The sequence below is a fragment of the Frigoribacterium sp. VKM Ac-1396 genome (assembly GCF_015350895.1).
Taxonomy (GTDB): Bacteria; Actinomycetota; Actinomycetes; order Actinomycetales; family Microbacteriaceae; genus Frigoribacterium.
In genome coordinates this window covers 159,207-214,209 of the sequence record NZ_JADKSD010000001.1, presented here as the reverse complement: position 1 = coordinate 214,209, position 55,003 = coordinate 159,207, and the positions used below count along the sequence as shown (strand labels likewise).

59 protein-coding genes (1 of these 59 running past the window's edge) are annotated in these 55,003 nt (G+C 71.4%); 28 read left to right on the top strand and 31 right to left on the bottom strand.

The window, feature by feature from the left end; genetic code table 11:
- Positions 1 to 1,944: the 3' portion of a Stk1 family PASTA domain-containing Ser/Thr kinase gene (gene pknB / locus ITJ55_RS01050; RefSeq protein WP_194593742.1), read on the top strand. Its footprint begins 15 nt before the window's first position; the window shows 1,944 of its 1,959 coding nt (coding positions 16-1,959); its start codon lies beyond the left edge, outside the window; the stop codon is at positions 1,942 to 1,944.
- A 91-nt stretch (positions 1,945 to 2,035) separates the two neighbouring features.
- Here the strand turns inward: pknB and ITJ55_RS01045 are convergent, their stop codons facing one another.
- From ITJ55_RS01045 to ITJ55_RS01035, 3 genes are all read right to left on the bottom strand, one after another.
- Positions 2,036 to 3,364, bottom strand: coding sequence for a class II 3-deoxy-7-phosphoheptulonate synthase (locus tag ITJ55_RS01045; RefSeq protein ID WP_194594672.1), 1,329 nt, complete (start codon positions 3,362 to 3,364; stop codon positions 2,036 to 2,038).
- A 95-nt stretch (positions 3,365 to 3,459) separates the two neighbouring features.
- Positions 3,460 to 4,149, bottom strand: coding sequence for a 1-acyl-sn-glycerol-3-phosphate acyltransferase (locus tag ITJ55_RS01040; protein WP_194593741.1), 690 nt, complete (start codon positions 4,147 to 4,149; stop codon positions 3,460 to 3,462).
- A gap of 30 nt (positions 4,150 to 4,179) precedes the next feature.
- Positions 4,180 to 5,130, bottom strand: coding sequence for an ROK family glucokinase (locus ITJ55_RS01035; protein WP_194593740.1), 951 nt, complete (start codon positions 5,128 to 5,130; stop codon positions 4,180 to 4,182).
- A gap of 101 nt (positions 5,131 to 5,231) precedes the next feature.
- Here ITJ55_RS01035 and ITJ55_RS01030 point away from each other — a divergent pair, with 101 nt between their 5' ends.
- On the top strand, positions 5,232 to 7,070 hold the full coding sequence (locus ITJ55_RS01030) for an AMP-dependent synthetase/ligase (RefSeq protein WP_194593739.1): 1,839 nt from the start codon (positions 5,232 to 5,234) through the stop codon (positions 7,068 to 7,070).
- Here ITJ55_RS01030 and def read toward each other — a convergent pair whose 3' ends face one another.
- Entirely contained in the window at positions 7,071 to 7,568 is a 498-nt protein-coding gene (gene def / locus ITJ55_RS01025) for a peptide deformylase (RefSeq protein WP_194593738.1), read from the bottom strand. It lies immediately after the preceding gene.
- 120 nt (positions 7,569 to 7,688) lie between these two features.
- Complete coding sequence (locus tag ITJ55_RS01020; protein ID WP_194593737.1) at positions 7,689 to 11,087, bottom strand: pyruvate carboxylase; 3,399 nt, start codon at positions 11,085 to 11,087, stop codon at positions 7,689 to 7,691.
- An 88-nt stretch (positions 11,088 to 11,175) separates the two neighbouring features.
- Between ITJ55_RS01020 and ITJ55_RS01015 the strand changes: the two genes are divergently transcribed.
- Positions 11,176 to 11,988 (top strand): ParA family protein, encoded by an 813-nt coding sequence (locus tag ITJ55_RS01015; RefSeq protein ID WP_056256018.1) that lies wholly within the window; start codon positions 11,176 to 11,178, stop codon positions 11,986 to 11,988.
- 91 nt (positions 11,989 to 12,079) lie between these two features.
- On the opposite strand, the gene ITJ55_RS01010 is transcribed toward ITJ55_RS01015, so the two are convergent.
- From ITJ55_RS01010 to ITJ55_RS01000, 3 genes are all read right to left on the bottom strand, one after another.
- Positions 12,080 to 12,628 carry a MerR family transcriptional regulator gene (locus ITJ55_RS01010; protein WP_043595057.1) on the bottom strand — a complete coding sequence of 183 codons (549 nt, stop codon included), beginning with the start codon at positions 12,626 to 12,628 and terminating at the stop codon, positions 12,080 to 12,082.
- 154 nt (positions 12,629 to 12,782) lie between these two features.
- On the bottom strand, positions 12,783 to 13,481 hold the full coding sequence (locus ITJ55_RS01005) for a MerR family transcriptional regulator (protein WP_194593736.1): 699 nt from the start codon (positions 13,479 to 13,481) through the stop codon (positions 12,783 to 12,785).
- A 2-nt stretch (positions 13,482 to 13,483) separates the two neighbouring features.
- Positions 13,484 to 13,972 (bottom strand): FHA domain-containing protein, encoded by a 489-nt coding sequence (locus ITJ55_RS01000; RefSeq protein WP_056256013.1) that lies wholly within the window; start codon positions 13,970 to 13,972, stop codon positions 13,484 to 13,486.
- A 231-nt stretch (positions 13,973 to 14,203) separates the two neighbouring features.
- Here ITJ55_RS01000 and ITJ55_RS00995 point away from each other — a divergent pair, with 231 nt between their 5' ends.
- A complete protein-coding gene (locus tag ITJ55_RS00995) occupies positions 14,204 to 15,703 on the top strand; it encodes a S1C family serine protease (protein ID WP_194593735.1) in 1,500 nt (499 codons plus the stop codon).
- A gap of 61 nt (positions 15,704 to 15,764) precedes the next feature.
- Here the strand turns inward: ITJ55_RS00995 and ITJ55_RS00990 are convergent, their stop codons facing one another.
- From ITJ55_RS00990 to ITJ55_RS00975, 4 genes are all read right to left on the bottom strand, one after another.
- Positions 15,765 to 16,742 (bottom strand): NUDIX hydrolase, encoded by a 978-nt coding sequence (locus ITJ55_RS00990; protein WP_194593734.1) that lies wholly within the window; start codon positions 16,740 to 16,742, stop codon positions 15,765 to 15,767.
- 227 nt (positions 16,743 to 16,969) lie between these two features.
- Entirely contained in the window at positions 16,970 to 17,356 is a 387-nt protein-coding gene (locus tag ITJ55_RS00985) for a VOC family protein (RefSeq protein ID WP_194593733.1), read from the bottom strand.
- Between the two features lie 88 nt (positions 17,357 to 17,444).
- Complete coding sequence (locus ITJ55_RS00980; protein WP_194593732.1) at positions 17,445 to 18,392, bottom strand: DnaJ domain-containing protein; 948 nt, start codon at positions 18,390 to 18,392, stop codon at positions 17,445 to 17,447.
- A gap of 67 nt (positions 18,393 to 18,459) precedes the next feature.
- Positions 18,460 to 18,867: a TIGR02611 family protein gene (locus tag ITJ55_RS00975; RefSeq protein ID WP_194593731.1), complete on the bottom strand. Its 408-nt coding sequence runs from the start codon at positions 18,865 to 18,867 to the stop codon at positions 18,460 to 18,462.
- Between the two features lie 62 nt (positions 18,868 to 18,929).
- Here ITJ55_RS00975 and ITJ55_RS00970 point away from each other — a divergent pair, with 62 nt between their 5' ends.
- The 3 genes from ITJ55_RS00970 (at position 18,930) to ITJ55_RS00960 (ending at position 21,399) form a co-directional block, all read left to right on the top strand.
- On the top strand, positions 18,930 to 19,901 hold the full coding sequence (locus tag ITJ55_RS00970) for an aldo/keto reductase (protein WP_194593730.1): 972 nt from the start codon (positions 18,930 to 18,932) through the stop codon (positions 19,899 to 19,901).
- A gap of 13 nt (positions 19,902 to 19,914) precedes the next feature.
- The gene (locus ITJ55_RS00965) at positions 19,915 to 20,778 is read left to right on the top strand and encodes an aldo/keto reductase (RefSeq protein ID WP_194593729.1); all 864 of its coding nucleotides are present in this window, start codon (positions 19,915 to 19,917) and stop codon (positions 20,776 to 20,778) included.
- 72 nt (positions 20,779 to 20,850) lie between these two features.
- Positions 20,851 to 21,399 carry a YbhB/YbcL family Raf kinase inhibitor-like protein gene (locus tag ITJ55_RS00960; protein WP_194593728.1) on the top strand — a complete coding sequence of 183 codons (549 nt, stop codon included), beginning with the start codon at positions 20,851 to 20,853 and terminating at the stop codon, positions 21,397 to 21,399.
- A gap of 120 nt (positions 21,400 to 21,519) precedes the next feature.
- Here ITJ55_RS00960 and ITJ55_RS00955 read toward each other — a convergent pair whose 3' ends face one another.
- The 3 genes from ITJ55_RS00955 to ITJ55_RS00945 are packed head-to-tail and all read right to left on the bottom strand — an operon-like array spanning position 21,520 to position 23,474.
- Positions 21,520 to 22,524 carry an aldo/keto reductase family protein gene (locus ITJ55_RS00955; protein ID WP_194593727.1) on the bottom strand — a complete coding sequence of 335 codons (1,005 nt, stop codon included), beginning with the start codon at positions 22,522 to 22,524 and terminating at the stop codon, positions 21,520 to 21,522.
- Between the two features lie 47 nt (positions 22,525 to 22,571).
- Positions 22,572 to 23,051 (bottom strand): hypothetical protein, encoded by a 480-nt coding sequence (locus ITJ55_RS00950; protein WP_194593726.1) that lies wholly within the window; start codon positions 23,049 to 23,051, stop codon positions 22,572 to 22,574.
- A 3-nt stretch (positions 23,052 to 23,054) separates the two neighbouring features.
- Positions 23,055 to 23,474, bottom strand: a complete 420-nt coding sequence (locus tag ITJ55_RS00945; protein WP_194593725.1) for a hypothetical protein — start codon at positions 23,472 to 23,474, stop codon at positions 23,055 to 23,057.
- Between the two features lie 151 nt (positions 23,475 to 23,625).
- Here ITJ55_RS00945 and ITJ55_RS00940 point away from each other — a divergent pair, with 151 nt between their 5' ends.
- Together ITJ55_RS00940 and manD are read left to right on the top strand one after the other, a co-directional pair.
- Complete coding sequence (locus ITJ55_RS00940; RefSeq protein WP_194593724.1) at positions 23,626 to 24,486, top strand: aldo/keto reductase; 861 nt, start codon at positions 23,626 to 23,628, stop codon at positions 24,484 to 24,486.
- Positions 24,487 to 24,590: 104 nt separating this feature from the next.
- A complete protein-coding gene (gene manD, locus ITJ55_RS00935) occupies positions 24,591 to 25,829 on the top strand; it encodes a D-mannonate dehydratase ManD (RefSeq protein WP_194593723.1) in 1,239 nt (412 codons plus the stop codon).
- 27 nt (positions 25,830 to 25,856) lie between these two features.
- Here the strand turns inward: manD and ITJ55_RS00930 are convergent, their stop codons facing one another.
- From ITJ55_RS00930 to ITJ55_RS00915, 4 genes are all read right to left on the bottom strand, one after another.
- Positions 25,857 to 26,342, bottom strand: a complete 486-nt coding sequence (locus ITJ55_RS00930; protein WP_194593722.1) for a VOC family protein — start codon at positions 26,340 to 26,342, stop codon at positions 25,857 to 25,859.
- An 82-nt stretch (positions 26,343 to 26,424) separates the two neighbouring features.
- A complete protein-coding gene (locus tag ITJ55_RS00925; protein ID WP_194593721.1) occupies positions 26,425 to 27,894 on the bottom strand; it encodes an NCS2 family permease in 1,470 nt (489 codons plus the stop codon).
- Between the two features lie 126 nt (positions 27,895 to 28,020).
- Positions 28,021 to 28,425, bottom strand: coding sequence for a hypothetical protein (locus tag ITJ55_RS00920; RefSeq protein ID WP_194593720.1), 405 nt, complete (start codon positions 28,423 to 28,425; stop codon positions 28,021 to 28,023).
- A gap of 55 nt (positions 28,426 to 28,480) precedes the next feature.
- Positions 28,481 to 29,338 carry a LysR substrate-binding domain-containing protein gene (locus ITJ55_RS00915; protein WP_194594671.1) on the bottom strand — a complete coding sequence of 286 codons (858 nt, stop codon included), beginning with the start codon at positions 29,336 to 29,338 and terminating at the stop codon, positions 28,481 to 28,483.
- 142 nt (positions 29,339 to 29,480) lie between these two features.
- Between ITJ55_RS00915 and ITJ55_RS00910 the strand changes: the two genes are divergently transcribed.
- Positions 29,481 to 30,803 (top strand): MFS transporter, encoded by a 1,323-nt coding sequence (locus ITJ55_RS00910; RefSeq protein ID WP_194593719.1) that lies wholly within the window; start codon positions 29,481 to 29,483, stop codon positions 30,801 to 30,803.
- A gap of 19 nt (positions 30,804 to 30,822) precedes the next feature.
- Here the strand turns inward: ITJ55_RS00910 and ITJ55_RS00905 are convergent, their stop codons facing one another.
- Both ITJ55_RS00905 and ITJ55_RS00900 read right to left on the bottom strand, forming a co-directional pair.
- Positions 30,823 to 31,440 (bottom strand): TetR/AcrR family transcriptional regulator, encoded by a 618-nt coding sequence (locus ITJ55_RS00905; protein WP_194593718.1) that lies wholly within the window; start codon positions 31,438 to 31,440, stop codon positions 30,823 to 30,825.
- Positions 31,441 to 31,711: 271 nt separating this feature from the next.
- Positions 31,712 to 32,113, bottom strand: coding sequence for a hypothetical protein (locus tag ITJ55_RS00900; protein WP_194593717.1), 402 nt, complete (start codon positions 32,111 to 32,113; stop codon positions 31,712 to 31,714).
- A 67-nt stretch (positions 32,114 to 32,180) separates the two neighbouring features.
- Here ITJ55_RS00900 and ITJ55_RS00895 point away from each other — a divergent pair, with 67 nt between their 5' ends.
- Both ITJ55_RS00895 and ITJ55_RS00890 read left to right on the top strand, forming a co-directional pair.
- Complete coding sequence (locus tag ITJ55_RS00895; RefSeq protein ID WP_194593716.1) at positions 32,181 to 33,224, top strand: LLM class flavin-dependent oxidoreductase; 1,044 nt, start codon at positions 32,181 to 32,183, stop codon at positions 33,222 to 33,224.
- A gap of 153 nt (positions 33,225 to 33,377) precedes the next feature.
- Positions 33,378 to 34,340, top strand: coding sequence for an acetylxylan esterase (locus ITJ55_RS00890; protein ID WP_194593715.1), 963 nt, complete (start codon positions 33,378 to 33,380; stop codon positions 34,338 to 34,340).
- Positions 34,341 to 34,516: 176 nt separating this feature from the next.
- On the opposite strand, the gene ITJ55_RS00885 is transcribed toward ITJ55_RS00890, so the two are convergent.
- From ITJ55_RS00885 to ITJ55_RS00875, 3 genes are all read right to left on the bottom strand, one after another.
- A complete protein-coding gene (locus ITJ55_RS00885; protein ID WP_194593714.1) occupies positions 34,517 to 35,374 on the bottom strand; it encodes a hypothetical protein in 858 nt (285 codons plus the stop codon).
- A gap of 91 nt (positions 35,375 to 35,465) precedes the next feature.
- On the bottom strand, positions 35,466 to 36,191 hold the full coding sequence (locus ITJ55_RS16395) for a response regulator (RefSeq protein ID WP_370543943.1): 726 nt from the start codon (positions 36,189 to 36,191) through the stop codon (positions 35,466 to 35,468).
- On the bottom strand, positions 36,164 to 37,585 hold the full coding sequence (locus ITJ55_RS00875) for a sensor histidine kinase (protein WP_194593713.1): 1,422 nt from the start codon (positions 37,583 to 37,585) through the stop codon (positions 36,164 to 36,166). Before ITJ55_RS00875 ends, ITJ55_RS16395 begins: the two co-directional genes overlap by 28 nt.
- A 66-nt stretch (positions 37,586 to 37,651) precedes the next feature.
- Between ITJ55_RS00875 and ITJ55_RS00870 the strand changes: the two genes are divergently transcribed.
- The 3 genes from ITJ55_RS00870 (at position 37,652) to ITJ55_RS00860 (ending at position 40,805) form a co-directional block, all read left to right on the top strand.
- Positions 37,652 to 38,683, top strand: a complete 1,032-nt coding sequence (locus ITJ55_RS00870; RefSeq protein WP_194593712.1) for an NADPH:quinone reductase — start codon at positions 37,652 to 37,654, stop codon at positions 38,681 to 38,683.
- Positions 38,684 to 38,775: 92 nt separating this feature from the next.
- The gene (locus tag ITJ55_RS00865; RefSeq protein ID WP_194593711.1) at positions 38,776 to 39,825 is read left to right on the top strand and encodes an MBL fold metallo-hydrolase; all 1,050 of its coding nucleotides are present in this window, start codon (positions 38,776 to 38,778) and stop codon (positions 39,823 to 39,825) included.
- A 104-nt stretch (positions 39,826 to 39,929) separates the two neighbouring features.
- Positions 39,930 to 40,805, top strand: coding sequence for a patatin-like phospholipase family protein (locus ITJ55_RS00860; RefSeq protein WP_194593710.1), 876 nt, complete (start codon positions 39,930 to 39,932; stop codon positions 40,803 to 40,805).
- A 13-nt stretch (positions 40,806 to 40,818) separates the two neighbouring features.
- Here ITJ55_RS00860 and ITJ55_RS00855 read toward each other — a convergent pair whose 3' ends face one another.
- Both ITJ55_RS00855 and ITJ55_RS00850 read right to left on the bottom strand, forming a co-directional pair.
- A complete protein-coding gene (locus tag ITJ55_RS00855; protein WP_194593709.1) occupies positions 40,819 to 41,160 on the bottom strand; it encodes a type II toxin-antitoxin system PemK/MazF family toxin in 342 nt (113 codons plus the stop codon).
- Positions 41,154 to 41,411: a ribbon-helix-helix protein, CopG family gene (locus ITJ55_RS00850; protein ID WP_194593708.1), complete on the bottom strand. Its 258-nt coding sequence runs from the start codon at positions 41,409 to 41,411 to the stop codon at positions 41,154 to 41,156. The genes ITJ55_RS00855 and ITJ55_RS00850 overlap by 7 nt, the downstream gene beginning before the upstream one ends.
- Before the next feature lie 161 nt (positions 41,412 to 41,572).
- Between ITJ55_RS00850 and ITJ55_RS00845 the strand changes: the two genes are divergently transcribed.
- From ITJ55_RS00845 to ITJ55_RS00835, 3 genes are all read left to right on the top strand, one after another.
- Entirely contained in the window at positions 41,573 to 42,796 is a 1,224-nt protein-coding gene (locus ITJ55_RS00845; RefSeq protein ID WP_194593707.1) for a glycosyltransferase, read from the top strand.
- Between the two features lie 129 nt (positions 42,797 to 42,925).
- Complete coding sequence (locus tag ITJ55_RS00840) at positions 42,926 to 43,405, top strand: heme-degrading domain-containing protein (protein WP_194593706.1); 480 nt, start codon at positions 42,926 to 42,928, stop codon at positions 43,403 to 43,405.
- A gap of 19 nt (positions 43,406 to 43,424) precedes the next feature.
- Entirely contained in the window at positions 43,425 to 43,967 is a 543-nt protein-coding gene (locus ITJ55_RS00835) for a hypothetical protein (protein ID WP_194593705.1), read from the top strand.
- Here the strand turns inward: ITJ55_RS00835 and ITJ55_RS00830 are convergent.
- A complete protein-coding gene (locus tag ITJ55_RS00830) occupies positions 43,964 to 45,505 on the bottom strand; it encodes an MFS transporter (RefSeq protein WP_194593704.1) in 1,542 nt (513 codons plus the stop codon). The two genes, ITJ55_RS00835 and ITJ55_RS00830, sit on opposite strands and share 4 nt — an antisense overlap.
- 310 nt (positions 45,506 to 45,815) lie before the next feature.
- Here ITJ55_RS00830 and ITJ55_RS00825 point away from each other — a divergent pair, with 310 nt between their 5' ends.
- The gene (locus ITJ55_RS00825) at positions 45,816 to 46,406 is read left to right on the top strand and encodes a hypothetical protein (RefSeq protein WP_194593703.1); all 591 of its coding nucleotides are present in this window, start codon (positions 45,816 to 45,818) and stop codon (positions 46,404 to 46,406) included.
- 50 nt (positions 46,407 to 46,456) lie between these two features.
- Here ITJ55_RS00825 and ITJ55_RS00820 read toward each other — a convergent pair whose 3' ends face one another.
- Positions 46,457 to 46,897: a hypothetical protein gene (locus tag ITJ55_RS00820; RefSeq protein WP_056255915.1), complete on the bottom strand. Its 441-nt coding sequence runs from the start codon at positions 46,895 to 46,897 to the stop codon at positions 46,457 to 46,459.
- A gap of 92 nt (positions 46,898 to 46,989) precedes the next feature.
- Positions 46,990 to 47,514 (bottom strand): DUF427 domain-containing protein, encoded by a 525-nt coding sequence (locus ITJ55_RS00815; protein ID WP_194593702.1) that lies wholly within the window; start codon positions 47,512 to 47,514, stop codon positions 46,990 to 46,992.
- Between the two features lie 303 nt (positions 47,515 to 47,817).
- Between ITJ55_RS00815 and ITJ55_RS00810 the strand changes: the two genes are divergently transcribed.
- Entirely contained in the window at positions 47,818 to 48,537 is a 720-nt protein-coding gene (locus tag ITJ55_RS00810; RefSeq protein ID WP_194593701.1) for a hypothetical protein, read from the top strand.
- A gap of 137 nt (positions 48,538 to 48,674) precedes the next feature.
- Here the strand turns inward: ITJ55_RS00810 and ITJ55_RS00805 are convergent, their stop codons facing one another.
- Entirely contained in the window at positions 48,675 to 49,127 is a 453-nt protein-coding gene (locus ITJ55_RS00805; protein WP_194593700.1) for a VOC family protein, read from the bottom strand.
- A 100-nt stretch (positions 49,128 to 49,227) separates the two neighbouring features.
- Here ITJ55_RS00805 and ITJ55_RS00800 point away from each other — a divergent pair, with 100 nt between their 5' ends.
- From ITJ55_RS00800 to ITJ55_RS00765, 8 genes are all read left to right on the top strand, one after another.
- Entirely contained in the window at positions 49,228 to 50,214 is a 987-nt protein-coding gene (locus ITJ55_RS00800; protein WP_194593699.1) for a YafY family protein, read from the top strand.
- A 238-nt stretch (positions 50,215 to 50,452) separates the two neighbouring features.
- Positions 50,453 to 50,929 carry a hypothetical protein gene (locus ITJ55_RS00795; RefSeq protein WP_194593698.1) on the top strand — a complete coding sequence of 159 codons (477 nt, stop codon included), beginning with the start codon at positions 50,453 to 50,455 and terminating at the stop codon, positions 50,927 to 50,929.
- A gap of 56 nt (positions 50,930 to 50,985) precedes the next feature.
- On the top strand, positions 50,986 to 51,180 hold the full coding sequence (locus ITJ55_RS00790; protein ID WP_194593697.1) for a hypothetical protein: 195 nt from the start codon (positions 50,986 to 50,988) through the stop codon (positions 51,178 to 51,180).
- A gap of 63 nt (positions 51,181 to 51,243) precedes the next feature.
- Entirely contained in the window at positions 51,244 to 51,690 is a 447-nt protein-coding gene (locus ITJ55_RS00785; protein ID WP_194593696.1) for a hypothetical protein, read from the top strand.
- A gap of 128 nt (positions 51,691 to 51,818) precedes the next feature.
- A complete protein-coding gene (locus ITJ55_RS00780; protein WP_194593695.1) occupies positions 51,819 to 52,046 on the top strand; it encodes a hypothetical protein in 228 nt (75 codons plus the stop codon).
- Between the two features lie 384 nt (positions 52,047 to 52,430).
- A complete protein-coding gene (locus ITJ55_RS00775; RefSeq protein ID WP_194593694.1) occupies positions 52,431 to 52,772 on the top strand; it encodes a helix-turn-helix transcriptional regulator in 342 nt (113 codons plus the stop codon).
- A gap of 8 nt (positions 52,773 to 52,780) precedes the next feature.
- Positions 52,781 to 53,461 carry a cation transporter gene (locus ITJ55_RS00770; protein WP_194593693.1) on the top strand — a complete coding sequence of 227 codons (681 nt, stop codon included), beginning with the start codon at positions 52,781 to 52,783 and terminating at the stop codon, positions 53,459 to 53,461.
- A gap of 59 nt (positions 53,462 to 53,520) precedes the next feature.
- Positions 53,521 to 54,171: a thioredoxin domain-containing protein gene (locus ITJ55_RS00765; protein WP_194593692.1), complete on the top strand. Its 651-nt coding sequence runs from the start codon at positions 53,521 to 53,523 to the stop codon at positions 54,169 to 54,171.
- A gap of 122 nt (positions 54,172 to 54,293) precedes the next feature.
- On the opposite strand, the gene ITJ55_RS00760 is transcribed toward ITJ55_RS00765, so the two are convergent.
- Positions 54,294 to 54,800 carry a GNAT family N-acetyltransferase gene (locus ITJ55_RS00760; protein ID WP_194593691.1) on the bottom strand — a complete coding sequence of 169 codons (507 nt, stop codon included), beginning with the start codon at positions 54,798 to 54,800 and terminating at the stop codon, positions 54,294 to 54,296.
- Positions 54,801 to 55,003 lie beyond the last annotated feature (203 nt).

The following is a 55,003-nucleotide window of genomic DNA, read 5'->3' as shown; positions in this document are numbered from 1 at the left end:
ACTGACCCGATGATCGGCCGTCTCATCGAGGGTCGCTACGAGGTCCGTTCGCGCATCGCCCGCGGCGGCATGGCCACCGTGTACCTGGCGACCGACCTCCGGCTCGAACGCCGTGTCGCCATCAAGATCATGCACGGCCACCTCGCCGACGACGCCTCGTTCAAGGAACGGTTCATCCAAGAGGCACGCTCTGCCGCCCGACTCGCCCACCCCAACGTCGTCAACGTCTTCGACCAGGGGCAGGACGACGACTCGGCCTACCTGGTGATGGAGTACCTGCCCGGAATCACGCTGCGAGAGCTGTTGCAGGACCACAAGGTGCTGACTCCCGAGCAGGCCATGGACATCCTCGAGGCCGTGCTCTCCGGCCTCGCCGCGGCACACCGGGCCGGCATCGTGCACCGCGACCTGAAGCCCGAGAACGTGCTGCTCGCCGACGACGGTCGCATCAAGATCGGCGACTTCGGCCTGGCCCGTGCCGCCACGGCCAACACGGCCACGGGTGCCGCGCTGCTCGGCACCATCGCGTACCTCTCCCCCGAACTCGTGACCCGGGGCATCGCCGACACCCGCAGCGACATCTACGCCCTGGGCATCATGATGTACGAGATGCTCACGGGTGAGCAGCCCTACAAGGGCGATCAGCCCATGCAGATCGCGTACCAACACGCGAACGACACCGTCCCCACACCCAGCACGGCGAATCCCCGCGTACCCGTCGAGCTGGACGAACTGGTCCTCTGGGCGACGGCACGAGACCCCGAGCAGCGCCCCCGTGACGCCCGGGCCCTGCTCGACCAACTCGTCGACGTGCAACGCGTCCTGGCCGATCCCTCGGGCCCGCCGGCCAACCGGACGATGGTGCTGCCCGCGGCCGCGATGACGTCGGCCTTCCCGACGGGCCCGACGGGTGAGACCCAGGTGCTGCCGAAGGCACGCCACCGGACCGGGCCCGTCCAGCCCGAGACCGGCGACGCCGCCGCGACACTCGGCGACCTCTCCGATCGGCGTCGTCGGCGCGGTCGCGTCCTGATGGCGCTCGTCGTCGTGATCGCCCTCCTCGCCGGTGGAGTCGGCTGGTGGTTCGGTTCGGGTCCGGGAGCCCAGGCCTCGGTCCCCGACGTCTCGGGCCAGGACCCCGCCGCGGCCTCGGCTGCCCTGACGTCGGCCGGCTTCGTCGTGGCCCCGGACCCGCAGTCGGACTTCTCACCGGTGATCCCCTCGGGCCAGGTCTCCCGCACCGACCCCGACGCCTCGACCCGGGTGCAGAAGGGATCGACGGTCACCCTCGTCGTGTCGCAGGGACCTCGCCAGTTGTCGGTGCCGACCGTGGTCGGCGAGACCGAGTCGGCAGCCGCCGACGCCCTCTCCGACTTCACCCTCGAACAGAGCTCGAGCCAGTTCGACGAGTCCGCGGCCGGCACGGTCCTCGCCATCAGCGGCGTGGACGGTTCCGGCGCCGCGGTCGACCTCACTTCGGCCACCCAGTACGGCGAACAGCAGCCGGTGACGCTCACGGTGTCGCTCGGCCCCGTCCCCGACGTGGCGGGCCTGTCCGTCGAGGAGGCGCAGAGCGCCCTCACCGAGGTGCAGCTGACCGGTGTCGAGAGCGGCACCGAGTTCAGTGACGGCGTCGCCGCCGGAGAGGTCATCCGCTACGAGCAGCAAGCCGAGGGGCCCCTGCACCAGGGCGACACCGTAAACCTCGTCGTGTCGAAGGGGCCGCCGCCCGTCGAGATCCCCGACGTCCGAGGCAAGACGATCGACGCCGCGACGGCGCAGCTCCAGGGCCTCGGATTCAGGGTGAGCTACCCCCGGTGCACGGCGTTCACCTGCGCGTTCTACGACTGGGAGGCTCGCCTGCCCGTCACCGCGAGTGACCCCGAGGCCGGCCTGACCGCCACCAAGGGTGCGACCATCGCCCTCACGTACCGGGTCGAATGACCCCCGGCGACGTCGCACCGTCGGCGCACCCGGATCATGACGAGGGCCCCGTGACCGACGGTCACGGGGCCCTCGTGGCCGGAGGCACAGGCTAGTCCGCGGCCAGTTCTTCGGCGACGAGGAAGGCCAGTTCGAGCGACTGCATGTGGTTCAGACGCGGATCGCAGAGCGACTCGTACCGCGTGGCGAGCGTCGCCTCGTCGATGTGCTCGGAGCCGCCCAGGCACTCGGTCACGTCGTCGCCGGTCAGTTCGATGTGGATGCCGCCCGGGTGGGTCCCCGCGGCGCGGTGGGCCTCGAAGAAGCCCTTCACCTCGTCCATGATCTCTTCGAAGCGGCGGGTCTTGTAGCCGGTGGGGGTCGTCAGACCGTTGCCGTGCATGGGGTCGCTGACCCACAGGGGCGTCGCGTCCGCGCCCTTGATGGCCTCGAGGAGGGGCGGCAGGGCGTCTCGGATCTTGCCGGCTCCCATGCGCGTGATGAAGGTCAGACGCCCGGGCTCGCGCTCGGGGTCGAGCTTGTCGATCAGGCGCAGCATGTCGTCCGGCGTCGTCGTCGGGCCGAGCTTCACGCCGATCGGGTTGCGCACCCGGGACAGGAAGTCGACATGCGCACCGTCGAGCTCTCGCGTGCGCTCACCGATCCAGACGAAGTGGGACGACAGCACGTAGGGCGTGCCCGTCCGGGAGTCGATGCGGGTGAGGGGGCGCTCGTAGTCCATGAGCAGCCCCTCGTGGCTCGTGTAGAACTCGACGCGCTTGAGCTCGTCGAAGTCGGCGCCCGCCGCCTCCATGAATCGGATCGCCTTGTCGATCTCGCGGGCGAGGTGCTCGTACTGGGCGTTCGCCGGGTTGCTGGCGAAGCCCTTGTTCCAGCTGTGGACCTGGCGGAGGTCGGCGAAGCCACCCTGCGTGAAGGCGCGGATGAGGTTGATGGTCGAGGCCGAGGTGTGGTAGCCCTTCACCAGCCGGGCAGCGTCGGCCCGCCGGGACTCGGGTGTGAAGTCGTAGCCGTTCACGATGTCGCCGCGGTAGGCCGGCAGCGTGACCCCGTCGCGGGTCTCGGTGTCGCTCGACCGCGGCTTGGCGAACTGGCCCGCCATGCGACCCATCTTGATGACCGGGACGGACGCACCGTAGGTCAGGACGACCGCCATCTGCAGGATGGTCTTGACCCGGTCGCGGATCTGGTCGGCCGTCGCTCCGGCGAAGGTCTCGGCGCAGTCACCGCCCTGCAGCAGGAAGGCCTCACCTCGGGCCGCCGACGCCAGGCGCTCGCGCAGGGTGTCGACCTCGCCCGCGAAGACCAGCGGCGGCAGGGACGACAGCTCGGCCGACGCGGCCTCGACGGCTGCACCGTCGTGCCATGTGGGCTGCTGCTTGATGGGGAGCGTGCGCCAATGGTCGAGACCGTCGATCACGTCGGGATCGGTGACGACGAACGGTTCGGTGAGCTGGGCCACGGTCTTCCTTGCCAGTTGACGGTCTCGAGGCCGAACGACCTCGACAGGCGAGCCTACCGTGAAAGGGTGGGGCGCTTCTCTTTGACGCTGGTCGCGTAGACGTCGCTGTACTGCTGGCCGCTGAGCGCGTTGAGCTCGTACATGATCTCGTCGGTGATCGACCGCAGGATGAACCGGTCACCCTCCATGCCCTCGAACCGACTGAAGTCGAGGGGTTCTCCGAAGACGATGCCCACCCGGTGCAGGCGGGGGATCTTCGTACCGGTCTTCATGACCTTCTCGGTGCCGATCATGGCCACGGGGATGACGGGCACGTGCCCCTCGAGGATCATGCGGGCCACCCCCGTGCGCCCTCGGTACAGCTTGCCGTCGGGGCTGCGGGTGCCCTCGGGGTAGATGCCGAGCTGCTCGCCCCGTCGGAGCACCGACAGACCCGTCGCGAGCGACGCCTCGGACGCCTTGCCACCCGACCGGTCGATCGAGAGCTGACCCGTGGCCGTGAAGAAGAGGCGGATGGCCCAGCCCTTGATCCCCTTGCCGGTGAAGTAGTCGCTCTTGGCCAGGAACGAGATGCGCCGGTCGAGCGCGAGCGGCAGGAAGATCGAGTCGACGAACGACAGGTGGTTGCTGGCGAAGATCACGGCTCCGGACTCGGGGACGTGCTCACGACCGCTGACCCACGGGCGGAAGATCGACAGGACGAGCGGACTCGCGACCATCGTCTTCAGGAACCAGTAGAGCATCGGTGCTCCTCTCGTCGGGGCGTCGGGAGTCTAGCGGTCGGACGCGTGGAGGCGGGCGAGGTCGGCCGCCCCGACGACCCCCGCGTCGTTCACGAGCTCGGCGATCACGAACTCGGGCTCAGGGTGGTAGCCCCGCGCCGGGAGGTGCTCGAGGTACGCCGCGCGAACGGGGGCGAGGAGCAGCTCGCCCGACTGGGCGACACCCCCACCGAAGACGAACACCTGCGGGTCGAGGATCGCGCTCAGGGACGCGGCGGCCTGGCCCAGCCAGGTGCCGAGGCGCCGGAGGGCCTCGACGGCGCCGGGGTCGCCGGACTGGAGGAGGAGGCTCACGTCGTGCCCGGAGAGCTGACCCGTCTCGGCCCTGAGGTCGGCGAGGGCGCGACCGGCCCCACCCTCGTCGGCGACCTCGCCGGCGATGCGCAGCAGGGCCCGGCCCGAGCCGTACTGCTCGATGCAGCCTCGGGCGCCGCACCCGCAGGGCAGGCCGTCGGGGACGATGCGCATGTGGCCGAGCTCGCCGCCGGTGCCGAAGCCACCGCGCAGGAGTCGGTCTTGAGCGACGATCGCGCCCCCGACGCCGGTGCCGATGGTCAGCATGGTCATGTCGCTCGCCAGACGGCCGGCACCGAAGCGGAACTCCGCCCATCCCGCGGCGTTCGCGTCGTTGTCGATCGTGATGTGCAGGTCGAGCCGCTCGAGGAGTCGTGCCCGGAGCGGCTCGTTCCGCCACGCGATGTTCGGCGTGTAGTAGACGGTCGACTGGGCGGCGTCGATGAATCCGGGAGCCGCGACCCCCGCCGCGACGACGTCGGCGTGACGCGACCGGAGTGAGGTGATCATGTCGACGACCGCGTCGACGATCGCCCCGGCGTCGCCGGCCGGAGTCGCGACGCGCTCCTCGTCGACGATCTCGCCGAACTCGGTGACCACCCCGCCCGCGATCTTCGTCCCGCCGATGTCGATTCCGATTGCATGCACGAAGATCGAGTCTATCCTCGACGACCCGTCACCTCGGGCATCGTCTCCGGCGAGGTCACGTTAGGGTTGGACGACCATCGTTCGGTACCGAAGGAGCTGCCGTGAACGAACACATCGTCCCACCCGTCGTCCCTGCCGACCCGTCCGCCAACGCGACCGACCTCCTGCTGGCCCGAGCCGCGGCGACGCCGGACGAGCCGCTCTTCTCGGTGCCCGACGGCACCGGTGGCTGGCGCGACATCACGGCCGCCGAGTTCCTCACGCAGGTGCGGGCGCTGGCGAAGGGGCTCGTCGCCTCGGGCGTCGAACCCGGCGACAAGATCGGCCTCATGTGCCGCACGCGCTATGAGTGGACCCTGATCGACTTCGCCACCTGGTTCGCCGGAGCGCTGCTCGTCCCCGTCTACGAGACCTCCTCGCCCGCACAGGTCCAGTGGAACCTCAGCGACTCCGAGGCCGTGGCCGTCATCGTCGAGACCGCCGACCACTTCTCGCGGTTCGACGAGGTGCACCCCGAGCTGCCTGCCGTGACCCGCGTCTGGCAGGTCGACCTCGGCGACCTCGACAAGCTCGCCGCGTCGGGGGTCGACGTGTCGGACGACGAGCTCGAACGTCGTCGCCGCCTCGCGGTCGGCGACGACGTGGCCACCATCATCTACACCTCCGGCACCACGGGGCGGCCCAAGGGCTGCCTGTTGACGCACGCCAACTTCGTCGAGACGAGTCGCAACGCCGCGGTCGCCATGAGCGACGTCGTCGCGCCCGGGTCGTCGACCCTCCTGTTCGTCACGACGGCTCACGTCTTCGCCCGCTTCATCGCGGTGATGTCGGTCCACGCCGGGGTCAAGGTCGGCCACCAGGCCGACACGAAGCAGCTCCTGCCGTCGCTGGCGTCGTTCAAGCCCAGCTTCTTGCTCGCGGTCCCCCGCGTGTTCGAGAAGGTCTACAACTCGGCGGAGCAGAAGGCCGAGGCCGGAGGCAAGGGCGGCATCTTCCGTCAGGCCGTCGCCGTCGCGATCGCGCACAGCCGTGCCCTGGACGAGGGCACGGTGCCCCTCGGGCTCAAGCTGCGCTTCGCCCTGTTCGACCGGCTCGTGTACGGCAAGCTCAAGAAGGCCATGGGCGGCAACATTCGCTACGCCGTCTCGGGTTCGGCACCGCTCGGCACGAGACTCGGCCATTTCTTCCGCAGCCTCGACATCCGCATCCTCGAGGGCTACGGGCTCACCGAGACCACGGCCCCCGCGGCCGTCAACCTGGTCTCGAAGTTCAAGATCGGCACCGTCGGGCCGGCCCTGCCCGGAGTGGGCATCCGGATCGCCGACGACGGAGAGGTGCTCGTCAAGGGCGTCAACGTCTTCGCCGGGTACTGGAAGGCGGACGAGGCCACGGCCGAGGTCATGGACGACGGGTGGTTCCGCACCGGCGACCTCGGCGCGCTCGACGCCGACGGCTACCTGACCATCACCGGTCGCAAGAAAGAGATCATCGTCACGGCCGGCGGCAAGAACGTCGCCCCTGCCGTTCTCGAGGACCCCATCCGGGCCAACCCGCTCGTCGGGCAGGTCGTCGTGGTCGGCGACCAGCGACCGTTCATCGCCGCGCTCGTCACCCTCGACTCCGAGATGCTGCCCGTCTGGCTGAACAACGCGGGTGAGGCGGCCGACATGCCCCTGGCCGAGGCCGCGTCGCACCCGAAGGTGCGCGCCGAGATCCAGCGGGCCGTCGACGCGGCGAACACCTCGGTCTCGCGGGCCGAGTCGATCCGCAAGTTCGAGATCCTGCCCGTCGAACTCACCGAGGCCGGCGGCCACCTGACACCGAAGATGAGCGTCAAGCGCTCCGTGGTGCTCGACGACTTCGCCCAGCAGATCGCGGACATCTACACGGCGCACCCCGACACCGAGTCCGTCCGCACGGTCACGGCGCGAGAGCGCTGATCAGGCCCGCCACCAGTCGGCGGCCCGGATCTCGCGCATGGCCTCACGCTTGGTCTCGGGCTCGAGGGTGAGCACGTAGAGCGTGCCGTCGAGGTGGTCGGTCTCGTGTTGCAGGGCCTGGGCCATGAGCCCCGTCCCCTCGAGCACGACCTTCTCGCCCTCGAGGTCGACCCCCTCGACCCGGGCGTACTCGTAGCGTGGCGTGGGGAACCAGAACCCGGGCACCGACAGGCAGCCCTCGTCCACGAGCGTCTTCTCACCCGACACCTCGACGACGACGGGGTTCAGCACGTACCCCACCTGCCCGTCGACGTTGTAGCTGAAGGCCCGGAGCGACACCCCGATCTGCGCGGCGGCCACGCCCGCGCGGCCGGGCTCGCGCACCGTGTCGAGCAGGTCCTCGACGAGGGACGCGAGGCGCGGATCGCCGACGGTGACGGGGTCGGATGCCGATCGAAGGACGGGGTCGCCGAACAGGCGGATGGTTCTCACGCTCACGGCGCGCCTCCTGGGGTGTCTCTGGTGTGGTGGTGATGGCTTGCGGGTTCGTGCGGTGGTGGCGTGGTCGTGCGACCGGGCGCGCGGCGGACGCCCCCGTCGCCGGGTGACGCCCGTCGCCTACTCGACGACGACGAGCAGGTCGTTCGCCTCGACCTGCTGCGTGACGGGGACGGCGAGGCGGCTCACGACGCCCGCGACGGGAGACGTGATCGCCGCCTCCATCTTCATGGCCTCGATGGTCGCGACGGGCTCGCCGGGACGGACCCGGTCGCCCACCGCCACCTTGAGGGTGACGACCCCCGAGAAGGGTGCCGCCACCTGCCCCGGGGCGGTGCGGTCGGCCTTCTCGGCCGCCGTCACGTGCACGTCGATGCCGCGGTCGCGGACGAAGACCGGGCGCAACTGCCCGTTGAGCGTCGTCATCACGGTGCGGACGCCCTTCTCGTCGGCCTCGCCGATGGCCTCGAGGCCGACGACGAGGTCGACCCCGCGCGACACCGGCACGACGTGCTCGTGCCCGGGCCGCAGGCCGTAGAGGTAGTCGGCCGTCGACACGACCGAGAGGTCGCCGTAGGTCTCGCGGATCTGTTCGAACTGGGCCGTAGGGCCGGGGAAGAGCAGTCGGTTGAGTGTCGCCCGTCGCTCGGGCCCCGGCCGGGTGAGGGCCGTCGCGTCGACGTCGGACACGGGCGTGACCCCGATGTCGACCGTGCGCCCCTCGAGCACCTTGCTGCGGAACGGCTCGGGCCATCCGCCGGGCAGGTCGCCGAGCTCACCGGCGAGGAAGCCGACCACCGAGTCGGGGATGTCGTAGCGCGCGGGATCGGCCTCGAAGTCGGCCGGGTCGACGTCGGCGGCGGCCATCTGCAGGGCCAGGTCGCCCACGACCTTCGACGACGGGGTGACCTTCGTCGGCCGCCCGAGGATGCGGTTGGCGGCGGCGTACCAGTCCTCGACGGCCTCGAAACGGTCGCCGAGCCCGAGGGCGATCGCCTGCTGGCGCAGGTTCGACAGCTGCCCGCCCGGGATCTCGTGCCGGTAGACGCGGCCCGTCGGACCGGACAGCCCCGACTCGAAGGGCGCGTAGACCTTGCGCACGGCCTCCCAGTACGGCTCGAGGTCGCAGACCGCCTCGAGGGACAACCCGGTGTCGCGCTCCGTGTGCGCCAGGGCCGCGACGAGCGCCGACGCGCTGGGCTGGCTGGTCGTCCCGGCCATCGGGGCGCTGGCGACGTCGACGGCGTCGGCACCGGCACGAGACGCGGCGAGCAGGGTGGCGAGCTGGCCGCCGGCGGTGTCGTGGGTGTGAACGTGGACCGGCAGGTCGAAGTTCTCGCGCAGGGCACCGACCAGCCGCTCCGCCGCCCCGGCGCGCAGCAGGCCCGCCATGTCTTTCACGGCGAGCACGTGGGCACCGGCCTCGACGATCTGCTCGGCCAGCCGCAGGTAGTAGTCGAGCGTGTAGAGGTCTTCGGCCGGATCGAGCAGGTCGGCGGTGTAGCAGAGGGCGACCTCGGCGACCGTGGTGCCCGTGGCGAGGACGGCGTCGATCGCCGGACGCATCTGCGACACGTCGTTGAGCGCGTCGAAGACCCGGAAGACGTCGACCCCCTGGTCCGCCGCCTCGTGGACGAACGCCTCGGTCACCGCGGTGGGGTACGGCGTGTAGCCGACGGTGTTGCGACCGCGCAACAGCATCTGGATCGCCACGTTGGGCAATGCCTCGCGCAGCCCCGCCAGGCGTTGCCACGGGTCTTCGCCGAGGAACCTCAACGCGACGTCGTAGGTCGCCCCGCCCCAGGCCTCGACGCTCAGCAGTTCGGCCGTGGTGCGCGCGACGTGGGGCGCGACCGCGAGGAGGTCCGTCGTGCGCACCCGGGTCGCCAGCAACGACTGGTGGGCGTCGCGCATGGTCGTGTCGGTGACCGCAAGGGCCGTCTGGGCCCGCAGGGCGGACGCGAAAGCCACCGGTCCGAGCTCGAGCAGTCGCTGGCGCGACCCCCGAGGAGGCGCGCTCGAGAGATCGACGGACGGCAGCTTCTCGACGGGGTCGACCGTCCTTACCCCGGGCCCGTGGGGCTGGTTCACCGTCACGTCGGCGAGCCAGGCGAGGATCTTCGTGCCGCGGTCCTTCGACACGTGCGTGCGGAAGAGCCCCGGCCGTTCGTCGATGAACGAGGTGCTGAGGTCGCCGGCGGCGAAGGCGGGGTCGTCGAGCACGGCCTGGAGGAACGGGATGTTCGTCGAGACGCCCCGGATGCGGAACTCGGCCAGCCCTCGCTTGGCCCGTGCGACCGCCGCCGGGAAGTCCCGGCCCCGCGCGGTCATCTTGGCGAGCATCGAGTCGAAGTGCGGGCTGATGCGGGTGCCGGGGTCGATCGTGCCGCCGTCCAGGCGGATGCCCCCACCGCCCGGGCTGCGGTACGTCGTGATCTTGCCCGTGTCGGGACGGAATCCGTCGTTCGGGTCCTCGGTGGTGATGCGGCACTGCAGGGCGGCCCCGCGCAGCTGGATCTCGCCCTGACGCAGGCCGAGTTCGGCGAGGGTCTGCCCCGAGGCGATGCGCATCTGGGTCTGCACGAGGTCGACGTCGGTGACCTCTTCGGTGACCGTGTGCTCGACCTGGATGCGAGGGTTCATCTCGATGAAGACGTGCTGCCCCGCGCGCTCCCCCGCGGTGTCGAGCAGGAACTCCACCGTGCCGGCGTTGACGTAGCCGATCGATCGGGCGAAGGCCACGGCGTCGCGGTACATGGCCTGGCGCGTGCCCTCGTCGAGGTTCGGGGCGGGCGCGATCTCGACCACCTTCTGGTGTCGGCGCTGGACCGAGCAGTCCCGCTCGAACAGGTGGACCGTCTCACCCGTGGCGTCGGCCACGATCTGCACCTCGATGTGGCGAGGACGGACCACCGCCTGCTCGACGAACATGGTCGGGTCGCCGAAGGCGCTGTCGGCCTCGCGCATGGCGGCCTCGAGCGACGACCGCAGGTCGCCGGCACGGTCGACCCGTCGCATGCCGCGCCCGCCGCCCCCGGCGACCGCCTTGACGAACACGGGGAACCCGATCGCCTCGGCCCCCCGGACGAGCTCGTCGACGTCGCGACTCGCCGGGGTGCTCGCCAGGACCGGCACCCCGGCCGCCGCCGCGTGTTCTTTGGCCGTGACCTTGTTGCCGGCCATCTCGAGGACGTCGGCCCCGGGCCCGATGAAGGTGATGCCGGCGGCCCGTGCCGCCTCGGCCAGCTCGGGGTTCTCGCTGAGGAACCCGTAGCCCGGGTAGATGGCGTCGGCGCCGCTCTCGACCGCGACCCGGACGATCTCGGCGACGTCGAGGTACGCCCGCACCGGGTGCCCGCGATCACCGATCTGGTAGGCCTCGTCGGCCTTGAGGCGGTGCATCGACCCACGGTCTTCGTGGGGGTACACCGCGACGGTGCGGGCACCGAGCTCGTAGGCGGCCCGGAACGCCCGGATCGCGATCTCTCCGCGGTTCGCGACGAGGATCTTGGAGAACACGCGCGGGCTCTTTTCGTCGGAGGCGGTCGCACGCCGCGTCGACGTGGCTGTTGGGTGATTCAACAGTAGTGAAGGTATCGTCTGTGTCGTGCATGTACTCAGCGTCAGCTCTCTCAAAGGGGGCGTCGGCAAGACGACGGTGACGCTCGGACTCACGTCGGCCGCCTTCGCCAAGGGTCTGCGGACCCTAGTCGTCGACCTCGACCCCCAATCCGACGTCTCGACCGGCCTCGACATCACGGTCTCGGGTCACCTCAACGTCGCCGACGTCCTGGCCTCGCCGAAGGAGAAGACGGTCCGGGCCGCCATCGCCCCGAGTGGTTGGACGAAGGGGCGCCAGGGCACGGTCGACGTCATGATTGGCAGCCCCTCGGCCATCAACTTCGACGGCCCCCACCCCTCGATCCGCGACATCTGGAAGCTCGAGGAGGCGCTCGCGAACGTCGAGGCCGACTACGACCTCGTCCTCATCGACTGTGCCCCCTCGCTCAACGCCCTGACCCGCACGGCCTGGGCCGCATCGGACCGCGTCACGGTCGTCACCGAGCCGGGCCTGTTCAGCGTGGCCGCCGCCGACCGGGCCCTGCGCGCGATCGAGGAGATCCGTCGCGGTCTCTCGCCGCGCCTCCAGCCCTTGGGCATCATCGTGAACCGCGCCCGCGTGCAGTCGCTCGAGCACCAGTTCCGCATCAAAGAGCTGCGCGACATGTTCGGCCCCCTCGTGTTGTCCCCCCAACTGCCCGAGCGCACGTCGCTGCAGCAGGCTCAGGGGGCGGCCAAGCCGTTGCACGCCTGGCCCGGCGAGAGCGCACAAGAGATGGCTCGCAACTTCGACCAGTTGCTCGAGCGCATCATGCGGACGGCCAAGATCGGCGACTACGCCGAACCCGCCGCACGCTGAACGGAGGCCCCCGGGGCACGACGACGAAGGCCCCGCACGATCTCGTGCGGGGCCTTCGTCGTCGGTGCCTGCGGGACGGGGGTGCAGCGTGTCAGCTGGCGCGCGTGCCTCGTCGAGCCGCGAGCTCGTCGGACGGATCGGCGGCGGGAGTGCTGTCGATCTCGACGAGACTCGATTCGACCTCGCGCAGGACCTTGCCGACGGCGATGCCGAAGACGCCCTGGCCGCGACTGACGAGGTCGATGACCTCGTCGTCGGACGTGCACAGGTAGACGCTGGCCCCGTCGCTCATGAGCGTCGTCTGGGCCAGGTCGTTGACGCCGGCCTCGCGCAGCTGGTTGACGGCCGTGCGGATCTGCTGCAGCGAGATGCCCGTGTCGAGGAGGCGCTTGACGAGCTTGAGGACGAGGATGTCGCGGAACCCGTAGAGGCGCTGCGACCCGGAGCCGGCGGCCCCACGGATCGTGGGCTCGACGAGTTCGGTACGGGCCCAGTAGTCGAGCTGGCGGTAGCTGATGCCGGCCGCCTTGGCCGCGACGGTGCCGCGGTAGCCGCTGTCGGCGTCGTGTTCGGGCAGGCCGTCGGTGAAGAGCAGGCCCAGCTCGTAGCGGGATTCCTCGGGGGAACCTGACTCACTCATGCTGTTGCCTTCCACGTTCTTCTTCCGGAGCTCAACGTTCAACATCGGGTTGATGGTTGTACAGGACTCACGGTACCCACAACGGGGAGCTGCCTGGGCGACATCCGCTCCGAAGGGTCGGCGTGTCGAGGATATTCGCCCGGAGCGTGGGCGTCTAGGCGTCGAGGCGCCCGAGCGCCGATCGGACGAGCCCCGATCGGACCACGTCGACCTGCGCCGCCAGCTCTCGGGAGAGCTCGGCGACCCGAGCCCGCGAGGCCGCGTCGTGCTTCCGCGCGAGCGGCGCGAGGGCCGTCTCGATGAGACCGAGCTCGCGGTCGACCGATGCGCGGACCGGCCTCAGGTGTCGCGGCTCGATGCCCGACTTCGCGAGCTCGACCAGGGCCGAAAGGACCGTCACCGAGTCGTCCCCGTACCGACCGGAGGCGGGCAGGAGGGACGCCGACACGGCCTCGTCGAGCAGGCCGGCCGGGGCGCCGGCCTCGCCCAGGAGCTCGTAACGGCTGAGTCGTCGACCGTGCGTGACGATCGAGACGGGTGCCGCGCCGGAGGGGAGGGACGACGGGCGGCCGGCGTCGAGGTCGGCCAGGTGCTGCCGGATCACCTTGAGTGGCAGGTAGTGGTCGCGCTGGAGGCCCAGGATGAAGCGGAGACGTTCGACGTCGGCCGGGGAGAACTTGCGGTAGCCGGACGGAGTGCGCACCGGGGTGACCAGCTCGCGTTCTTCGAGGAAGCGCAGCTTGCTGTTCGACAGGTCGGGGAACTCGGGCTTGAGCCGTGAGAGGACCTGCCCGATCGTCAACAGGTCGGACGGCCCGGTCTGCGACGACCGGGCGACGGCGGTGCGGGGCACGACTACTTGATCGCCAGGTTCGCGAGGTCGACCCGCGATGCGTAGAACGTCAGGCGGAACTTGCCGACCTGGACCTCGGCCCCGTCGGCGAGACGGGCCTCGTCGATGCGGACCCCGTCGAAGTACGTGCCGTTCAACGACCCCAGGTCGCGCACGCTGAACGAGGTGCCCTCGCGCCGGAACTCGGCGTGCTTGCGACTGACCGTGACGTCGTCGAGGAAGATGCCGGCGTCGGGGTGACGGCCGGCGACGGTGACGTCGGAGTCGAGGAGGAACCGCGCCCCGATGTTCGGGCCACGACGGACCACGAGCAACGCGGAGCCCGAGGGCAGTGCGGCGACGGCGTCACGCTCGTCGGTGGACACGCCGCCCTCGAGAGCGGCCAGTTGCGCCTGGAACTCTTCGTTGAAGCTGAGGGTCGTGTCGACCTCGCGAGGGGCGCCGGGAGCGCGGTCCTGCTCGCCGGGTGCCGGGTTGGCGGGCTCTGCCATCGTGGACCTCCTTTGGCGTCCCAGCGTATCGGAACTCCGACCCTCGTCGGGAACGGATTTCGCGGGGCGCTCGCCCGGACCGTCGCACGCCGAGAGGCGAGGCAGCCTCGATTTCTCTCACCGCGCCTCCACATGCGACTCCCGACCGCTTCGAGGCCTCGTCATAGGGATCTCTTGGGATCACCCCGTTCCATGGACCCATCGTCACCACCACGCCACAGGAGGCACACCATGAACGACCGAGACGGCGACGCCACGACCGGCACCCCGAACGACGCGACGCCCGCGACCCCCGCCCCGTCGACCCCCGAGCAGCCCGCCGAGGCGCGGACGCTCCCCCACGTCTCCGGCTCGTCCGACGCACGGTACGTGTCGGCCGCCCCGACCTGGATGACGGGCGACGACTCCCACCAGGCCTACGACGCGACGACCGCCGCCCCCGCGACGGGCGACGCCGCCGCCGCCGGTGCCGGCGCCCCGGGAACGGTGCCGCCGGCCTTCGGTGGCCCGGCCCGTCGCCGCCGGTCGAAGAAGTGGCTCGCCCTGACCGGAGCCGCCGCCGCGGTCGTCATCGTCGCGGGTGCTGCCGGTGGCGGCGCCTACGCCGCGGGCCGGACGGCCGGCGCCGCCGCGGCCCAGGCCGCGAGCGAACGCCAAGCCCTCGAACTGCTGCCGCAGCTCACGCAGCCGGGCAGCGGGTCGGATGGCTCGACCTCACCGTTCGGCGGATCGACGCAGCAGGGCGGGACGTCCCAGGGCGGTTCGTCGCATGGCGGCTCGACCTCGCAGGGCACCTCGACGCAGAGCAGCGCCACCGCGGCGACCGACGACGAGAAGGCCGGCGTCGTCACCATCGTCTCGACCCTGAACTACGACGCCTCGTACAAGTCGGCGGGCACGGGCATGATCCTGACCGCCGGCGGACTCATCCTGACGAACAACCACGTCGTCCAGGGCGCCACCAGCATCCAGGTGACCGTCGAGTCGACGGGAGAAACCTACACGGCCGACGTCGTGGGCACCGACTCGACCAACGACGTGGCCGTCCTGAAGCTGCAGGACGCGTCCGGCCTCACCCCCGTGAGCTTCGACTCGTCGGGCGACGTCGCCACCGGTGACGCCGTGCACTCGACGGGCAACGCCGAAGGCACGGGTGACCTCGTCACCGCCCAGGGCACCGTGCTCGCGACGGACCAGTCGATCACCGTGCAGAGCGAGTCCGGCTCGGGCACCGAGTCGCTCTCGGGCCTGATCGAGGTGGACGCGGACGTGGTCTCGGGCGACTCGGGCGGTCCGCTGCGTGACGCCGACGGCGACGTCGTGGGCATCGTGACCGCGGCGTCCCAGGGCTCGTCGACCGTCACCGGGTACGCCATCCCCATCGACCACGCCCTCGCGATCGCCAAGCAGATCGAGTCGGGCACAGGCAGCTCGACCGTGCAGATCGGCCTGCCCGCCTTCCTCGGGGCGCAGATCTCGAGCACGGCCACGGGCACCGCGGGCGGCGTCACGATCGCGGGAACAGTCGAGGGCAGCGCGGCGGCGTCGGCAGGCCTCGTCGCGGGCGACGTCATCACGGCGGTGGACGGGACGTCCGTCGCCGACGCGTCGGCCCTCACGGCGGCGATCCAGGCGCACGAGTCGGGTGACCAGGTCTCGGTGACCTGGACCGACGCCGCCGGAGCCTCGCACACCGCGACCGTCACGCTGGGCGACGGCCCCGCCGCCTGATCGCCCGGTCACGACCGCACGACGGCCCGTCCCACCCCGGTGGAGCGGGCCGTCGTGCGTCTCAGTCGAGTCCGACCGCGCGCCGGAACGCGCCAGGACGGAGGACGCCTGCGCCCTCGGCAATGACCGAGTCGGCCAGGGCCCGGTCCGCGGTAACGACGACCACGCGGGGCACGGGGCCCGGCGCCGCCAGGAGTGACCTCACCCGGGCCACGACGGCCGAGTCACCGTCCGTCTCGGCTCGGACGACGGTCACGGCGTCGAACGCGTCACCGACCGCGCGGGCCTCGCCCTCGACGACGGCGGTCACCGTGGGCCAGCGCCAGGTCGGCGCCCCCGGCGGCTCGGTGGCGGAATCGTCCGCGAAGGCCCGGGCGTCGTGGGTCACATCCGACGCCGGCGCGACAGAGCGGCCCGGGGACGGCTCGTCGCCGTCCGGGATCAGCGTCGACGCCGCGACCCCGGTGCCGGCGCTGCGTGACAGGACGGCGAGCAGTCGATCGGTGGCACCGACCCGATCGCGCCACCACCCGTCGGGCCGGGAGCCCAGGACGTTCGCGACGTCGACGACGACGTGGACGTCGCTCGCGAGTTCGGCGCGGAGCCTCGGCCAGGACGCCGCGAACCCCGGGTGCAGCGGCAGGTCGGCCACGTGGTCGGCCGGGACCCAGCCGAGGGCGATGCTCTCGGGGTCTGAGACCACGGGGTCGAAGGGCCGCAGGGCCCGGGCGACGACGGTCGTGTACGACCAGAAGCCCAGGTCGAGCTCGGACGAGAAGAGCAGGCGCAAGGCGTCGCCCGGGACGGCGGCTTCTTCGCCGCTCTCGCGCAGGGCGCCCTCGACGGCGCTCTCGTCGTGGTGACGCGCGCCGCCCGGCAGACCCCAGGTGCCCCCGAAGTGGCTCCAGTCGGCCCGGTGCTGCAGCAGCACCCGTCCGCCCTCGTCGACGACGAGCAGCCCCGCCGCCCCGGCGCGGCCCCAGAACCGGCGCCCGTCGGGGGCCTCGACCCAGCCGTCCGCGGGCTCGTGCGTGTTCACACGGACGAGCTTGCCACAGCGACCGGGAGGCGGTGCTCGCGTCCGCGACGCCGGCCGCCTCGAACGCCCGGCCGGGCGAGACCGGACCCAACCGATGCGCGGACGCGCTCCGAAGGAACACCTGGGACTGGCCCGGAACCCGATGCCAGGCCAGTCCTGCCCGTCTCGGGTGCCGCGCCTTCCGCGGCGTCGGGCACCGCGCCTCCTCGGTCCGGTCCGGACGGGGCCTACGGCTGTTGCACCGAGAAGACGTTGCCGGCCGGATCGGTGAACCAGGCGATGTCGGGCCCCATGCCGACGCTGCGACCCCGCAGGACGCCCCGTCCGTCGGCGTGGCCGCCGTACTGCTGCGGCTCGAGCCCGAGCCCGGCCAGGTCGTCGAGGGCCGCGTCGAGGTCGTCGACGACGAGGTTCAGCACGGTGTAGGACGCGGGCACGTGGTCGGGCTTGGCGTAGACGAAGACCCACGCCGCGCCTCCCGGCAGACGGAGGCGGACCATCTGACCCTCGACGACGATCTCGGTCTCGAGACCGAGGACGTCACGGTAGAACGACGTGGCCGCGGCCACGTCGTCGACGCTGAAACCGGAGTAGCCGGACTGCGGACGGAACACGGGGTGCCCCTCTCTCGGACGGGGACGGCCGACCGACGCCGGCGTCACGCCAAGGGTGCACCCGGCGCGGCTCGCGCACCAGCCCCGGTCAGACGAAGCGGATGGCCTGCTGCAGCCGGGCCCGGACCTCGAACACGTCGGAGATGCTCGTCCGGTCGCCGAGTTCGGGCCCGTGACGCAGCACCTGCGGCAACAGCGAGCGGCGGAGCACCCAGGTGCCCCCGGCCCGACGCCCGACCTTCTCGAGGGCGGGCGCGAAGTCGTCGTCCGGCACGACGATCAGCTGTGCCGTGAACGAGACGCGGGTCTCGCGGCGGACGGCACGTGCCTGCCGGGTGAGGTCGCGGACGGGCTCTTCGTCGACGGGGACGCCCCGACCGACGAGCTCGCCGCGGGACACCTGCACCTCGCTGCCCCAGTCGGAGGACTGGATCGCGAACAGCCCCGACGGTCCGAGCACGACGTGGTCGAGCTTGCCCTCGGCACCGGCGTCGACGTCGCTCCAGATGGTGAACCCGATGCCGAGCTCGGTGACGGCGGCGACGGTCGCCTCTTCGGCCATCGCGTCGGCGAGGACGTGGCGGATCTCGGGAGGCGCGCTGCGGACGAGGCGCTCGTCGTACGGGTCGTCGAGGGGCACGCCGCGTCCGACCCACTCGCGCATCAGGCCGAGGTACCGTTCGCGGTTCGCGCCGCCCGGGTGCCCGTGGACGCGGGCTTTGGGCTTGGAGTCGGTGCGGGCCGGCTCGCGGGGTGGCGGCGACCACCCCGGGGCGCTCGACCCGGCCGACCGGGCGCTGCCCGACGGAGCGGTGCTGCGGGAGCCCGAGCCGCGGTCGTAGTCGGCGCGGGCCTCGGGCGTGCCGACCTGCTGCCAGGCGTGCTGGAGGTCGCGGAACGCCTGGGCCGTGCCGCCGAGGTCGGGGTGGGTCTGGCGAGCGAGGCGCCGGTAGGCGCGACGCAGCTCGTCGGTCGACGCCGTCGACGGCACGCCGAGCACCTCGTAGGGCGTGGCGGAGGCGGGGCTGGGCGTCACGACGGCGACCTTACCGAACGCCCCCTGGACGACGGGTCGGCGCTCGGGCGCGGAACGGTTCGGTGCCTCAACGCGTCGGGGTGGCCGCCGGTCGGGCCGCGGTGGCCCGGCGGGCGGAACGGGCGACCCGCCAGGCGCGCCAGCGGAGTCGTGCCCGGCGGACGAGGCGACGCACCCACTGGGTGATGCGGTGCGCCGCCGGGAACTCGGTGCCCAGCAGGGCCACCCCGAGGAAGACCACGAGCCACCCCGGACCGGGCAACGGCACCAGGATCAGGCCGACCACCACGACGAGCCCGCCGAGCACGCCGACGCCGACCTTGTAGAGCAGTCGGAGCCGGGGACGCGAATCGAGCCCCGAGCGCATGCGGGCGTGGGCGTCGCGCCACGCCTGTCGGCGGCGCCCGCGACGCGGGTCGTGGCCGTGGGGGGCCACCGACGGGGCGCCGTCCGGGCTCTCGGGCTGCTCGGTCATGACGACGACGCTAGGGGGCGTTCCTGTGAGCGGCACCGTCGAGGAGGGGGTAACCAGGGAACATGGATTACACACACCTCGGACGCATAGGGTTGTCCGTCTCACGGGCCGTGCTCGGCACGATGAACTTCGGGCCGCAGACGACGGAGGACGACTCCCACGCGATCATGGACCGGGCCCACGAGCTCGGCGTCAACTTCTTCGACACGGCGAACGTCTACGGCTGGGAGAAGGGCGAAGGCATCACCGAGCAGATCATCGGTCGGTGGTTCGCCCGTGGCGGGGGGCGACGGGAGAAGACCGTCCTCGCCACGAAGCTGTACGGCGACATGGGCGACTGGCCCAACGACGGCAAGCTCAGCGCGCTGAACATCCGCCGCGCCCTCGACGCGAGCCTCTCGCGCCTGCAGACGGACCACATCGACCTGTACCAGTTCCACCACGTCGACCGGGAGACGCCCTGGGACGAGATCTGGCAGGCCATGGAGGTCGCCGTGCAGCAGGGCAAGGTGCTCTACGTCGGCAGCAGCAACTTCGCGGGATGGCACATCGCCCAGGCCCAGGAAGCCGCGAAGGCCCGGCACTTCACGGGCCTGGTGAGCGAGCAGTCGATCTACAACCTGATCGTCCGCGACGTCGAACGCGAGACCCTGCCCGCCGCCCGCCACTACGGACTCGGCATGATCCCGTGGTCGCCGCTGAACGGTGGACTGCTGGGTGGCGTCATCGAGAAGACCGAGGAGGGCTCGCGTCGCCTCGAGGGACGCAGCGCCGACTACGTCGCCGCCCACCGTGAGCAGCTCGAGGCCTACGAGGCCTTCGCCCGTGAACTCGGCCACGCCCCGGGCGAGGTCGCCCTCGCGTGGCTGCTGCACCAGCCGGGTGTCACCGGGCCGATCACCGGCCCGCGGACCATGGCACAACTGGAGTCGGCGGTCGCCGCCGTCGACGTCGAGCTGGACGAGGCCGCGCTGGCGCGGCTGGACGAGATCTTCCCCGGGCACGACACGTCGCCCGAGGACTACGCGTGGTGAACCGGAGGACGACATGAAGACCAGGACCATCGGAGACGTGACGGTCAGTGCCATCGGCTTGGGCGGGATGCCCCTGTCGATCGAGGGCCGACCCGACGAGAAGCAGGGCATCGCGACCATCCACGCCGCGCTCGAACAGGGCATCACCCTGATCGACACGGCCGACGCCTACCACCAGGCGGGCAAGGACGAGGTCGGCCACAACGAGCTGCTCATCGCCAAGGCGCTGAAGAGCTACCACGCCGACACCGACCAGGTGCTCGTCGCCACCAAGGGCGGACACTTGCGCCCCGAGGCGGGTGCGTGGGCGCAGAACGGCGACCCGGCCTACCTCAAAGAAGCCGCGAAGGCCTCGGCCAAGCGACTCGGGGTCGAGACCATCGGCCTGTACCAGTTCCACCGGCCGGACCCCGCCGTCCCGTACGCCGACTCGATCGGGGCCCTGGTCGAGCTGCTCGACGAGGGCGTGATCCGCATGGCGGGCATCTCGAACGCGACGCCGGAACAGATCCGCGAGGCGAACGACGTCCTCGACGACCGGCTCGTCTCGGTGCAGAACCAGTACTCGCCCGCCTTCCGGTCGAGCGAGGTCGAACTCGCGCTGTGCGACGAGATGGGCATCGCGTTCTTGCCGTGGAGCCCGCTCGGCGGCATCACGAACGCCGGCGAACTCGGCGCCAAGCACGCCGTGTTCGCCGAGATCGCCAACGCCCGACGGGTGACCCCGCAGGTGCTCACCCTCGCGTGGGAGCTCGCGAAGTCCGAGCTCGTGATCCCCATCCCGGGGTCGACGCGGCCTCAGACGATCATGAACTCCGCGACCGCGACGTCGATCAAGCTCTCGGCCGACGAGATCCAGCGGCTCGACGCCGCCTGACCCGATCACCGGTGCGCCCGCCCCCTCGGGGTGGGCGCACCGCCACGACCACCCCACCGACGAGGAGACCCCATGGCCGACGCCAACCTGACCCGCCCCTACGACATCATCGGCATCGTGCCCGAGTTCGAGCTCACGAGCGCCGACATCACCGACGGCGCCGAGCTGCGACGCCCGCAGGTGAGCGGCATCATGGGCCCCGGCGGCGACGACGCCAGCCCGCAACTGAGCTGGTCCGGAGCACCCGAGGGCACCAAGAGCTTCGCCGTCACGATCTACGACCCCTACGCGCCCACGGGCTCGGGCTTCTGGCACTGGGCCGTGGCCGACCTGCCCGGGGACACGACCGAGCTGCCGTCGGGCGCGGGCGACGACCAGGGGTCCGGCCTGCCCGAGGGTGCGATCCAGCTGAAGAACGACGGCGGCCTGGCCCGCTACGTCGGCGCGGCGCCGCCCGAGGGCCACGGTCCGCACACGTACTTCGTGGCCGTGCACGCCCTCGACGTCGAGAAGATCGGCGTCGACGAGACCGCCAGCCCGGCCTACCTCGGCTTCAACCTGCACTTCCACACCCTGGCTCGCGCTGTCATCTCGGCCACCTTCGAGGTGCCCGCGGCCTGACCCGACACCCGGTGACGACACGACGACGCCCCGCCACGATCTCGTGGCGGGGCGTCGTCGCGCGTCGCGGGGGCCGGCCGACCGCCCGTCGTGCAGCGTCAGGCCTGCAGACCGGCGGCGTCAGGCCTCGCGGCCGCTCGGCATCTGCGTCTTGCGCGGGTCGGTCTCGGCGAGGCCCTCGAAGATCGCCTCGATGCGTGAGAGCACGTCGGCTTCGAGCGTGACGCCCGACGCCTTCGCGTTCGACTCGACCTGCTCGGGCCGCGACGCCCCGATGATGGCCGACGCGACGTTCTCGTTCGAGAGCACCCACGCCAGCGAGAGCTGGGCCTGCGTCAGCCCCAGGTCGGCCGCGATCGGCTCGAGCTGGGCCACGGCGTCGAGGACGTCGTCACGCAGCCAGCGCTCGATCATGCCCGCGCCACCCTTCTGGTCGGTCGCCCGGCTGCCCTCGGGCAGCTCGGCACCGACCTTGTACTTTCCCGTCAGCACGCCCTGGGCGACGGGCGACCAGACGATCTGCGAGATGCCGAGCTCGGTCGAGGCGGGGACCACCTCGTCCTCGATGACGCGCCAGAGCAGCGAGTACTCCGGCTGGTTCGAGACGAGCTGGATCTTGAGCTCCCGGGCGAGGGCGTGCGCCTCGCGGAGCTGCTCGGCGTTCCACTCCGACACGCCGACGTACAGGATCTTGCCCTGGCGGACCAGGTCGGCGAAGGTCTCCATCGTCTCGTCGAGCGGGGTCTCGACGTCGTACCGGTGTGCCTGGTAGAGGTCGACGTAGTCGGTCTGGAGACGCTTCAGCGACCCGTCGATCGACTCGGTGATGTGCTTGCGGCTGAGCCCGGTGTCGTTGTGCCCCTTCGGGCCGGTCGGACCGTAGACCTTGGTGAAGATCTCGAGGGACTCGCGGCGCTCGCCCTTCAGCGCCTCGCCCAGGACGGTCTCGGCCTGCGTGTTGGCGTAGACGTCGGCGGTGTCGAACGAGCTGATGCCGACGTCGAGGGCGGCGCGGACGCAACGCGTCGCCGTGTCGTTCTCGACCTGCGAGCCGTGGGTGAGCCAGTTGCCGTAGGTGAGCTCGCTGACCTTGAGCCCGCTGTTTCCGAGGTACCTGAACTTCATGACGACCTTTCTCGGTGGTGCCGCGTCGATGCGGCACCCGGTCGACGCTAGTCACGGGCCGCTCCGGCCGCCCGGTCGCGGAGCCCGTCGGGCACCGTGAAGCCCGAGGGGGTGCGGTGCCAGAAGGCCCGCAGCCGGAGCGGCCCGGCACCGAGCGACCGGGCGATGCCCGACGCCCAGACGTCGACGGCGAGCCGGTCGACGCGGTCGTCGTCGACGGTCTGCCAGACGCAGACCATCTGCCGGGCCCTGACCCGCAGGCCCTGGTGACGCCACAGGTCGACGAGTTCGTCGACGTCGGGCCGACGAGGCAGGCGCGGAACGCCGTGCAGCCGGCCCGCGGGGGCGAGCTGTCGGCCGTCGGCGGCGAGGAAGGCGAAGTGGACGACCTCGCGATCGCAGCTCTCGGCGCACAACCGGGTCGCATGGTCGAGCAGGGCCTGCTCGTCGGCGTCGACTGCGAGGACGGGGAGGCGCAGGAGGTCGGGGTCGGGATCGACGGGAACGGAACTGCCGCGGACGCGCACCCCTCAGCCCACCGGAAGCAGGGGACGGACGTCGGACGGGGTGCGACGCATCGGCGGGAGGACCGTCAGGTCGCCGGGCTCGATCACGGACAGGATCGCCGCGGCCCACCGCTGGTCGTCACACGACGCCGAGAGCGACTCGTCGGGGCTCTGCCACACGAGGAGGACGGACGTGGCGTCGACCCAGGCCGCCACCTCGACGATGCGGAGCGCGATCGTGCCGACCCGGTCACGGTCGGGCTCGACCGGGAGGCCGCCGACGGCGACGGGCGGGGCGACGGGGACGCCGTCGGGCCCGAGGTACATCCACAGCAGGGCCCGGTCGTCGGACGGCTCGAGGCAGAACTCGTGGACGAAGTCCTCGAGCTGCTCGTCGGTGGGGTCAGGGGCGAGGACGGGAGGGTAGGTGTCGGTGAAGGTCATGGGACGAGGCTGGCCGCCCCGGTGTCGACGGTGGCACGCGGTCGGCCGGCCTGTGGAGGACGTCAGCATCGGCCTGACTGGGGAGGAGACGATCGGCCGACGGCACGGCGCCCGGCCCCGCCGCCCCGAGCGGCGACTACCATCCCCCGGCATGACGACCCCCGCCACCCCCACGAACCCCGCCGTCGCCCTGCCGGACGGCCGCGTCGTCCCGGCGCTCGGCCAGGGCACCTGGAACCTCGGCGACGACCCCCGCCGGCGCGAGACCGAGATCGCGGCCCTGCGCGCCGGGATCGACGCCGGGCTCACGATGATCGACACGGCCGAGATGTACGGCGGCGGTCGATCGGAGTCGCTCGTCGGCGAGGCGATCGCCGGACGCCGCGACGAGGTGTTCCTGGTGAGCAAGGTGCTGCCGAGCAACGCTTCGCGGCAGGGCACGGTGGACGCCTGTCACGCCAGCCTCGAGCGACTGGGCACCGACCGCCTCGACCTCTACCTGCTGCACTGGCGCGGACGTCACCCCCTCGCCGAGACGGTCGAGGCCCTGGAGGCGCTGGTCGCCGAGGGCGCGATCGGCGGCTGGGGCGTCAGCAACTTCGACGTCGACGACCTGCACGAGCTGCTCTCGGTGCCGGGTGGCGAGAACGTCCGGACGAACCAGGTGCTCTACAACCTGGCCCGCCGCGGACCCGAGTTCGACCTGCTGCCCTGGGCGCGCGAGCGCGGCGTGCCGCTGACCTCGTACTCCCCCGTCGACGGCGGCGAGTTGCTCGGGCACCCCGTGCTCGCACAGGTCGCGAACGACCTCGGCGTCTCGCAGGCCCAGGTCGCCCTCGCGTGGGTGCTCCGGCTCGTGCCCGACCTCATGGTCGCCGTGAAGGCCGGCACGGCCGAGCACACCCTCGAGAACGCGGCCGCCCTGGCGATCGACCTCGACGACCAGGCCTTCGTGCAGCTCGAGCGGGCGTTCCCCGCCCCGACGGCCGGGGTGCCGCTCGAGATGCGGTGACCCGCGCCTCCGGGGCTCGCCTCGCGCCCGCACATGCACCAGAGTGGGGTGACCAGCCCGGCTGACATCGATGTCAGCCGGACGCGAGCTCCAGAGGACACCGCATGATCATCGACAAGGCCGACGTGATCGTCACCAGCCCCGACCGCAACTTCGTGACGCTGAAGATCACGACCTCCGACGGCGTCACCGGCCTCGGCGACGCCACCCTGAACGGTCGTGAGCTCGCCGTGGTCGCCTACCTGATCGAGCACGTCGTGCCCCTGCTGATCGGGCGCGACCCCGCCCGCATCGAGGACAACTGGCAGTTCCTCTACCGCAGCGCCTACTGGCGTCGCGGGCCGGTCACCATGGCCGCGATCGCCGCCGTCGACGTCGCGCTGTGGGACATCAAGGCCAAGGTCGCCGGACTGCCCCTCTACCAACTGCTCGGCGGCGCGTCGCGCACGGGCCTGCTGACCTACGGCCACGCCTCGGGCAAGGACCTGCCCGAGCTCTTCGACAGCGTGCGCGACCACCAGGAGCAGGGCTACAAGGCGATCCGCGTCCAGACCGGCGTGCCCGGCCTGACGTCGATCTACGGCATCGCCTCGAACGCCACCTTCGACGCCAACAGCGGCGTGCGCTACGACCACGAGCCCGCGCAGCGCGGCGCCCTGCCGGCCGAGGAGGACTGGGACACCCGGTCGTACCTGCGACACGTGCCCACCGTGTTCGAGGCGGTGCGGAACGAGTTCGGCCCCGATATCCCCCTGCTGCACGACGGCCACCACCGCATGACGCCGATCCAGGCGGCCCGGCTCGGCAAGAGCCTCGAGCCCTACGACCTGTTCTGGCTCGAGGACGTCACCCCGGCCGAGAACCCCGAGGCCCTGCGGCTGGTCCGCCAGCACACGACGACCCCGCTGGCGATCGGCGAGATCTTCAACACCGTCTGGGACTACCAGCAGATCATCCGCGAGCAGCTGATCGACTACGTGCGAAGCGCCGTGACGCACACGGGCGGCATCACCCACCTGAAGAAGGTGCTCGACTACGCCTCGCAGTACCAGATCAAGTCGGGCATGCACGGGCCGACCGACATCTCGCCGGTCGGCATGGCGGCCGCGATGCACCTGGGCCTGGCCATCCACAACTTCGGCATCCAGGAGTACATGAAGCACGGTGCCAAGACCGACGAGGTCTTCCGGCAGAGCTTCACCTTCGTGGACGGCATGCTGCACCCGGGCGAGCAGCCCGGCATCGGCGTCGAGCTGGACGAACGGGCCGCCGCGGCCTACCCGTACGCCCAGGCCTACCTGCCCTACAACCGGCTGGCCGACGGCACGGTCCACGACTGGTGACGAGGAGGCGCGGCTCGCGAGAGAGCGTCAGTCGCCCTCGTAGGCAGCCGCCAGGTCGGCGATGACGAGCCTGTTCATGCCCATCATCGCGGCCATGGCGCGGGCGGCGCCCTCGGGGTCGGGGCCGCCCAGGTAGCGGTCCATGACGGTGGGGACGACCTGCCAGGAGAACCCCCAACGGTCCGTCACCCAGCCGCACCGCCCCTCCTGCCCGCCGTCGGCGGCGAACGCGTCCCAGTAGTGGTCGAGCTCGTCCTGGGTCTCGGCCGAGATCGAGAACGAGGTCGCCTCGGTGGGCCGCGGGCCGCCGTCGCCGCCGTTCAGCAGGCGGTACGGCTGGCCGTCGAGCTCGAGATCGACGACCAACGCCTGACCGGCCATGGCCTGGTCGGGGAAGTCCTCGGGGTAGCGCGAGACGTCGGTGACGCGCGACGCCGGGAACAGGCCGACGTAGAAGTCGGCCGCGGTCTCGATGTCACGACCGAACCAGAGCGTGGGGGTGATGCGGGGCATGGCGCGCCTCCTCGGGCTGTGCCGGTGGCGCCGTCGCCGCCGTGCGGCACAGGCTAGCGCTGACCCACGCCCGTGGCGAGGGTCAGCCGATGAGCGCCTCGATCGGACCGCGCACGAAGTAGACCAGGAACCCGGCGGCGACGATCCAGAGCAGCGGGCTGATCGTCCGCGCCCGCCCGGCGAACGCCCGGACGACGACCCAGCTGACGAAGCCGACGCCGATGCCGTTCGCGATCGAGTAGGTCAGCGGCATCGTGATGATGGTGAGGAACACCGGCAGGGCGACCGAGAAGTCGGTCCAGTCGATCTGGCTGATCTGCGAGACCATCAGCGCACCGACGATGACGAGCGCCGAGGCGGCGACCTCGAGCGGGACGACCTGCGTCAAGGGCGTGAAGAACATCGCGAGCAAGAACAACGCGCCGGTGACGACCGACGCGAACCCGGTCCGGGCGCCCTCGCCGATGCCCGAGGCCGACTCGACGAACACGGTGTTCGACGACGAGCTGGTCGCCCCGCCGGCGACCGCGCCGACGCCCTCGACGATCAGGGCCGAGCGCAGACGCGGGAAGGTGCCGTCGGCGTCGGCGACGTCGCCGGCCTTGGCGAGGCCGGTCATGGTGCCCATGGCGTCGAAGAAGTTCGTGAACACGAGGGTGAAGACCAGCATGACGGCCGACAGCACGCCGATGCGGGCGAAGGCGCCGAAGCTGAACTGGCCGACCAGCGAGAGGTCGGGCAGCGCCACGATCTGGGTCGGCAGCACGGGGGCGTTGAGGTTCCAGTCGTCGAGGTTCTGGCCGTTCGACGGCGGCACCTGGAAGATCGCCTGCAGGGCGATGGCGATGACGGTCGTCGCGACGATGCCGATGAAGATCGCGCCGCGCACCTTGCGGGCCATCAGCACGCCGATGACGAGCAGGCCGATGACGAAGGTGATGGTCGGCAGGGTCGCGACCGAGCCCGCGTCGCCCAGCTGGACGGGCGGCGACGAGGTGCCGCTGGTGCGGACGAAGCCCGAGTCGACCAGGCCGATGAAGGCGATGAACAGGCCGATGCCGACCGTGATGGCCGTCTTCAGGGCGGCGGGCACGGCGGTGAAGATCATGCTGCGGAGGCCGGTCACGGCGAGGATCGTGATGACGAGCCCGTTGATCACCACGAGGCCCATGGCCTCGGGCCAGGTGACGTCCTGCACGACGTTGACGGCCAGGAACGAGTTGATGCCGAGACCCGCCGCGAACGCGAACGGGAGGCGCGCGACCGTTCCGAACAGGATCGTCATGACCCCGGCGGTCAGGGCCGTGACCGCACCCACCTGGCCGTTCTGCAGCCAGTTGCCGGCGACGTCGGTCGCGGCCTGGTCGGCGCTGAACCCGCCGAGGATCAGCGGGTTCAAGATGACGATGTAGGCCATCGTGACGAAGGTGACGACGCCGCCCCGGATCTCGCGAGCCCAGGTGGAGCCGCGGTGCGTGATCTCGAAGAACCGGTCGAGCGTGCCCCCGACTCCGGGTCTCTGCGGCGTGGTGGCGGGGGCGTTCGTGGCCATGGCGATGCGTCTCCGGGGTGATCGGACGTCGAGGGGGAAAAGGACAGGATAGGCCGTGGCCGCGGTGCACCATGCGACGCCCCCACCGTCGCGCCGTCGGGCCCGCCCGCCTCGGTGAGGACGGGCCTAGGAGGCGCGGTGCACGCCGAGCGCGCGCGTCACCAAGGGCACCTGCAGGGGCAGCCGCGCGAGGGTGACGACCCGGCGCCCCGTCGTGGCCCGATCGCTCTTCACGGCGCGCAGGGCCATCGAGACGTTCGCCGGGAACACGGCGACGAACAACGCGGCCGCGGCGAGTCCGCCGGCCGCACGCGTCCGCGGCGCGAGGAGCGCGGCCGCGATGCCGACCTCGGCGAGGCCTGAGCTGATCGTCCAGAACCGGGCCGGCCCGGGGACGCTCCGCGGGACGACCGCGTCGTACGCCGCGGGCTTGGCGAGGTGCAGCAGACCGGAACCACCGAGGATCGCGGCGAGGACGCGGGCGTCCCGTCGGGCGAGGGACGTCTGGTGGCGTGTGGGGCGGTGGCTCATGCGACCATCTTGCGCGCGCCTCCCGGGGTGGGACGGAGGCGACGCGCCGCGGCGCTCAGACGGCGCGGCTGACGCCCCGGCTGGTGATCGCCGACATCAGGGCGTCGACGGGCTCGCGGGCGGCGCCGGGGTTCGCGACCAGCACGTAGTCCACGTCGCCGAGGGTCGGCAGCGAGAACCGGTCGCTGACCTTGACGAGATCGGTGGGGATGAGCGAGAACGGGAAGACGGCGACGCCGATGCCCGCGCGGACCGCGGCGAGCACCCCGTTGACGTCACGGGTGTTGCAGGTGATGCGCCAGGTGCGCCCGGCGCGTTCGAGGGCGTCGATCGCCATCTGGCGGCTGAGGCTGGGTGCCTGGTAGGCGATCAGCGGCACGGGCCGACCGGGTTCGACGACGAGCTTCTCCTGGCCGATCCAGACCATGGCGTCGCCGGCGACCCGGGTGCCCTCGTCGGACTCGCCCGCCGTCTGCTTGACGAAGATGAGGTCGAGGTGCCCGGCCGCGAGGCGCCGACGGAGGGGCGCGGACTGGTTGACGGTGAGCTCGAGGTTGATCTGCGGGTAGAGCTGGCGGAAATGGCGTAGGATGCACGGCAGCTGGGTGATCGCGAGATCGTCGGCGGCCCCGAAGCGCAGGCGGCCGCGCATCGCCGAACCGCTGAAGTAGCTCTCGGCGGCCGCGTGCGCGGCGAGGATCGTGCGGGCGAAGCCGGCCATGGCGTCGCCGTTGTCGGTCAGGCGCACGTCGCGGGTGTCGCGGGCGACGAGCGTCCGGCCCGCAGCCTTCTCGAGCCGGCCGACCTGCTGGCTGACCGTGGGCTGGCTGATGCCGAGGCGCTGCGCGGCCCGGGTGAAGCTGCGCGTCTCGGCCACGACGAGGAACGTCGCGAGCAGCGTGGGGTCGTACACCGCGCCTCCTCGGTCGAGCGGACCATTGGCGTCATCATTCACGAAGCCAATGCGATTCATCATCGCCCACCGGGGTCCGAATGACCAGCCCGGCCTTACGGTCGATGCAGACCGTGAACCGAACCACCAGCGCAGGAACGTGATGTCCGCCCCGCCCCGCACCGACTTCCCCCCGACCGCTCCCCTCCCGATCAGCACGACCCGCCCGCCGTGGCGGCACACCTTCATCGCCCTCAGCGTGCCGAACTTCCGGCTCTGGACGGCCGGCAACGTCGTCGCGATGACCGCCGGGTGGATGCAGCGCATCGCCCAGGACTGGCTCGTGCTCGAGCTCACCGGCAGTGCGACCGCGGTCGGCGTGACCGTGGCGATGCAGTTCGCCCCCATGCTGTTCTTCGGCCTGCTCGGCGGCGTCATCGTCGACCGCTTCTCGAAGCGGGCCCTCATGCTCGTCACCCAGAGCGTCTTCGCCGTGCTGAGCCTCGGCCTCGCGGCCCTCACCCTCTCGGGCGCCGTCGAGGCCTGGCACGTCTTCGCCATCGCGTTCGCCACGGGCCTCGTCACCGTCGTCGACAACCCGGCCCGCCAGGTGATCGTCACCGAGCTCGTCGGCCACACCCACCTGCGCAACGCGATCAGCGTCAACTCGAGCGTGTTCCAGCTCGGCGGCATGGTCGGCCCGGCGATCGCCGGCGTGCTGCTGCTCGCCGTCGGAGCGGGCTGGGCCTTCGTCGTCAACGGCGTGGCCTGCCTGGTCGTCGTCGTGATGCTGACGCTGCTGCGCACGGCGCAGATGACCCGGGTCGCCCCGGCGGCGCGAGGCCGGGGCCAGCTGCGTCAGGGGCTCGCCTACGCCCGCTCGAAGCCGACGATCGTCGTCCCGGTGCTGCTCGTGGGCGTCTACGCCGTCTTCGGCCTGACCATGCCCGTGCTGCTCGCGTCGTTCGCGGCGGACGTCTACGACGTGGGCCCGGGCGGCTACGGGCTCTTCAACTCGATGATCGCCGTCGGCGCCCTCACCGGCGCTCTGCTCTCGACCCGCCGGGCGACCATCCGGCTGCGGACCATCGTGCTCGGCGTCCTCGCCACCGGCGTGCTGCAGGCCGTGGCCGGCTCGATGCCGTCGCTCGTCCCGTTCGCCGTCGTGCTCGTCGGCGTCGGGTTCGCCTCGCTGCTGTTCTTGACGGCGGCGAACCAGCTCGTGCAGATGTCGAGCAACATCGCCATCCGCGGGCGGGTCATGTCGCTGTACATCCTCGTGCTGCTCGGCGGCCAGGCGATCGGCGGACCGCTGATGGGCGTGATCGTCGAGACCTTCGGCACGCACGCCGCCATGGTCGTCTCGGGCGGGGTGCCCGCCGTCGCCGCGGCGATCACGGCGATCGTGCTGGCCCGGCGGGGTCAGCTCACGCTGCAGGTGCGCACCCGGTGGCACGTGCCGGTCGTCAGCATCGAGCAGCGCTAGGCCTGGCAGGGGTCGGGGGTCAGGCGGCGGCGCCGCGGGTCAGCGCCGCGACGACGTCGGCCATGACGTCGCCGGCCGCCTGCTCGCCCGTCGCCGGCCAGTCGAAGGCGACGCCGAGCGTGATGCACACGAGCACGCGGGCGAGCGTGCGGGGCTCGAGACCCGTCACCTGCACCGCGTGCCCGCGGAAGACCTCCTCGACGAGACCGTGCACCGCGTCGAGCACCTCGCGGCGCTGTCGCACGAAGTCGGCCATCACCTCGGGGTGCGCGAGGGCGTGGGCCCGGAACTCGCTCATCAGGGCGAAGTCCTCGACCTGGCCGGGCCCGTAGGGAGCGAAGGCGGTGCTGATCTTCGCGGGCAGCTGGTCGAGGGTCGTCCCCGGCAGGAACATGCCCTGCAACGCCCCGAGCGCGCCGTCGGTCTCGCGACGCATGAGGCTGACGACCAGGTCGTCCTTCGACGAGAAGTTCGAGTAGACCGCCCCCTTGCTGAAGCCGGCGGCGCGGGCCACGTCGTCGAGGGTCGTCGCGTGCACCCCGCGCCGGGAGAACAGGTCGGACGCCGCGTCGAGCAGGCGCTGCTTGACCTGCGCTCGGGGCGTGCGCGGAACGGGAGCGCCTGCGGTGCTGGCCATGCTGCGACCCTAACGGGTGCGGGTGATCCTCAGAAGTCACCCGCACGGACCCCGAACGGGGCGCATACCGACGGGTATCGGGGCGTTACCATCGGATCGCCTGGTGAACCCGAAGCATCAGGAGACCGCGTGGGTGCGCGGCCGCCCGACCCTCACCAGGTCGACTCGTCGGCCGCGCACCCCGCCCCGGCACCGCACGCCCCCACGGGCGCGACCACTCGAGCCGTGCCTCCCGGGGCTCGTCGTCCCGACGCGGTCGTGCTCGGCCGGCTCAGATCGCGGCGCGCCGCGACGACCCGCCGAAGCCGATCGACACGTCGAGCCGCCAGGCCGTCGGCTCGCCCGACACGTGCGTCGTGCCCACGAAGCGCAGCCGGTCGCCGGCGCCGAGGCTGAGGACGCCGTGCACGTCGAGGTTCTCGCCGAGCCGGAAGACGATCTCGTGCTCGTCGAGCAGCTCGTCGTCGACCGTCGCGCCGAAGGTGGCGCCGTCGAACCTCACCGGCACGTCACGGAACACCAGTGACGGGGGCTCGTCCGACCAGTCGGCGACCTCGGGCACCCGGGCCGCGACGATGCGGGCGTCGACGACCCCGTCGCCGTCGAGGGTGACCGAGGAGGCGCGCAGGTCGATGCCGAGGTCGTCACCGTCGATGCGAAAGCGGTTCTCCACGTCGCCCACGCTACCGAGCGCGCACGCCGGACGGAATGGCCGGGAGACCTCGGCGGTTCGCCCGGTCATGAAGAAGCGCATCGGGTTCTTGTCGTTCGGCCACTACCAGGACGTCCGCGGCTCGGCGACGCCGACGGCCCGGGAGGCGCTGGTCCAGTCGATCGAGCTGGCCGAGGCCGCCGACGAGATCGGCATCGACGTGGCCGCGGTGCGCGTCCACCACTTCGTGCGCCAAGCCGCCAACCCGTTCCCGCTGCTGGCCGCCATGGCCGCCCGGACGAGCCGCATCGAGCTCGGCACCGGCGTGATCGACATGCGCTACGAGAACCCGCTCTCGATGGCCGAGCAGGCCGCGGCCGCCGACCTGATCAGCGCGGGCCGGTTGCAGCTCGGCGTGAGCCGCGGGTCACCCGAGCCCGCCCTGCGCGGGTGGGAGGCCTTCGGCCACGTCCCGCGCGACGGCGAGAGCGACGCCGACCTGGCCCGCCGGCACACCGAGGTCTTCCGGGCCGCGATCGACGGCGCCGACGTCGCGGAGTCCGACCCGAAGATGACCGGCTGGTCGCACGGGCTGTCGGTCGAGCCCCGCTCCCCCGGCCTCGGCGAGCGCATCTGGTGGGGGTCCGGCAGCCGCTCGACGGCCGTCTGGACCGGTGAGCAGGGCATGAACCTGATGAGCAGCACCCTGCTGACCGAGGACACCGGAGTGCCCTTCGACGAGCTGCAGGCCGAGCAGATCGCGCTGTACCGTGAGGCCTACCGCGCCGCGGGTCACACCCGTGAGCCCCGGGTGTCGGTGAGCCGCAGCGTGATCCCGATCACCACCGACGAGGACCGCCGCTACTTCGGCGTCCGGGCCCAGGCCGACTCGCAGGACCAGGTCGGGCTGCTCGACGGCGTGCAGTCGCGCTTCGGCAAGAGCTACGTGGGTGAGCCCGACGTGATCGCGGCACAGCTGGCGGCGGACGCCGCGGTGCAGGCCGCCGACACGATCCTGCTGACGGTGCCGAACCAGCTCGGGGTGGCGTACAATGCCCGGCTGCTGCAGACGGTGGCCGACCACGTCGCGCCGGCGTTCGGCTGGGTGCCGAACCTGGCCCACGCGAGCTGAGCCGCGCCTCCTGAGCCGCGCCTCGTGCGCCGCACCTCGTGCCCCGCACCTCGCGCCCCGCACCTCGCGCCCCGCACCTCCTCGACGGGTGCGGGCAGGCCCGTGGGCGGTGCCTCCGGGGCAGGCGCCGCGGGCTGCGGTAGACAGGTGCTCATGTTCACCGACCTGCCCGAGCCCGCCCTGCGCGAGTACCGCACCACCCAGACCGACCCCGACGACTTCGACGAGTTCTGGGCGGCGACGCTCGCCGAGACCCGGGCGCACCCGCTCGACCTGCACGTCGAACGGATCGAGACGGGGTTGACGACGCTCGACGTGTACGACGTGACGTTCGCCGGGTGGGCGGGGCAGCCCGTGCGTGCCTGGCTGCGCGTGCCCGCCGGGGCGAGCGGCCCGCTGCCGGCGGTCGTGCAGTTCGTCGGCTACGGCGGTGGGCGGGGCGCCGCGGCCGAGAACCTGTTCTGGGCCTCGGCCGGGTTCGCGCACCTGCAGATGGACACCCGCGGTCAGGGCTCGGGCTGGAGCATCGGCGCCACCCCCGACCCCGACGGCTCGGGCCCCGCGCACCCCGGCGTCATGACGCGCGGCATCGACTCGCGAGAGACGTACTACTACCGACGCGTCTTCACGGACGCGGTGCGGGCCGTCGAGGCGGCTCGGGGGCTCGACGTCGTCGACGCCTCCCGGGTGTCGGTCGTCGGCGGCAGCCAGGGCGGCGGCATCGCCCTCGCCGTCGCCGGACTCGTGCCGGGCCTCGCCGCCGTGGCGGCGTACGTGCCGTTCCTCTGCGACTTCCGGCGGGCGACCGTGATCACCGACGCCGACCCGTACAAGGAGATCGGACGCTACCTGGCCGTCCACCGGCACCGCGCCTCCTCGGTGCACGACGTGCTCGCCTACTTCGACGGCGTCAATTTCGCGAAGCGGGCGACCGCCCCCGCCCGGTTCACGACGGCGTTGATGGACCCGACCTGCCCGCCGTCGACCGTGTTCGGCGCGTTCCACGCCTACGGCGGCCCCGCCGAGATCACGGTCTGGCCGTACAACGGGCACGAGGGCGGCGGCCCGGAGGACGACCTGCTCGCGCTCGCCCTGTTCCGCAGCCCGGGGGCCTGACGCCCCGACGGTCCGACCACGGACGGTCCGACCGCAGACGACTCGTCCGCAGACGACCCGACCGCGGACAACCCGACCGCGGACAACCCGACCGCGGACGGCGACCGGCCGCCCACCCCGAGAGGTGAGCGGCCGGTCGTGGCGTCCCCGGTCGACCCGGGGCCCGGAGGCGCGGGTCAGCCGATCGGCGTCGGGTTCGTCGGGTCGGGCGGCACGGGCAGCGAACCGCGGATCTGGTTCTGCGCCTGGCACTGGCTGGTGCAGTTCGTGGCGCCGGCGCTCAGCTCGATCGCGTCCTCGCCGAGCACGCCGCCGAGGCGTCCGCCCGACTGCACGAGCCACTTGGTGACGGTGCCCGACTGGAACGTCTTGGTGGCGACCTGCGGGCTGTCCTTGCCGAGCAGCATCTGGTGCGCGCCGGCACCCGAGGCGACCGCGTCGACCCCGTCGCCGAAGTTGACCTTGCCCGTGTACTGGTTGACGAAGTAGAAGACGCCCGGTGCGAGGGTGTGCACGAACTCGACGGGGGCGCCGAACTCGGACTCCATCTGGAAGATCCCGCCCTGGGCGCCGTCCTTCGCCTGGATCTTGAACTTGCCGGCCGAGGTGCCGAACAGCACGACGAGGGTGTCGTCCTTGACCTCGAGGCTCTTGATCGTCGCGCCCGCACGCTGGGCCGCGGTGAGCGTCGGCACCTTCGAGGCGAAGACCGTCGTGGGCTTGGTGACCATGCGCTGGGTGTCGGGGGCGCCGGTCAGCGTGTAGTCGTAGACGCCGAGCGTCGAGACGTCGATGTCGAAGCCGTTGTTGACGCCGCGCACGGCGATGCGGCCGGTCGGCACGATGCCCGAGAGCTTCGTGCTCTTGCCTGCGGCCGGGTCGTACGTCGTGCCGTTCACGGTCACGGCGTAGTCGCCGCCGGCACTGGTCTTGCCCGAGGCGCTGGCGGGGGCGGCCGAGAGGGCGAGCGAGCCGGCGACGACCGCCGTCACGAGCACGGCCGCGCGGGCCCTGTGGAAGAAGGTGCTGGGCATGGTGGGCCTTTCGAGAGCGGTGGACAGCTCGTTCTGCGCTGTGGACACCAGCATCGTGGGGCCCCGCCCGCGGCACCATCGGACCTTGGTACTAGTACCCGCCGACCCCGTACCCGTTGTCGCGCGCCCAGAGCGCGGCGCTCGTCCGGTCGGCCACCCCGATGCGGCGGAACACGCTGCCGACGTGCGCCTTGACCGTCCGCTCGCTGATGCCGAGCTGCCCGGCGATCTGCTTGTTGGCGAGCCCGCGGGCGAGCAGCCTCAGCACCTCCGCCTCGCGGCCCGAGACCGGGCCGGGGGCGCCGGCGGCAGCCGTCGCGGACGCGGGAGGCGCGGGTGACGCGACCGCGCCTCCCGCGTCACGGGACGGCAGCAGCACCCGGGCCGCCCGGGGGTCGAGAGGCGCGCCTCCCCCGGCGGCGGCCCGGACGCCGGCGACGACGCCGGCCGGGTCGGCGTCCTTCAGCAGGTAGCCGACGGCCCCTGCGGCGAGCGCCTGCTGCACCGAGGCGGGGTCGGGGAACGAGGTGAGGACGACGACGTGCAGGTGGTCGTGCGCCTCGGTGAGGAGGCGCGTGGCGGCGAGGCCGCCCATGCCCGGCATCGAGAGGTCCATCAACACGACCCCGAGGGGGACGCTGCGCGCGGCCCGGGCGTCCTCGGCGGCGAACGCCACGGCGTCCTCGCCGCTGGACGCCTCGCCGACGACGACGAGGTCGTCCGCGGTCTCGACGAGGGCGCGCAGACCGGCCCGGACGAGCGGGTGGTCGTCGACCACGAGGACGCCGATCACGAGGCCGCCACCGTCAGCCGCCACCGGGTTCCGTGGCCGGGACTCGTGGCGAGGTCGAGGGCAGCCCCGGCGTCGCGCACCGCGTCGGTCACCAGCCGCAGGCCGAAGTGGCCGTGGGGCGCGTGGTCGACGGTCGCCGGGTCGAACCCCCGCCCGTCGTCGGACACCGTCACGACGACCCGACGGGGCCCGGCCTGACCCGACGGTCGACCCGCGGTCGGCGTGCCGGCGGATGCCGTCGCCGCCTCGACGGTCACCGTCGCCGCCGACGCGCCGGCGTGCTTGACGACGTTGACCAGGCACTCCTGCACGACGCGGTGCACGAGCCGTTCGGCGTCGGGGTCGAGCCTCGGGTCGCCGGTGGTCGTGACCGTGGTGGCCACCCCGCGCGCGCGGGTCGCCGTCGCGAGGTCGTCGAGCGCCGAGGCGAGGCCGGCGCGCTCGAGGTTGGGCGGGTAGATGTCGACCAGCAGCGTGCGGAGGCCGCCGATGCCGCTGCGGACGGAGCCCGCCACGGTGTCGAGGCCGTCGGCGGTGCCGGCGTCACCCCGTCGGCGGGCGGCGGCGCCCTCGGCCGACAACGCGAGCGAGGTGGCGACCAGGTCTTGCACGACCCCGTCGTGCAGGGTGCCCGCGATGCGGCGACGTTCGTCGGCGCTGGCCTCGAGCGCCCGCGTCAGCAGGGCCTCGCGCTGCACCCTGGCCGAGCGCAGCGCCGTGAGCAAGCGCCACAGCACGGGTGCCAGCAGGGCCAGCACGACGACGACGCTGCCCACGGCGATTCCGGCGAAGCCCTGCCAGAGCTGCCCGCTGCGCTGCAGCACCTCGTCGTAGCGGAAGTACACCTCGAACAGCAGGGGCGTGCCCTCGGCGGTCAGCACCGAGCGGTAGGTCTCGAGCAGCTTGCCCTCACCGCGTTCGTAGGCGTTCTCGGGGGCCTCGAGGTCGCTGACCTCGGCGTCGACCCCCGAACCACGGAGCGCCTCGAGCTCGTCGTCGGCGAGGCCGAACCGCTGCCCCACCAGGCGCGGCTCGTCCGACCAGACGATGCGGCCGTCGGCGTCCCAGATCTTCACCCGCACGATGCTGTCGCTCAGCACGTGGTCGCGCACCACGGCGTCGACGGCGGCGGTCGCACCCTGGTCGCCCGCCAGCAGGGCGTCGGTGAGCTCGGGCTGCACGAGGACGTCGGCGATGCGGTCGGCCCGGTCGGCGGCGTCACGGACCGACTCGGTCTCGGCCAGGCGTCGGGCGGCGACGAGGGCTGCCACGATGACGGCGACGATGACGACCACCGCCACGACGGCGACCCAGGTCACCACCCGGCGCGGCGTCGGGTCGACGGTGTCGCGGGAGCGCGCGTCGGCCGGTGCGACCACCCGAGTCCAGGGCGGTACCGAGCGGTCGGTGGGCGTCATCACGCCATTCTGCGGCCTGACCGCGCGCCGGGAACACGGCACGGCCGGGTCTGGTTGGCTCCGGGCATGAAGTCGATCGTGTACTCCGAGACCGGACCCGCCCCCACCGTGCTGCAGCTCGTCGACCGCGACCTGCCCGAACCCGCCGCCGGCGAGGTGCGCGTGCGCGTCGTGTGGTCGGGCGTCAACCCCACCGACTGGAAGTCCCGTGCGGGCGGCGGCCCCGGCGAGTCGCTCCCGTTTGCCGAGGTCACGCCGAACCAGGACGGCTCGGGCGTCGTCGACGCGATCGGCGAGGGCGTCACCGACCTCTCGGTCGGCGACCGCGTCTGGACCTACCTCTCGGCACACCAGCGCCCCACCGGCACCGCACAGGAGTTCACCGTGCTGCCCGCCGCGCGCGTCGTCCCGCTGCCCGAGGGCGTCGGCCTCGACGTCGGCGCCAGCCTCGGCGTGCCCGCCATGACCGCGCACCGCGCCCTAACCGTCCGCGAGGACGGCCCGAGCCACCTCACCCCCGGCAGCCTCGACGGCACCGTCGTCCTCGTCGCAGGAGGCGCGGGTGCCGTCGGCCACGCCGCCATCCAGCTCGCGCGCTGGGCCGGTGCCACCGTCATCACGACCATCAGCAGCGACGAGAAGGCCGCCCTGGCCACGGCCGCCGGCGCGCACCACGTCGTCAACTACCGCACGGGCGACGCCGCCGCCGAGATCCGCGAGCTCGCGCCCGACGGCGTGGACGTCGTGGTCGAGGTCGCGATCTCGCAGAACGCCGAACTGCTGTCGCAGGTCGTCGCGCACCGCGCCTCCGTGGCGATCTACGCCGACAACGGCGGCGACACGACCACGATCCCGATCCGCGCGAACATGGTCACCAACACGCGGTTCCAGTTCGTGCTGCTCTACACCGTGGGCGAGGAGGCGCTACAGGCGGCCGTCGAGGACGTCACCGCCGCCCTGCGTGACGGCGTCCTGCCCGTCGGCGAGGCCGCCGGCCTGCCGCTGCACACCTTCCCGCTCGCCGAGACGGCGGCCGCACACGAGGCCGTCGAGGGCGACGTGGTCGGCAAGGTGCTGATCGAGGTCTCGGCCGAGTAGGTGGCAGGCCCGGCGTCGGCAGGCACGGCGGTCGCGGCGTCGGCGGGCGCGGACCGGCGTGGGTGGCCGGCGGCGCTGGCTAGGCTCGCGGGGTGACCGACGCCGCCAGCCGACCCGTGCCTCCTGCGCCTCCCGTCCCGCTCAGCCGAGTGCAGGCCGACGCCGTCCGTCGCGGCGACCTGCCGCCCGTCGAGGAGGTCCGGCACGGCGTCTGGTCGGTCGCGTTCGAGTTCGGCGACGGCATCGACGACCACTCGCTCGGCTACGTCGTCGAGGGCTCGGACGGCGCCCTGACCGTCGTCGACCCCGGGTGGGGAGTCGACGCGAACCTCGACCGGCTCGAGCAGGCCCTCGCCGACGTCGACCACGCCCTCGCCGACGTCGAGCTGATCGCCGTCACGCACCTGCACGCCGACCACCTCGGCGGAGCAGAGGCCCTGCGACGGGCCTCCGGTGCCCGCATCGCCCTGCACGCCGCCGAGCAGGCCGCCCTCGCCGACCGGCCGGTCGACGCGGCCGCCGCCGACGCCGACATCGCCCGCTGGGGCGCACCGGCCGAGGACCAGGAGGCGCTGGTCGCCTCGTGGGGGTCGGGTCGCCACCTGCCCGCGGTCGCCGCCGACCTGCTGCTGGCCGACGGCGACGTGCTGCCGATCGCGGGCCGGAAGCTGCGGGCGGTCCACACCCCCGGGCACACCGCGGGCCACCTCTGCTTCGTCGAACCCGAGCAACGCCTCGTCTTCACGGGCGACCACGTGCTGCCGCGCGTCAACCCGGGCATCGGCCTCGGGGGCCGCACCCCGACGAACCCGCTGACCGACTACCTCGCGTCGCTCGAGCGCATGGTCGCCCTCGACGTGCCCGGGCCGGACGCGCTCGAGGTCTGCCCGGGTCACGAGTACCGCTTCACGGGGCTCCGCGAGCGTGCCGAGGCCCTGATCGCCCACCGCACCGACCGTAGCCGGGACGCCGCGGCAGCCCTCGACGCGCTCGACCGGCCGACCGTGTGGCAGGTCGCCGAGCGCATGTCGTGGAGCGGAGGCATCGCCTCGCTGCACGGCTACCGGCTCGGCTCGGCGCTGGCGCAGACCGGGTGGCACGTGCAGGCGCTCGGCCGCGCCGGCGAGCTGCGCCCCGCCTGACACCTGCCCGAGGACGTCACGAGGCGAGCGGCCTACTCTCGAGCGCGGCCCCGGGAGCCGCACCGCACCTCCTGCTCGGGCCGTCACCACGACCGAGGAGAGACATGAGCACCACCACGACCCCCACCCGCACCGCCCTCGTCCTGGGCGGCGGTGGCATCACCGGCATCGCCTGGGAGCTCGGCGTGCTCTCCCGCTTGCTCGAAGCGGGCGTGAACGTGGGCGACGCCGACCTCGTGGTCGGCACCTCGGCCGGGTCGGTCGTCGGCACGATGGTGCGACTCGGGCTCGTCGACCAGGGCCTCCGCGAGCAGTTCGAGGACGTCGTCGAGCTGCCGTCGGGCTCCATCGACCCCGACGTGTTCCAGCAGACCCTCGGCCAGGCGCTCGCCGGGGCGACCACCCGGCAGGAGGCGCGGGCCCGGATCGGCGCGTTGGCCCGCGAGACGCCCGTGGTCGCCGACGAGCCCGAGCTCGTCACGGCCATGCGCGACCGGTTCGGAGGCGCGGCCTGGCCCGACGCGGCACTCACCGTCTGCACCGTGGACGCCACCGACGGCACGTTCCGCCCGCTGGACGGCGGCTCGGGCGTCGACCTGTACCGCGCCGTGGCCGCGAGCTGCTCGGTGCCCGTCGTCTGGCCCACCGTCGAGGTCGACGGCCGCCCGACGATGGACGGCGGCGTGCGGTCGGGCACCAACGCCGACCTCGCCGACGACTTCGACCGTGTGCTGGTGTTGTCGTGCGGGCCCGAGCTCGACGTCTCGCCGCTCGGGCCGACCCTGCCCCAGGTCGTCGCGGCGCGCCGCGCGGCCGGGCACGACATCTTCGTCGTCGAGGCCGACGCCGCGGCGCTCGAGGCCTTCGGCACCGACGTGCTCGCCACGACCACGCGTCGCCCCGCGGCCGAGGCCGGCCGTCGACAGGCCGAGGCCGTGCTCGACGACGTCCGCGCGTTCTGGTCGGGCGGCGTCGCCTGACCTGCGCCGCCGGTCACAGAGCCAGGACGGCTCGCAAGCCTGCGTCGACGTCGTCCCGGAGGTACGCGGGGAGCGTGGCGACCGTCGGGCCCAGGTCGCCCTCGTCGACCGTGGAGATCTGGGTGACGTTCGCGACGGAATCCCGGTCGAGCCCCGAGGCCGCGGCGGGCACGAACACGTTGCCGGGATGGGCCGCGAGCCAGGTGGAAGAGGTGAGGCTCACGACGACCACCGTCGACAGTGCGCTGTGAGAGTAGGCGTCGGCTTGCACGACGACCACGGGTCGGTGCTTCGCCGGGGAGCTGCCCCTCGGGTCGCCCAGATCGACCCAGCAGACGTCGCCCCGGCTCACCATGCGTCGTCGGCCGTCGCGGACTCGAGACGACGTCTCGAGAACCCGACGAAGTCGGCGGTCTCGGAATCGCTGCGCCCCGCGTCGAGGGCGATGGCCGCGTTGAGCCGTTCGGTGACGGACCGTTGCTCGAGTTCGTCCAGGTAACGCTCGGCGGCTCGAGCGAAGAACTGTGATCGGTTGATGCCCAGTTCGGCGACGCGACGTTCGACTCGTTCGAATGTCGCATCGGGGACGGAGATCGCTGTCTTCATCGACTGAGTATAACCCGGTATGACTTCCGTCGGGGAGGCGGATGGAAGCGTGTTGCCTGCGGAGGAATGTCTCATGTCGGGATCGTAGAGCGCACCGCCGACATCGACCATCGACCCGCGACGGGCAGGCCGTCAGGCCGCCGGGCCGGTACCCTCGGGAAGTGACCACCGCCTCCCCCTCGCTCCGCATCGCCCTCGTGTCGCTGCACACGTCCCCTGGTGCCGAGCCCGGGTCGGGTGACGTCGGCGGCATGAACGTCGTCGTGCGCAACCAGGCCGAGGCGCTCGGGGCTGCGGGGCACGAAGTCGAGATCCTGACCCGTCGCTCCTCGCCCGACGAACCCGCGAGCCTGGCCCTCTCGCCGGGCGTCACCCTCCGGTTCCTCGACGCCGGCCCGGCCGAGCCCGTCACCAAGGGGCGCAACGAGCTGTTCGTCGACGAGTTCCGCGACCGACTCGCCGAGCTCGGTCCGTGGGACGTCGTGCACTCGCACCACTGGTTCTCGGGCATGGCCGCCCTGCCCGTCGCCCGCGCTCTCGGGGTGCCCCACCTGCAGAGCTTCCACTCGATCGCCGCACACGACTCGACCCCCCTCTCGCACGGCGAACGTGCCGAGTCGCCCGGCCGCCTCGCCGGCGAAGAGATGCTCGCCCGCGAGTCGGACGCCGTCGTCGCCATCAGCCACGCCGAGGCCGAGACCGTCACGTCCCGACTCGGCGGCCGGGCCGACCGGGTCCACGTCGTCCTGCCGGGCGTCGACGCCGAGCTGTTCCACCCCGCGGCGGCCGACCGCCCCGCTCCGGCCCACCCGTACGTCGTCGTGGCCGGTCGGCTCGAACCCCTCAAGGCCCCCGACCTCGCCATCCGCGCCGTCGCGGCGGTGCCGGCCGAGGTCCGCCCCGAGCTCGTCATCGCCGGCGGTGCCTCGACCGAGTTCGCCGGCTACGAGTCCGAACTGAGCGCGTTGAGCGACGAACTCGACCTCACCGTGCACTTCCTCGGGCCGCGCTCGCGGCCGGGCCTCGCCGCGCTGCTGCGCGACGCGTCGCTGGTGCTCGTGCCGTCGCACTCCGAGACCTACGGCCTCATCGCCCTCGAGGCGGCGGCCAGCGGCGTCCCCGTGGTCGCCGCCGCCTCGGGCGGGCTCCGCGAATCGGTGGTGGACGGCGTCACGGGCATCGTCCTCACGTCGCGCGAGCCGCAGGTCTGGGCCCGGGCCATGACGCAGGTGCTCGCGGACGCGGCGTTGCGTGACCGGCTCTCGCGCGCCTCCCGGTCGCACGCGCTCGACCACCCGTGGTCGCGCTCGGCCGACGACCTCGTGGGCGTCTACTGCGGGCTGCTCGCCCGGCAGGGGTCGCCCTGCGTCGCGGCGTCGGCCTGACCCCGCGGTCGGCTGCCCGCGCGAGGCACCACCAGCGCGTTGACGGGGGCCGGGCCTAGGCTCGCAGCGTGTCGCGCCCAGGCGTCGGCGCACCCTCGCAGCCCGCCCGACCCCTCCAGGAGGCCACCGATGACCGACGACACCCTGCTGAAGACCCTCGTCGAGCAAGAAGAGCGCCTGGTGTTCCGCCGGTTCACCCTCGACGTCGCCCTCGACCTGGGCGCCCACCTGCTCGCCGAGGCCCGTCGCCGCGACCTGGCCGTGGCCGTCACCGTGCGGCACGGCCGTCAGCGTGCGTTCCACGCGGCCCTCCCCGGCACCAGCCTCGACAACGACGAGTGGCTCGACCGCAAGGCCCGCGTCGTCGAGCGCTACGGCCAGAGCTCGTACCGGGTCGGCGAGTCGTTCCGGGTGCAGGGCGGCAGCTTCGACGAGAAGTCTCGGCTCGACACCGGGCTCTACGCCGCGCACGGCGGGCTGTTCCCCGTGCGGGTCGCCGGCGTCGGCCTCGTCGGCTCGGCCGGCGTCTCGGGCCTGCCGCAGGCCGACGACCACGCCTTCGTCGTCGACGTGATCGAGGACTTCCTCGACCACGGCTACGACGCCTGACGCCACCGCCGAGGCGCGCATGAGCGACCCGACCGCAGGAGGCGCGGTGCCGACCCCCGAGACCCCCTCCGACGACGAGGCGGCCGCGTCGCTCCGCGCCCTCGTCGAGCGGGCGGCCGCCGACCTGGCGGCCCGCGAGGCCCGCACCGAGGCCCTCGCCCGGTACAAGCCCGCCCGCCGCATCGTCGTCGTGAAGACGGCCGAGTCGCTCGAACCGGCGGGCCGGGCCTGGCGTCTCGGCGTGCTGCTGCTCGCGACCGACGGTCGGGTGTTCGAGACCGGCCGCATCACCCGGGCGGTCACGCCGACGCGATCTCAGCACCTCAGCGCCCAGGTCGAGCAGCGCAAGGCCGAGCGGCGGGCCGCCGTCCGGGGCCACTTCGCCGAGGGCGAGGTCGTCAACTACGGGTACGAGCCGGTGGACCTGTCGACCGGGGCGCTGCGGGCGGGTGACCAGCGCCTCCTCGTCCGCGACGGGCGCGCGCTCGTGCGCTGGGGCACGGCGGCCGGCGAGGTGCGCGACCTCGCCGCGTACCTCGCCGACCGGGCCGAGCTGCTCTAGCGCGTCGCGTCCTGAGCCCTGCGTGCGGGCTCCGCGTCGACGAAGGGCAGGTCGTCGAGGTCGATGTTCGGGTTCGCGTCCTGCGACTCGACGAGCTCGTGCGCCTCGGCCTCGGTGGCCACGCTCGGCATCGAGCCGGGCAGCGGGCGCTGCGAGGACTCCTTCATGAACCAGACCGCGACCGCACCGACCAACGACGTGGCCATGAGGAAGAACGCGGGCACGAGCTCGTTGCCCGTCGCCTGCAGCAACGCCTGGATAATCAGCGGGGTCGTGCCGCCGAACACGGCGATCGCCACGTTGTACGACACGCCCATGGCACCGTAGCGACTCGCGGTCGGGAAGAGCGCGGGCAACGACGACGCCTGGCTCGACACCCAGAGCGCCACGCTCACGGCGAGCAACGACAGGCCCGCGAGGGTCGTGGCGATGCTGCCGAGACCGATCAGCACGAAGGCCGGCAGGGCCAGCAGCAGCACCGAGGCGGCCCCGAGCCACATGACCGGGCGACGACCGATGCGGTCGCTCAGGCGGCCCGCGACCGGCAGCAACAGGGCCAGCAGCACGAGCACGGGAATCGTCAGCAACGTGCCGTGCAGCGGGTCGTAGCCGAGCGAGTCGGTGAGGTAGGTCGGCATGTAGCTGGTGAGTGCGTAGCCGACGGTGTTCGAGGCGGCAACGAGGCCGATGGCGATGACGATCGGGCGCCAGTGCTGCCGGATCAGGGCGAGCGTGTTGCGGGGGCGGCCCTCGGCATCGGCGATCTCGCCGACCTTGCTCGCCTGGGCGTCCTGGGTGGCCTGGAACGCGGGCGACTCCTCGATCTTGAGGCGGAAGTAGATCGCGACGACGCCGAGCACCCCGGCGAGCAGGAAGGGCAGTCGCCAGGCCCAGTCGAGCATCTGCTGAGCGGTGGTCAGCACCTGCAGCACCGACACGACGGCGGCACCGAGCGCGAACCCCAGGTAGCTGCCGAGGTCGAGGATGCTCGCGAAGACGCCGCGCCGCTTGTCGGGTGCGTACTCGCTGACGAACGTCGTCGCGCCGGCGTACTCGCCACCGGTCGAGAAGCCCTGGAGCAGCTTGAGTACCACGAGCGCGATCGGGGCGAGGGCGCCGATCGCGGCGAAGTCGGGCAGCACGCCGATCACGAAGGTCGCGCTCGCCATCAGGATGAGCGTGGTGGCCAGCACCTTCTGGCGGCCCACCCGGTCGCCCAGGCGACCGAAGACGACCCCGCCGAGCGGGCGGGCGACGTAGGTCGAGGCGAAGACGCCGAGGCTGAACAGGATCTGCAGCGACGGATCGGCCTCGGGCAGGAACACCCGGCCCATGGTGACGGCCAGGTAGCCGTAGACGCCGACGTCGTACCACTCCATCGTGTTGCCGACGACGGTGCCGCCGATGGCGCGCTTCATCATCGCGGGGTCGACGACCGTGACGTCGTCGACGCGCAGGCGCCTCGGTCGGGGACGCCGGGAGGCGCGGGTCGGGCGGTCGGGACGGGTCTCGTGGGCAGGGGTGGGTGGGGTTCCCATGAACGACGTTCCTCTGGATCTCGGGCGCCGGTCGGTCGGACGGGCGCCTCGGCGATCGAGCTGCGGAGGGGCGGTGCCCGGCTGCCGCGGCCCGAGTGGTCGGGTCGACGGCGGGCAACGTTACCGGGGTCTCGACGGAGGATTGCCAGGGCATTCGGAGGGACGCCCACCGGTCGTCCAGCCAGCCGAGACGGGTCGTCCACGTGGATCGCGTACCCTCGACGACGTCTTCCGTGCCGGTCACGCGACGGTGCCGTGCCGGCCGTCACCCCTCGACCGCCGCTCCGTCCGACCCTCGTGGAGGCCCGCCGTGCGCCGCATGCTGATCGCCGTCTCCGTCGTCTTCGGCGTCGGGCTGATCGCCTTCGTCGTCGCGATCGCGATGGTGGTCTCGGCGCTCACCGCACCCCGCGACGACGGCGTGGCGGCCGTCACGTCGACTCCGCTGCCGGCCTGCCCCGAGGTCGACCCGGTCATGGTGGGCGACATCGAGGTGCCGGCCGGCCCGGTCGCGGGCTACTGCCAGGACCGCCTGGTCAACGCGGCGTACATCATGCTGGCGGCCCGGGCGCAGGGCATCGGCGAGCACACCCAGGCGATCGGCGTGATGACGGCGATGGGCGAGTCGAGCCTGCGCAACATCGACCACGGCGACGCCGTCGGGCCCGACAGCCGCGGGCTCTTCCAGCAGCGCGACAACGGTCAGTGGGGCACCTACGAGCAGCGCATGGACCCGTACACCGCGGCGACGAGCTTCTTCACGAAGCTCGTGTCGATCCCGGGCTGGAAGGACTTGACGCCGACCCAGGCGGCCCACGCCGTCCAGGTCAACGCCGACCCCGACCACTACACGAAGTGGTTCGCCGACGCCGAGGTGGTCGTGGCGGCGCTGTCGGGCTGAGCCGCGCCTCCTGCGGTCGCGGCGGTGCCCGGTGTCGGTGCCTGCCGCTGCTACTTCGCCCGGCGACCGATGCTGCGACGGTCGCGCCACGCGCCCGTCGACCAGAGCGACAGCAGGACGAGCAGCGGCTGGAAGACCAGGCGGAACGCCCGTTTGCCGTCGGTGTCGAGGCCGAACGCGTCGGTGTGCGTGACGAGCTGCGAGATGTTGCCGGGGAAGATCGCCGTGAAGAACGCCGCGGCCACCCAGCCGACCGTCACGCGGTGCTTGGGGGCGACGACCAGGGCCGCCCCGATGCCGATCTCGACGACGCCCGACGCGAGCACGACGAAGTCGTCGTCGAGCGGCAACCACTCGGGCACCTGCGCCTGGAAGGGCTCGCGGGCGAACGTCAGGTGACTCGTGCCGGCGAAGACCAGGGCACCGCCCAGGGCGACGCGGCCGAGGGTGCGGACGAGGGACGTGGGGCGGGGGCGGGGTCGCTTCGACATCCGACCAGTCTGCACCTGCTCACACCCGCAGGAGGCGCGGTGTCCGTCATGCGCACCGCCCGCGTCCCGGCGGGGTCACCAACCCGGCCGGGTCACCAGCCCATGGTGCCCGGGGCTCCCTTGAAGGGGCCGACGAGGTTGGCTGTGATCCACCCGCCGTAGAAGTCGCCCTCTTGAGCTTGGACGACCTCGCCGTCGACCTCGCACGAGTCCATCGCGCCCGGGTAGAGGGCGATGTGGTCGACGAGCGACTCGTAGCCGGGCCAGGGCTCGGCGTAGAACCAGCCGGAGCGGCGGGCCACGACTCCCCCGCCGGTGACGTCGACGTAGCCGGCCTGGCCCTTGAACTCGCACAGGCTGCGACCCTCGGCCCGCGACAGGGCCCCGGGGGCGAAGTCGGCCCGCGGCAGGTAGTACACCGGCGGGTGGCTCGTCTCGAGCACGCGGATCGCAGCCGTGGTGTCGGCCACCACGACGCCGCCGAGGCGCACGACGACGCGCTCGTGCCGGGGCTCGACGCGCGGCGGGCGGGGGTAGTCCCAGACGGACTCCTGGCCGGGGCCGGGCTCGACGCGGACGGGGTGGGCGGGGCGTGACGGGCGGCGGAAGGCGGGCATGGCCCCATGATGCGCCGCGGGGCTGAGACGACGTGCCGGGTGCCCCGAGGACGACCGGCTCCTCGGACCGTTCGACAGACGTACTCCGAGGCCTACATCCCCTGCGGCGCTACGCTTCGGGTCCCCGTCGTGACCGATGTCACGGGTGTCACGACCCGAGCATCCCGTTCTCTGATCGCACTCGCATCCGATGCCGATCGCCTGGCGACGTGGTCCGCCGAGCGATCGGTCGCCGGCAGGGTGAAGTCGGAACGGCCGGATGGCGGGCAGAGACTCGGCAGGTGCGCGGCTTAGTGTCAGGGCATGGTGATCGCGTTCAACGACACGACCTCTCCACAATCCCTGGCGCTGCTCGACCCAGGCCGGCCGTGGCTGCCCGAGGCCGCAACGTTCATCAATGTCACGGACGAGCCCGGTCTGGACACCGACCTGCAGATCTTCTGCTCTTACAGCCCCGCCACCGGATTAGCCGTCCATGAACTCGGCGTGATCCTCCGACGCGACCGTTCGGATCTGGGCACGGCACCGTTCTCGGGAATCGACGTTCGCGACGTCCTCCGCCGAGCACTCCGAGCACACGCCGACCACACGCTGACTGACGACGAGATCGAACAGGTACTCCCCCGCACCCGCTCCGACCCCGAGACCTACCGCCCCGATCCCGTCACTCTGACCGTGCGGGCGTTCAACAACCCGTGGTCCATGATCGACGATCCTGTGTCCACGATGGTCACCCCCGACCTGTGCGTCCCGACAGTGATCGAGGTCCTGGCGCAGGACCTTCCCGAGATCTCCGTCGAGATCAAGGCCACCATCGTCCTGGACGCCGCCACGTTCCGCTACCGGGTCATCCACATCGTGATCCGCCACCACGGCTCGGCCCAACGCGACCTCGGGGCCGATCCCCTGCAGCAGATCGACCTCGGCGACATCGTCCGGACAGCGCTCGTCGGCATCGCCCCCACGGGCCCGGGTGGCCCCACGACCCGATCGTTCCTGCCCCTCCCCCTGGGCGACCGCTGAGCGGTCGGCTCTGGGGCAGCGCCCCGGACGTGTCTGGTGGTCGAGTGTCTCGGAACCACTGCTCGTTCGCTGGCTTGTGACGAGGGCAAAGAGGCGCCGCGGCGCGGGCAGGTCGGACGCGCGCCGCGGCAGAGGCACTACGCGGTGACGCTGACGCTCCAGGTGACTCCGAACCGGTCGGTGAGCATGCCGAAGCCGGCGCTCCACGCCGACGCGGCGAGCGGTTCGACGATGGTCGCGCCGACCACCAGTGCGTCCCAGTGACCCTGCAATTCGTCAAGGCTGTCGGACCCGATCGAGACGAACAGAGCCTGGTCGGTGACGGTGGTCCCGTTCTCGCGGCGGGTCAGGCCGCCTCCGGCGATCGAGCCCCCGGTCTGGCCGGGGATGTCGTACCCCATGATGTGGAAGCCGTTCTCGGCCGTGACGAGGCCGAAGACGACCCTGTCGGCACCGGGCACGTCGGCCGGCATCCCGAAGTCGGCGTAGGTGTTGACCACGAGGTGCCCGCCGAACACGGACTGGTAGAACTCGAGCGCCTGACGGGCGTCGCCGCGGAAGTTGAGGTGGGGGGTCGTCTGGATGGTCATCGCTACTCCTTGTCGGGGGGCCGGCCCGCTCGGCCGTCGACTCGACTCTCGCAGCCGTATAGGTCGGTTCCTGTCCTAGACAGGATTTAGCCTGAACGGCATGACGACGACATCGCGACTGCTGAACCTGCTGTCGTTGCTGCAGACTCGGCGGGACTGGCCCGGGTCTCTCCTGGCATCTCGTCTCGACGTCAGCGACCGGACGGTCCGCCGCGACGTCGACCGCCTGCGCGAGATGGGCTACAGCATCCGCGCGACCATGGGCCCTGAGGGCGGGTACCGGCTCGACGCCGGTAGTGAGCTGCCGCCCCTGCTGTTCGATGATGACCAGACCGTCGCGGTGGCCGTCGCCTTGCAGGTGGCGGCTGGTGCTGGCAGCGGGATCGAGGAGGCGGCGATCCGCGCCCTGGGAACGATCCGGCAGGTCATGCCCTCACGACTGCGCCGCAGGCTGGACGCTTTCGAGGTGACCGCTGTCGGCCGGCCGGGAGATGAAGCGATGGCGGACATCTCGCTCGACGTCCTCGTCACGCTTGCCGACAACATTCGAGACCGTGAGGTCTTGCGCTTCGACTACGCCACCCGCGGCGACGACGACAGCGAGCAGCAGACGCGCGAGGCCCGCCGGGTCGAACCGCACCACCTGGTGACGTCTCACGGCCGCTGGTACCTCGTGGCATGGGATCTCGAGCGCGACGACTGGCGCCTGTTCCGCGTGGACCGTGTGCAGCCGAGGGTCCCCGGTGGCCCCCGGTACGTTCCCCGTGTCGTGCCCGGCGGCGGCGTGCACGAGTTCGTCTCCGCTCGCTTCAAGGGGTCCGACGTCGACGAGTGGCCGTGCCGAGGCACCGTCGTGTTGGAACTACCCGCTCACGACGTCCTCCCGTTCGCCGGCGACGGCAGGGTCGTGGCCCTCGACGACCATCGGTGCAGCCTCGAGGCGGGCTCGTGGTCCTGGGGTGCCCTGGCCGCCTCCTACGGCCGCTTCGAGGCACCGATGCAGGTGATCGGGCCCCCCGAGCTCGCGACCGCCTTCGTGACCCTTGCGCAGCGATACGCGGAGACGGGCGCGACCGACCACGACTAGTGCGGCAAGTCCAGGACGCAGCCAGTCGGCCCTTCAGACCAGGGAAAACACGCAGGCGCCCGACGCCCGAAACCGACAGGCGCCCGCCGTCGATCGTCTTTCGGGCACGGATCACTCGCAGTGGCGGCTCGCTTCGCGCGCTGCACGACTTGGTGAGCTCTTAAAAGCTGAGGCGCCTGATCTCGGGGATGCTAGTAATCGAGCGCAGGCCCTAGCCTTCTCGAAAAGAGGAGTCGTCATGAGTGTTGCCTTTGAGCCCGCGGTGCGCACACAGCGGTCGGACGCACGCTTCTTGGTCTTCACGGGAGCGACGGTCGGCGCCGGACGCGCACTGCTCTTGCCCATCGTGTGGATGATCGCATGGGGCGCGATCGGAGGACTCGACGGCGCTGGTGTCGCCGGATGGGTCGTCGTGTCACTCGTCTATGCAATACCTGCGGCCGTGGCCTTTGCCCTCATCGGGGCTGTCGCCGGGCTCGTCAGCGCGTCGCTGTGGCGACAGCGTCACCGCTGGGGCGAAGTGAAGAGCCAAGCGTCAGCAGTAGCGGCCACGGCGGCAATCGTGGGCATCTCTGCGGGCCTGGCCGTGGGCCTCTTGACGGGTGCTGCCCACTCTGGAGCCTTCATGGGCCTCTTTGCCTCGTCAGCTGCCGGCCTCACTGCGGCCTTGAGTTTGCGCCGACTGGCGCGACGAGGGGTGACGCCAGTTCACTGACCGATCCCCTGTCGGGCACGCCTGAACCTGCTGACAGGCGTGAGAGAGAATGCACCATGACGACCTCAGAGGCGCTTCGCCTCGCCTATGCGCCACTCCTCTTCGTGGCACTAGGCCTGCTAGCGTACATCGGCATCAAATACAGCCAGGGCAAAGAGCTACCCCGGCAGAAAAGACTCCGCATCGTCGGTCTCGCCTCGATCGTCATGCTCATCGGCGCTGGCCTTTACATCGCAAGCTGGTTGATCTAGAACCGCGGCCGCCCGCAGGAGCATCCCCTTTCGGGCGCACGCCAGCCATGTTTAGCTGCGGACATGCGTGAAAAGAAGGGCCTCACGGCGAGCGTGCTGCGATCCGTAGGCGGTATGACGCTGCTGCTCGTCATCGTCACTGGCTGCGCACCTGTGTCGGGAGGCACCGCCGCAGGCTCCTGCGCCGTCAAGGAGATCGTCCTCGGCAGCTCAGACCTGAGACCTGGCGGAGAGATCCAGCTCAGCGTGGACTGGATGACCGCAAGATGCGAAGACACGGGCGGAACGAACCGGCCCGCCGAGGACATCGACGTCACGATCACCCCGATCGAGAGTTCTGAGTCCCGGCATCTCGGGACGATCAAGAGCGCTGCCGGCCCGCGCTTCACTGCCGCTGGCACTTTTCCGCTTCCCGACGACATCCCCGCCGGAGATGGAGTTCTCGCCGTGACATCCACCACCGCAGAAGGGGCGGTAGCCGAGCTGCCGATCACCCTGGCGACCGAGTAGAAGAACTAGGCCCTGTGACCGATCGGCTATCGGGCAGTCCCTCTTCCCAAGTAGGGACGCACTCCTAGCGTCGACTCTCGTGCTCATGCTGGCTACGGTGGTCACACGCGATCAAAGGAGAGAGCCGAATGAACACCGCTACCGTCATCATCGCCCTGATCGTTATCGGCATTATCGCGGCGACCTTTGCCATCGTCCTTCGTGAACGTCGCGATCGTGCTCTTGCCACCCGACTCGACGCGACCGACCCAGGGGCAGGCCTTCGGGCTCAAGCAGACACCGAGCGCCAGCAGGAAGGACCACGCGGCGAAGCGGGCGGAATGTCTTGGTCGGCTGGCGGCAAAAATTCCGCGTGAGCAGCTGCCCCAGAAGAACAGCCGTCAAATCAGTCGCAGTTGCCGATCCCCTAACGGGCAAATGACCTCAAGGTTCGGGCGCACAACGTCGACGGCCAATCCCGGCATGCCGCCAAACGGCGTTGGCTCCGCCATCACGGGCGGAGCCAACTCCCTCAGCGTAAAGCCCCTGCCAAAGCAACTGATGACCTATCCAACTGAGGTCGTCCGATGCTACAGACACCTATTCCAGGTAGACGACTTACCGAAACGCGCGCCAGGGCTGCGGTTCCAAACACGTCCAATCGTCATGCGCTTGCACCCCTAAACCGTCGCTGAGTCGAACGTCCGCTGAGCAATCGGTTACCGGACACATCACGTCAGCCATCACTGTATAGTCAGCACATGCTGACTTTTTCGTCGCGTGTCGACGTCATGAACCGCCTCGGCCGCGCCATGGCCGATCCCACACGATCACGCATCCTGCTGCACCTGCTCGACGAGCCTGGCTATCCCGGCGCACTAGCCGACCGTCTCGAACTCACGCGGTCCAACGTATCGAACCACCTCTCGTGCCTCCGCGGCTGTGGCATCGTCGTAGCCGTCCCCGAGGGTAGGTCGACACGGTACGAGATCGCGGACGCGCACCTGACTAAGGCGCTCACTGCTCTCGTCGACGTCGTGCTCGCTGTCGACGACGGTGAACCCTGCACCGACGATGCCTGCGACGTTCCTCTCTGCTGCTGAACCGGCGCATGAGCACGACCGCGCTTCCCGCGCTGCTCGCGCCGGCCCGCCGGCTGCTCCTGCAGCGTCGCATCCGGATCATCGTCGCGATCACGATCACGTACAACGTGGTCGAGGCGGTCGTTGCGATCGCCGCCGGCACCGTCGCCTCCTCGACGGCGCTGATCGGTTTCGGCCTCGACTCGATCGTGGAGGTGCTGTCGGCTGCAGCGATCGCGTGGCAGTTCGCCGCCCCCGACCCGGAGAAGCGGGAACGGGTCGCGCTGCGCGTCATCGCCGTGTCGTTCTTCGGCCTGGCCGCCTACGTGTCCGTCGATGCAATGCTGGCCCTTACTGGCATTCGTGAGCCCGACCACTCCCCGGTCGGCATCGTTCTCGCCGCGGTGAGCCTGGCGATCATGCCGTTCCTCAGCCTGGTCGAACGTCGCACTGGCACAGAACTGGGCTCGGCGTCAGCGGTGGCCGATTCGAAGCAGACCCTGATCTGCTCGTACCTGTCAGCCGCGGTCCTCGTTGGCCTGGTCCTCAACCTTGCCTTCGGGTGGACGTGGGCTGACCCGGTGGCGGGGCTCGTGATCGTCGTGTTCGCCGTCCGGGAGGGACTCGAGGCGTGGCGCGGCGACGCGTGCAAAACGCCCGTGTCGGCCCTCACGGGCGAGCGCCAGGTCGAGGCCTGCGACTGCTGCTGACCTAACCAGACCATTCCCCCTGACGGCACGCCAACCGTGCCGCGACCGCCAGGAGAACCATGAAGCGCACCACCAAGATCAACCTCGCCCTGATCGGCACCCTCGCGGCAGCGGCGGCGGTCGCGGCCGTCGTCCTGGTCAGACCAGCAGCGCCACAGGCGGACACGGCGGAGGTGACCGTCGTCGCGGAGAACAGCGACCGTCTCGACACCGCCCCGGACGGATCGGTGGTGTTCACCGAATTCCTCGACTTCGAGTGCGAGGTCTGCGCTGCCGTGCATCCCGTTGTTGAGGAGCTGCGCGACACGCACGCGGGCGAGGTCACCTTCGTGACGCGGTACTTCCCTTTGCCAGGGCACAAGAACTCCATGAACGCCGCGATCGCCGTTGAAGCCGCAGCAGAGCAGGGTCAGTTCGAGGCGATGTACCAGCGCATGTTCGAGACCCAGGCCGAGTGGGGCGAGCAGCAGGAGTCCAAGGCCGACGTCTTCCGCGGCTACGCCGAGGCCCTAGGCCTCGACATGGCGGCTTACGACCACGCGGTAGGTGACCCATCGACGGAGGCGCGGGTGCAACAAGACTTCGACGCCGGCATGGCACTCGGGGTTGAAGCGACGCCGACAATCTTCCTCGGTGACGAGCCGGTCGAGCTGTCGACACCGGACGAGTTGCGCGCCGCGGTGGCTTCCGCCGTAGAGGCTGAACGGTGATGCGGGCCGTCCGATAGACGATCCATCACCGATCGATGACGGAGGCTAGCCACTCCCCCACAGCTACGGGGCGCCGGCTGTCTCGATAGGTCAGTCCGAAACGGATCTCGATGAACGATCCCCTATCGAAACGGAGTTTGCTGGAGTCCTTGGCGGACCCATCGTTGTTCCTCTAGTCCCGTTCCGGGGTCGGTCTGGCTGTCCCCGGTGTGGTGAAAGCCGTGCTTGGAGTAGAAACGCTGCGCTCGCTCGTTGAACGAGAACACGAGCAGGTGCGCGTCCTCATCCCCGAGCGCTACCTGCAGCAATCGGGCTGCAACACCGGTGCCGTGCGCTCGCTCATCGACATAGATCGTGGACAGTTCCAGCGCCGGCAGGCCCCCAAGGGCCTGGTCGGGACGTGTGGTGCTGGCGACGCCGAGGAGGAGGCCGTCGTCAGACAGGGCCATTGATACCCGACGAGAACCGTTAGCGATCCGTTCTGCCCAGCGAGTGGCTCGAGCCTGAGCGGTCGTTGCGTCGAGGAACTCGTCTGGGACGATACCTCTGTACGTCTGCTCCCAGCAACGGGTCTGAAAGAGGCCGATCGCGTCCGCGTCGCCGGTCTCGGCCTGAACGATGTGTGTCACCCATCAAGTGTGGGGCGGGGATGCCCCTCAATGCTTTGGCTGTTCGCTCACCGATCGGCTAACGGGCAGGCGCTCGCGCCGCACCCGAAAGCAGACACGCAGTGGACCAGAATCGAGGCATGGTCGACCCTCTGTTTGACGCATGGCCCGAGCTGTCACGACTCGTTGCAGCCTCGCCCCTGAACGTCACAGTCTGCCCCCCC

Bases quoted from the DNA above. Each gene is read 5' to 3' on its own strand.
- ITJ55_RS01040 (WP_194593741.1), bottom strand. From the start codon at position 4,149: ATGCTCTACTGGTTCCTGAAGACGATGGTCGCGAGTCCGCTCGTCCTG.
- ITJ55_RS01010 (WP_043595057.1), bottom strand. From the start codon at position 12,628: ATGAGTGAGTCAGGTTCCCCCGAGGAATCCCGCTACGAGCTGGGCCTG.
- ITJ55_RS01000 (WP_056256013.1), bottom strand. From the start codon at position 13,972: ATGGCAGAGCCCGCCAACCCGGCACCCGGCGAGCAGGACCGCGCTCCC.
- ITJ55_RS00995 (WP_194593735.1), top strand. From the start codon at position 14,204: ATGAACGACCGAGACGGCGACGCCACGACCGGCACCCCGAACGACGCG.
- ITJ55_RS00975 (WP_194593731.1), bottom strand. From the start codon at position 18,867: ATGACCGAGCAGCCCGAGAGCCCGGACGGCGCCCCGTCGGTGGCCCCC.
- ITJ55_RS00970 (WP_194593730.1), top strand. From the start codon at position 18,930: ATGGATTACACACACCTCGGACGCATAGGGTTGTCCGTCTCACGGGCC.
- ITJ55_RS00965 (WP_194593729.1), top strand. From the start codon at position 19,915: ATGAAGACCAGGACCATCGGAGACGTGACGGTCAGTGCCATCGGCTTG.
- ITJ55_RS00960 (WP_194593728.1), top strand. From the start codon at position 20,851: ATGGCCGACGCCAACCTGACCCGCCCCTACGACATCATCGGCATCGTG.
- ITJ55_RS00955 (WP_194593727.1), bottom strand. From the start codon at position 22,524: ATGAAGTTCAGGTACCTCGGAAACAGCGGGCTCAAGGTCAGCGAGCTC.
- ITJ55_RS00945 (WP_194593725.1), bottom strand. From the start codon at position 23,474: ATGACCTTCACCGACACCTACCCTCCCGTCCTCGCCCCTGACCCCACC.
- ITJ55_RS00940 (WP_194593724.1), top strand. From the start codon at position 23,626: ATGACGACCCCCGCCACCCCCACGAACCCCGCCGTCGCCCTGCCGGAC.
- manD (WP_194593723.1), top strand. From the start codon at position 24,591: ATGATCATCGACAAGGCCGACGTGATCGTCACCAGCCCCGACCGCAAC.
- ITJ55_RS00930 (WP_194593722.1), bottom strand. From the start codon at position 26,342: ATGCCCCGCATCACCCCCACGCTCTGGTTCGGTCGTGACATCGAGACC.
- ITJ55_RS00925 (WP_194593721.1), bottom strand. From the start codon at position 27,894: ATGGCCACGAACGCCCCCGCCACCACGCCGCAGAGACCCGGAGTCGGG.
- ITJ55_RS00920 (WP_194593720.1), bottom strand. From the start codon at position 28,425: ATGAGCCACCGCCCCACACGCCACCAGACGTCCCTCGCCCGACGGGAC.
- ITJ55_RS00910 (WP_194593719.1), top strand. From the start codon at position 29,481: ATGTCCGCCCCGCCCCGCACCGACTTCCCCCCGACCGCTCCCCTCCCG.
- ITJ55_RS00905 (WP_194593718.1), bottom strand. From the start codon at position 31,440: ATGGCCAGCACCGCAGGCGCTCCCGTTCCGCGCACGCCCCGAGCGCAG.
- ITJ55_RS00895 (WP_194593716.1), top strand. From the start codon at position 32,181: ATGAAGAAGCGCATCGGGTTCTTGTCGTTCGGCCACTACCAGGACGTC.
- ITJ55_RS00890 (WP_194593715.1), top strand. From the start codon at position 33,378: ATGTTCACCGACCTGCCCGAGCCCGCCCTGCGCGAGTACCGCACCACC.
- ITJ55_RS00885 (WP_194593714.1), bottom strand. From the start codon at position 35,374: ATGCCCAGCACCTTCTTCCACAGGGCCCGCGCGGCCGTGCTCGTGACG.
- ITJ55_RS00875 (WP_194593713.1), bottom strand. From the start codon at position 37,585: ATGACGCCCACCGACCGCTCGGTACCGCCCTGGACTCGGGTGGTCGCA.
- ITJ55_RS00870 (WP_194593712.1), top strand. From the start codon at position 37,652: ATGAAGTCGATCGTGTACTCCGAGACCGGACCCGCCCCCACCGTGCTG.
- ITJ55_RS00860 (WP_194593710.1), top strand. From the start codon at position 39,930: ATGAGCACCACCACGACCCCCACCCGCACCGCCCTCGTCCTGGGCGGC.
- ITJ55_RS00855 (WP_194593709.1), bottom strand. From the start codon at position 41,160: ATGGTGAGCCGGGGCGACGTCTGCTGGGTCGATCTGGGCGACCCGAGG.
- ITJ55_RS00850 (WP_194593708.1), bottom strand. From the start codon at position 41,411: ATGAAGACAGCGATCTCCGTCCCCGATGCGACATTCGAACGAGTCGAA.
- ITJ55_RS00840 (WP_194593706.1), top strand. From the start codon at position 42,926: ATGACCGACGACACCCTGCTGAAGACCCTCGTCGAGCAAGAAGAGCGC.
- ITJ55_RS00835 (WP_194593705.1), top strand. From the start codon at position 43,425: ATGAGCGACCCGACCGCAGGAGGCGCGGTGCCGACCCCCGAGACCCCC.
- ITJ55_RS00830 (WP_194593704.1), bottom strand. From the start codon at position 45,505: ATGGGAACCCCACCCACCCCTGCCCACGAGACCCGTCCCGACCGCCCG.
- ITJ55_RS00820 (WP_056255915.1), bottom strand. From the start codon at position 46,897: ATGTCGAAGCGACCCCGCCCCCGCCCCACGTCCCTCGTCCGCACCCTC.
- ITJ55_RS00815 (WP_194593702.1), bottom strand. From the start codon at position 47,514: ATGCCCGCCTTCCGCCGCCCGTCACGCCCCGCCCACCCCGTCCGCGTC.
- ITJ55_RS00810 (WP_194593701.1), top strand. From the start codon at position 47,818: ATGGTGATCGCGTTCAACGACACGACCTCTCCACAATCCCTGGCGCTG.
- ITJ55_RS00805 (WP_194593700.1), bottom strand. From the start codon at position 49,127: ATGACCATCCAGACGACCCCCCACCTCAACTTCCGCGGCGACGCCCGT.
- ITJ55_RS00800 (WP_194593699.1), top strand. From the start codon at position 49,228: ATGACGACGACATCGCGACTGCTGAACCTGCTGTCGTTGCTGCAGACT.
- ITJ55_RS00795 (WP_194593698.1), top strand. From the start codon at position 50,453: ATGAGTGTTGCCTTTGAGCCCGCGGTGCGCACACAGCGGTCGGACGCA.
- ITJ55_RS00790 (WP_194593697.1), top strand. From the start codon at position 50,986: ATGACGACCTCAGAGGCGCTTCGCCTCGCCTATGCGCCACTCCTCTTC.
- ITJ55_RS00785 (WP_194593696.1), top strand. From the start codon at position 51,244: ATGCGTGAAAAGAAGGGCCTCACGGCGAGCGTGCTGCGATCCGTAGGC.
- ITJ55_RS00780 (WP_194593695.1), top strand. From the start codon at position 51,819: ATGAACACCGCTACCGTCATCATCGCCCTGATCGTTATCGGCATTATC.
- ITJ55_RS00775 (WP_194593694.1), top strand. From the start codon at position 52,431: ATGCTGACTTTTTCGTCGCGTGTCGACGTCATGAACCGCCTCGGCCGC.
- ITJ55_RS00770 (WP_194593693.1), top strand. From the start codon at position 52,781: ATGAGCACGACCGCGCTTCCCGCGCTGCTCGCGCCGGCCCGCCGGCTG.
- ITJ55_RS00765 (WP_194593692.1), top strand. From the start codon at position 53,521: ATGAAGCGCACCACCAAGATCAACCTCGCCCTGATCGGCACCCTCGCG.